The organism is Rhodococcus sp. no. 34, from assembly GCF_054589475.1.
Genome location: NZ_BAAILK010000023.1, coordinates 102,159 through 158,515, shown reverse-complemented (window position 1 = coordinate 158,515; position 56,357 = coordinate 102,159). Strand labels below are relative to the sequence as shown.

The window sequence follows — 56,357 nt, the reverse complement described above, 5'->3', positions numbered from 1 at the left end:
CACGCACCGCGAGCAACCCCACACGGTTCTCGGGAACGAACCACCGAGCGGCAGCTCCGATGATGACGGCAACACCGAAGACGAGGGCGCCGCGGCGCCACCGGTCGGCCAGCACGAGAACCACGGCCGCCGCGATCACGGCGAGGACCGCGAGCATGGGCAGATTCTTCTTCGCGAGGCCGACCAGTGAGGACATCGGACTCAGACTCCGGCCAGAACCCGCTCGGCGCGCTCGACCACGTTGGTGATCAGGAACGCGCGGGTCAGCGGTCCGACACCACCGGGGTTGGGTGAGACGAAGCCGGCGACCTCGTTGACGTCGGCTGCGACGTCGCCGCGCAGGCCGTCGTCGGTGCGACTGACGCCGACGTCGAGGACCGCTGCCCCGGGCTTGACCATGTCTGCGGTGATGAGGCCGGGAACGCCGGCGGCAGCGACGATGATGTCGGCGCGGCGAACCTCGGCCGCGAGATCGCGGGTACCGGTGTGGCAGAGCGTGACCGTCGCGTTCTCGCTACGACGCGTCAGCAGCAATCCGATCGGGCGACCGACTGTGACGCCTCGTCCGACTACCACCACGTGTGCGCCTGCAATAGGGACCTCGTAGCGGCGCAGGAGATGCAGGATTCCACGCGGGGTGCACGGCAGCGGGGCTTCCTTGCCCAACACCAGTCGACCGAGGTTGACCGGGTGCAAGCCGTCGGCGTCCTTGTCGGGGTCGATGCGCTCGAGGGCTGCGTTCTCGTCAAGGTGCTTGGGAAGCGGCAACTGCACGATGTAGCCGGTGCACTCGGGATTGGCATTGAGCTCGTCGATCGTCGCGTTGAGCTGCTCCTGCGTGATGTCGGCAGGCAGGTCGCGTCGCAAAGAATTGATACCGACCTTGGCGCAGTCGTTGTGCTTGCCGCGCACGTAAGCCGCGGATCCGGGGTCGTCGCCCACCAGGATGGTGCCCAAGCCGGGTGTGATGCCCTCTGCCTTCAGAGCGCTCACCCGCACCTTCAGGTCTTCGAAGATTTCGTCGCGGGTAGCTTTGCCGTCGAGGATCGTTGCAGTCACGGCGACCATTGTTCCAGGTTAGGGTCGATGAGTGACAACGGCTCCGGAACTACGCGGCCCGAGGGTGCTCCTCTCCCCCGTCGCGCCCGATCATCACGCCCGTCTGCGGGCAATTCACCTGCACCCGGACGTCGTGCACTGGTGGCAAAATCCCGACGACGACTGGCCTGCAGCGCCGGAGGCTGGCACCACGCGCTACAGCATCTTCCACGGCGACCACCTGATCGGCTTCATCCAGTGGTATGAGGCGGAGGACAACCCCGACTTCCGCCACGCCGGGCTCGACTTGTTCCTCGATCCCGACTTCCACGGCCGAGGGTTCGGTCGCGAATCGATTCGCGTGCTGTGTGCCCACCTGATCGACGACCTCGCATTCCACCGTCTGGTCATCGACCCGGAGGTCGACAACTCCGTCGCCATCGCGTGCTACCGATCGGTGGGGTTCAAAGACGTCGGGGTGATGCGCGAGTATTCGCGAGATCGCCATGGTGTGTGGAAGGACGGACTGCTGATGGATCTGCTCGCACGGGAATTCATCCGCTGATCGACTGGGACGAGTTCGAAAGGACCGACATCATGTTGCTGGACAAGGAATTCACGGCCACCCTGCAGAAGAGCGACGCCAAGGGCGGGTGGACTTATGTGATCTGGCCGGAGTCCGCCGAGTTCTTCGGCACCCGCGGCCTGGTCAAGGTACGCGGGACGATCGACGGACATCCGTTCCAGAGTTCGTTCATGGCGTTGGGAGACGGTAACCACAAGCTGCCGGTCAAAGCCGATCTGCGCAAAGCCATCGGCAAGGAGACCGGCGAGCTGGTGACGGTGCGCCTCGAGGAACGCTTGGAGAGCTAGGCGCTGCTACTTCATGTCGACGACAAGACCGTGCGCCGACGCGTACGCCACCGCCTGCATCAACTCGATCTGCGCGTTTCCGACGGACGCGGACGTCCACAGGCTCGGATCGATCCGCGCACCGCGCAGATCTGCACCTTCGAGTTTGAGTCCACCCGTACGAGCACCGGACAGATCCGCCGACGCCAGCACCGCGCCCCGCATGTCGGCCCGAACCAGGTTCGCTTCACGGAATCGGCATGAGGTGAAGTCGATCTTCCTCAGGTCCGCCCCACCGAGTGAGGTCAACGAGAAGTCGACTTCGTCGAGCGTCAACGGCCGGATGCGGCAACCGTCGAACGTCGACCCGAGCAGACTGCAGTTTCGGAACGTGCTGTGCCACAGGCTGGTCCGAGCAAAATTGCACGAGCGAAACGCAGTTCCCGTGTGCACGGACTCCCCCAGATCGGTGCCGGTGAAATCACAGTCCGTGAACACCACCGACTCCGTCGTGAGTCCCGTGAGATCGGCATCTCGGAAATTGCAATTGGTGAAAGTGCGCTGACGCCACTTCTGCCCGGCCAGCCGCGCGTCTGAATAATCTTCGCCGACGACATCGTCGGATTCTTCGGGGAGCATGCCGTCCATACTGCCCCGCCGCACCGACACCGGTTCGATCGCCTAGGTCTCGCAGGCCACGCCGTCACCGTCACGATCAAGCTTGGACGAATAGCCGGGATCGCCGCGGTAGATCGGGGCAGCACCGGCCGCTCGCACGGCTGCACAGTTGGCGTAATACACCCCCGCGTCAGGCACCTTGGCCGGCGGCGGAACGTACGCCGGTTCTGTTGTCTTCGGCGGTGTGTAGGCCGGAGCGGGCGGAACGTACGGCGTTGTCGTGGTCTCCGGTACCTGAGGCACCAGCGGCACGATTGCCACGGTGGTTGTCGTCGGTGGCGGCACGATCGTTGTCGTCGTCGGCAAGAGGGACGAAGTCGTGGTCTTCGTCGTCGACGGGACAGTGCTCTTGGTTGTCGTCGCTGCAGCTGTCGTCGAAGAGGTCGCAGCAGGCGTCGTCGATTCTTCCGACTTGCCCGCTCCCGTCGCCGCGGCGATGGCAACCAGCCCCACGACTGCCACGCCGGCGATCCACGGCCACTTACGCCGCGTCTTGCCTTCCTCGGCGTTAGTGTCCGGCACCGCCGATCCGGGTGCGCCGAAGACCTGCGTGGGAGTGCCGAAAGCCTGAGTGGGTGCGTCGACGCCCTTGGGCCGTGTCTGCGCGGTCCACTGCTGACCGTCCCAGTAACGGTCGATCGTGGGGTCGAAGGGGTCGGGGTTCCAACCGGCGGGAGGGTTCATGAAATGTCCGTTCTGAGAAGAGTGCCGGAAATAGGTTCGCACGGACTGGCCGGTTTGTTACCAATTCGCCCACACTTCTCCACCGCTCTTCTCGCAGACGCGGGCACCGATATGCCGCCCGGTACAGTTCCTCGAGTGTTCCGAGTGATGTTCCACGAGCCCCGCATCCCACCCAACACCGGAAACGCGATCCGCATGGTCGCAGGCACCGGTTGCGAACTCCACCTGGTCGGCCCTCTCGGGTTCGACTTGTCGGAGCCGAAGCTCAAGCGCGCAGGCTTGGACTACCACGACCTGGCGACTGTCACGGTCCACGAAAACCTGACCGCTGCCTGGGAAGCCGTCACCCCCGCTCGCGTGTTCGCCTTCACCGCGCACGCGACCACGTCGTATGCCGATATCGCCTACCAACCCGGCGACGTCCTGCTGTTCGGGCCCGAACCCACCGGACTGTCCGAAGAAGTATTGGCGGACGAACACGTCACCGAGCGCCTGCGTATCCCGATGCTGCCCGGACGCCGGTCCCTCAACCTGTCCAACGCTGCCGCCCTCGTGACGTACGAGGCCTGGCGTCAGCACGGGTTCAAGGGCGCTGTCTGATCGACGTCAGTAGACGTCCCGGACATAGCGCTTCTCCGCCGAAAGAGCCTTCACGTACGCCTCGGCACTGCGAGGTGCCAGTTTTCCGTGCTGAGCGACCACCCCGTTGAGGGCACTGTCGACGTCCTTGGCCATCCGGTTGGCATCGCCGCAGACGTAGAAGTGCGCTCCCTTCTGCAACCACTCCCACAGCAGTGCACCCCGCTCACGCATCCGGTCCTGCACGTAGACCTTGTCGGCTTGATCCCGGGAAAACGCGAGGTCGAGTTCGGTGAGGAATCCGTCTTTCCGCAATTCTTCGATTTCTTCGCGGTAGTAGAAGTCGGTCGCGGCGTGCTGTTCTCCGAAGAACAGCCAGTTCGGACCCGTGTGCCCCAATGCCCGCCGCTCATGCAGGAAGGCACGGAACGGTGCAATGCCGGTCCCCGGACCGACCATGATCATCGGGGTCTCGGGATCGGAAGGTGGCCGGAAGTGGGTCGACTTCTGCACGTAGATACCGATGTCGTCATCGTGAGCGTGGTCGGCGAGGTAAGTCGAGCACACTCCACGCCGTGGGACACCCGCAACGTTGTATCGCACCGCGGACACCGTCAACTGCACTTCGCGTGGGTTCTCCTTCGGACTGGAAGATATCGAATACAGCCGCGGCTGAATCGGTTTGAGCAGCGAGAGCCATTCGTCTGTCGAGGCACGAACGGGCGACTGCGCGAGAATGTCGACGGACTGTCGTCCCCACGACCAGTCTTTGAACGTGGAGACATTCTCCGGCTTCAACAACTCGGCCAGGTCCGAATCGCGGGTTCGTTGATGCACGAATCGAATCATGTCGGTCGAGATTCGAGTGATCTCCAAGCGCTCGGTGAGCGCGGTACGCAGCGTCATTTCCCCGTACTGCCCCAGTTCGACGGTCTCGTCACCGTCGAGGCCGGTAAGGGTGAGCCACTCGTCGACAAACGGAGAGCTGTTTCGGGGCCAGACTCCGAGAGCGTCGCCGGCTTCGTAACTGACCGTGTCACCTGGAAGGTGAAAGCCCAACTGCCGCACGTCTTTGGAAGAACCCGGACGGTTGAGCACGACATTGCGCGTCAAGGCTGTGGTCAGTGGCGCCTTCTTGTTGTATCGCAGCGGCGGCGACATCGCCGGTGAAATCGGCGGGGTTGCAACGGTTGTCCCAGAATTCTTCTTTGCAACGAGGACGTCGGTCGTCTCGCCGGCCACCGAGCTCCGAAGCTCAGCCGTGACCGCCTCCAGCCATCCAGCAGCGGTGTCCTCGAAATCGGGCTCGCAGTCGGCGCGATCGACGATACGACTGGCTCCCAGTTCGGCAAGGCGGGCGTCGAGCTTTCGTCCGTGTCCACAGAAGTCGGCATAGTTCGAGTCGCCGAAAGCGATGACTGCATAACGTGTCTCGGACATGCGGGGCGCCGTGTCAGCAGACAACGCATCCCAGAAACCGCTGCCGTTGTCCGGGGATTCGCCGTCACCGGAGGTACTGGTGATCAGCAGGACCTCTCTGGTAGCTGCCAGGTCGGCGGCGGGGAACTCGTCCATCGCGTGCATCACCACGGGTAAGCCGATTCCCCCGAGACGAGTGGCGCACTCAGCAGCGAATTCTTCCGCGTTTCCGGTCTGCGATGCCCAGAGCACCACGATCGGCGCGCGCTCGGATCCAATACTCGGACTCGATGACAACGCAAGCCCGTCGGTGTCAGGAAGTGAGATCCGCGAGTACAGGCCGGCCAGAACACCGTCGACCCACATCCGCTTTTCGGCATCGAAGGGTGCCGTCGACGGCAAGGTAGGTACCCCGGCAGTGCGATCGGCGTCCGCACGCAACGCGGCGAGAAGGCCGGCCAGGTAGCTCTGTTGGAGCGGATCGAATACCACTGCAGGTGTTCCTGTTTGACCGAGGACGCCCGCGAGGAGATCGGTTCGCGACAACGCCCGATCAGCTGGCGCGGGAGCCACCAGCGCCGCCTCGGCGAGCACTGTTTCAGGTGTGTTCACGGCGACCTTCGTCATAGTGACAGCGCAGGCTTTGAACTCCGGTTGCTGCGAGGCAGGGTCGATGGCGTCGTTGGTGACGGCGTTGATGGACAGATATTCACCGAAGGCGTCGTTCCAGTGAAATGGGGCAAAGCAGTTCCCCGGACGCACTCGGTCGGTGACAACAGCCGGAAGCACAGCGCGACCGCGGCGTGAGGCAACCTCGATCGCATCCTGGTCGACGATGCCGAGCCTGGCGGCGTCGTCGGGATGGATCTCGACGAAGGGACCTGGGTTGAGCTTGTTCAACTTGGCCACCTTGCCGGTCTTGGTCATGGTGTGCCACTGGTGCGCGAGACGACCGGTGTTGAGCAGGAAGGGGTAGTCGTCGTCGGGCATTTCGGCGGGAAGCATGTGCGGCCGTGCGAAGAACATCGCACGGCCAGTGGCGGTGGGAAATGCGAGCCTCGGAGTGCTGCCGTCCTCGCGGATCAGGAGCCTTTGACTGACACCGTCATTGACGTATCGGATGGGATGACGGTCCTGATCACTGTCTGGCGGGCATGGCCACTGGATCGATGTCTTGCGGAGGCGCTCGTAGGTGACGCCGCGTAAGTCGTAGCCGGTCTTCGGATTCCAGAACTGCTTGATCTCTTCGAACACCTCTTCGGCACAGGTGTAGGTGAACGCTTCGGCGTACCCCATCTCGCAGGCGATCCGGGCGATGATCTGCCAATCAGGCAGCGCCTGCCCGACCGGATCCAGTGCCTGCTGAAAGAGCGTCAGGTTGCGTTCGGAATTGATCATCACTCCGTCGGACTCTGTCCACAGCGAAGCAGGCAGCAGAACATCGGCGTATTCGTTGGTCTCGGTGCCCAGGAAAGCATCCTGGGTGATGACGAGGTCGGCCTTCTCCAAGCCGTCGATGACGGTCTTGCGGTTGGCTACCGTTGCAACGGGATTGGTGCAGATGATCCAGCACGCTTTGATGCCGCCCGCCGCCATTCGGGAGAACATGTCGATGGTGCCACCGCCGATGTCGGTGCGCAGCGAGCCCTGCGGGATCCCCCATCGCTCCTCGACGAAGTCGCGATCGGCGTCGACCATCACGGCGCGCTGACCTGGCAAACCTGGCCCCATGTAGCCCATTTCGCGCCCACCCATGGCGTTCGGCTGACCGGTCAACGAGAACGGACCGCTGCCGGGCTTGCAGATCGCACCGGTCGCAAGGTGAAGGTTGCAGATGGCGTTGGTGTTCCACGTGCCGTGGGTGCTCTGGTTCAGACCCATTGTCCAACAGCTCATCCAGTTGGCGGCCTCACCGATCCACTGCGCTGCAGTGCGGATGTCGGCCTCGGGGATACCGGTGATCTCACTGACCTTCTCCGGGGTGTACTCCGCGAGGAAACTGGGCATCACCTCCCAGCCTTCGGTGAAGTCGGCGATGAAGTCCGGATCGGTGTGGCCGTTTACGACGAGCAGGTGGAGTAGTCCGTTGAGTAGCGCGAGATCGGTGCCGGGAGCGATCTGCAGGAACAAGTTCGCCTTGTCGGCGGTGGCGGTGCGTCGAGGATCGACGACGATCAACTTCGCGCCTGCCTTGATCCGCTCCTGCATTCGAAGGAAGAGGATCGGATGGCAGTCCGCCATGTTCGCGCCGGTCACGAAGAACACGTCGGCATGTTCGAAGTCCTGATAGGAACCGGGCGGTCCGTCGGCCCCGAGCGATTGCTTGTATCCGGTGCCGGCACTTGCCATGCACAGTCGGGAATTCGATTCGATCTGATTGGTCCCGATGAAGCCCTTGGCCAGTTTGTTCGACAGGTACTGAGCTTCGAGTGACATCTGCCCGGACACGTACAACGCAAACGCGTCGGGACCGTGCTCGTCGATTATTGCCCGCAGGCGCTGGGCGGTGTCAGTGATGACTGCGGCCATGTCCGCCGCTTCGATCGCATCGCCTCGGCGCGGACGGCGATATGCAGATTCCATGCGCCCCGGGCCGGCGAGCATGTCTGCGGTCGTGGTGCCTTTGGTGCACAGACGCCCGAAGTTGGTGGGATGTGTCTTCAGACCGGAAGACTTCGCAGCCTTCCGACGCCCCGTCTCCGGATCGGTGATGATGTCGAGGACAAGACCACAGCCCACGCCGCAGTATGCGCAGAGTGTGTCGACACTGGTGGTGGTGAGTTGAGCGCCCATCGATTCATGCATCCCTTCGACCGAGGATCAAGGTCGACATCTATCTTCGGATGCAGTTGTTTCGGGAGTTCATGCCCGATGTTGCGTATCAATCACTCTTTCCTCACCGCGACCTTCGGACCGATGTGCGGTCCCGGGACCAGCGGTCGTCGACGTGCAGCTGTACGCGAATGCCCAGTTCTACGCCCTGCCGCCGAATCGAGCGATGTAGTGCCAAACCTTCTTGACGTCCTGCGGATCGAAGGATGCACCCCGTGCGAGCCCCAGGACGGCAGGCGTCAGCCGCCTGCCGCGCGCAATTTCTCGGGCAAGGTCGATCACGGCCGCACCCCGGTATTCGGGATGTTCGGCTATCTCGTCGACATCGACCGCGTATCCCTCGTGCCACAGCACCGGGCACATGAGCGAGTGGGCGATCTCTTCGATCAGTGTGCCCCGGTAACTCGGATCCAGAACGAGCGCCTCGACGTCCGTCCCGATGTCGACGGCGCCGTGGACGTGCGCCTCGATGTAGTGGTCGAGCGGATCGTCGAGCTCGGCAGCCCGTGCGGCGTCGACCAAGCTCATCGCTTCGGCCGTTCCGAATAGATCAGGCTCGAAGACGCTGTCGGGAAAGCAGAAAGTGGTGCGGTCGAGCGTGTGCTCGGCAAGCCGGAAGTAGGACGAGCCGAACCGAGGGGATGCCCGTAGGGATCGGCGGAGAAGTTCAACGATCCGTACTTCGGCCGTTCCGAGGGCTCTCGCTCGTCGTAAGCTCCGCCGAATATCCGACTCTCCCAACGCCAACGATCGCCGCCGTGATGCGCCGTCAGTCCGCCGTTGCTCGTTCGAGTCTCGAACTGGGTCACATAGGTGCCTTGACGTGCGATCGAGGCCAGTGTCAGACCACGTTCAGACGGGAGGTCCGGATGAAAGTGCAACGTCACCCGGTGATTTCGATCCAACGGGCCGCCCTTCGAGAGACCGCTCACGTGCGCAATCGCGGCAGACCAGGGAGTGGAATCAACAGGCATTCGCCCATTATCCGGATATGGAAGCAGCGCCGGTGAAGAAATCGACCAGTGAATACGGTGCGCCTTCACCGAGGCAGAGATCAAGGATCACGTGCGAGTCCGCGGCCTCGGATGCGCTGCGCACGAACATCGCTTCTTCGTACTCGGCGAGTGCCCCTTCGATGTCGTCGGGGTGCGCGGCGATCGCCTTTCCCAGTTCGGCGCCGTCGAACATGGCCAAGTTCGCACCCTCACCGGACGGGGCCATCAGGTGCGCCGCGTCACCGAGGAGCGTCACCCCATGCACGCGATCCCATCGGTGCTCGTCGGGAAGTGCATGGATCGCGCGCGGAATCGGAGCGGTTTCGCCATCGGTGATCAGCGCCGTGAGTTCCGTTGCCCAACAGTCGAACTCGGCCGCGACCCGCGCTGTCGCAGCGGCGGCGTCGGTGAAATCGATACCGGCAAACCACTCCGCCGGACGGTTCAGCTGAACGTAGGTGTGCACGATGTCTCCCGCCTCTCGATGCGCGGCGATCGCTTTTCCTGGTGCGGGCGCGTACATCGCCCCGTCCCCGACGGCTTCGGCTGCAGCCGAATGCTTCTCGTCGACGTCGTAGAGGTAGGTCTCGACGAACGTGGTGCCGACGTATTCCGGCTTCGCATCGGAGAGCAGCGGCCGGATCTTCGACCAGGCACCGTCTGCACCCACGAGAAGGTCGGTGGTCACTGTCGAACCGTCGACGAAGGTCAACTCGTGGCGATCATCTCCGAGCGAGCGCACAGTGTCGACTTTGCGTCCCCATTCGATCGTGTAGTCCGGAAGGGAATCAATCAGGATTCGACGGAGGTCGCCGCGCAGCACCTCGGGACGTGTTCCCGTGCCGTCGTCGGGTTCGTCGAGGAGCACGGCGGCGTGTTGATCGAGTACGCGCGACGCGGCGCCGCCCGCGTGGATGATCGCGCGGAACTCGTCGGTAAGGCCCGCAGCGTCGAGCGCGGCCTGACCGTTGTGTTCGTGGATGTCGAGTTGACCGCCCTGCGTGCGAGCTTCTGCCGACAGTTCCGCCTCGTAGATCTTCGACCGAATTCCATGAACGTGAAGGACACGCGCGAGGGTCAGACCGCCGAGGCCCGCCCCGATGATCGTTATCGAGTTGCTCATGTTTGTTTCCTTTCAGGCTTCGATTGGAACGTCGTTCCAATGACATCTTGGAACGGCGTTCCAGATATGTCAAGATGGTTCGCATGGCGACCAGGAATCAGCGGACCGAACGACGTACGGATGCGCTCTCGAAGGAGCGAATCGTCGAGGCTGCGATCGAGATCCTCGACGACGAGGGCGAAGCCGCGCTGACATTTCGCGCACTCTCCGCACGCCTGGCAACAGGTAGCGGGGCGATTTACTGGCACGTTGCCAACAAGAGCGAACTGCTCGCCGCGGCGACCGACGACGTCATCGCCCGCGTGACAACCGGTGCAACCGAAGGCGCAGCCCCACGGGAGGCGATCCGGACCATCACCCTCGGCGTGTTCGACGCGATCGACGCGCACCCGTGGGTCGGCACCCAACTCTCTCGCGAGCCATGGCAATCAGCGGTGATGCAGATCTTCGAAAGCTTGGGACGGCAACTCCAAGGACTCGGCGTTCCCCAACCGGCGCAGTTCGACTGCGCGTCCGCACTCCTGAATTACGTGCTCGGCCTCGCCGGGCAGTATGCCGCGGGGGCCCGCCTCCTCCCCCGCGAGACAGATCGGTCCGCCTTCCTCACCACCGTCGCGCAGCGGTGGGAAGAACTCGATTCCGCTAAGTACCCGTTCCTCAATCAGGTGACGGCGCAGTTGCGCGACCACGACGACCGAGAACAGTTTCTGGCAGGCATCAACCTCATCCTCGCGGGGATCGACACCGTCCGATAGCGGCCGTAGCCGTCAGCGTGAATGAACAGCGGTGTTGGAACCGAGCGCTATGTCGAGGAAATCTCTTGCCGCACCGCGCAATCCGCGATCGGGATCCCAGACGGCTTGGAGTCGACGCGGCATCCGCAAGCCGTCGACGTTGACCGCGACCAGTCGGCCGTCCGTCAGGTCGGCGGCAACTGCCAGCGACGACAGAACAGCCGGGGCGTTGCCTGCCACCACCGCAGCCTTGACAGCGGTACACGAGGTGAGCTCGAGCAACGGCGGCACACAATCGGGAACAGCATTCTCGAGTGTCAGACGCGTGCCGGACCCTGATTCTCGCTGAATGAGCGGTGTGCGCGCGAGTTCCTCGACCGGAACGGGCACACCGTTCGCCCAGTCGTGTCCCGGCGGCACAACCACGACGAGGTGATCACGCGCTACTTCGCACGACGCGAGCGCCGACGGCACATCCGGCCCTTCGACAAATCCGATATCGGCCTGGCCGGCTTGAACTTGAGCAGAGACGTCCGAGGAATTGTGCAAGCTCACCGACGCCACGACGTTGGGGAACTTGTGCCGCATCGCGACCGTCCATCCGGGAACCAGATACTCGGCGATGGTCATGCTGGCGGCAACCGTGACGGCAGCATCACGTTCACCGCGAAGTGCGGCAACTCCCGATGCCATTTCCTCGGCACTGACGAGGATGTGACTTGCCCACTCGAGAATCAGACCGCCCTCGGCGGTGGGACGAACACCGGTCGCCGCTCGATCGAACACTTTGATTCCGAGTTGGCGTTCGACCGAACGCACCCGGGCGCTGACCGCCTGCTGACTGAGTCCGTGCTCCCGGCCGGCAGCACCCATGCTGCCCAGACGCCCTACGGAAAGGAGGACGTCGAGGGCACTGAGTTCCGGCACCCGAGGAGACAACGACATAGTCCCAAGATTAGACCCACAAGGCGAGTTTGTGGGCATTCAAGAACAACCGGTCTACCGGTACGGACCGGATGAGACGACAGTGAAATACATGACCACCACAACGAGTTCCACCTTCGCCCACATCACTCCGAACTGGTTCGCGGCAGCGATGGGAACGGGAATCGTGTCGGTGGCCGCCGCTTCGCTCGAACCGGAGATCGAGGGCTTGAAACTGGTCTCCGAGATCTTCTGGGTTCTGGCGGTTCTCGTACTGTGCGCCTTGATCGGAGCATTTGCCACCCATTGGTCACAACATCGATGTCAGGCCCTCGCCTACCTGCACAGCCCCGCGATGTTCCCCTTCTACGGCGCCGTCGCAATGGCACTGCTGACCGTGGGATCCGCAACCGGCATCACCGGCCCGGACTTCCTCGGCCACGACGTGGCGATCACCGTGTCGCTGACACTGTGGACACTCGGCACGGCACTCGGCCTGGTCACCTACGTCGTGATGATGATTCGACTCGTTCGAGATGCCGGGATGGCGACGGCAATGCCGTTCTGGCTCATGCCCGTCGTACCTCCGATGGTCTCGGCCACCACCGGCGCAGCGGTCAGCACCCACATGCCCGAAGGCGCTCCACGCATCGCGGTACTGGTTTTCTGCTACATCCTGTTCGCTCTGGCGCTGACCGCCGCCATCGGCATTCTGGTAGCCGTCGCCAGGCAGTTCGCACGCAACCGTTCGGCCGGCGTCGACGTGATCCCGTTCAATGCCATTCCCTCACTGTGGATTCCGTTGGGCGTGATCGGACAGTCGATCGCGGCATCCAACCTGTTGGCCGCCGCCTCACGGCATGCACTCAGCCCCGAGCATGCCGACACCCTGCACGAATTCGGGATCGCCTACGGAACCGTCGTCGGAATCATCGGCGTGATCGCGTTTGTCACCGTCACCGTCGTCACCATCCACGCACTGCGCCGCGGCTTGGACTTCTCGCTCGGCTGGTGGAGCTTCACCTTCCCCATCGGAGCATGTGCCGTCGGAGCGAATGCCTTCGGAGTCGCCACCGATTCCACCCTGATCCTGGGAATCGCACTTGCCCTGCTGACCGTACTGATCCCCATCTGGGCAACCGTCGCGGTCAGGACCGTCCGGTCGATCCGCAGTGGAGTTCTACCGGCGGCTGCATGAATTCGCACCGATGAGTTTTGGCTCGCCGTACGGTCTGTACTCACGTAGACCATTGTCGAGAGCAGGAGTACACGGTGAGTCAGTTATTGCGAGTGCAGAATTTCGGCGTTTCGAGTGACGGAATAGCCTGCGGTCCGGACCAGAGCTTCGAGAGCCCGTTCGGCCTGGACCACGGTGAAATGTTTGCGTGGGCAGGAGCTACGGCCAGCTGGCCCAATCGCACCGATCCCGGCGGCAGCCGAGGCCTCGACGACTATTTCACGCGGGACTTCTCCAATAACATCGGCGCCGAAATCATGGGCCGCAACAAATTCTCACCGTACCGCGGCCCTTGGGAGAATCTCGAGTGGCAGGGCTGGTGGGGCGACGAGCCACCGTTCCACACCCCGGTTTTTGTCTTGACCCACCACGTGCGGCCGTCGTTCACGCTATCGGACACGACATTCCACTTCGTCGACGCCGACCCCGCGACGGCCCTCGCGCAGGCACGTGAGGCAGCGCAGGGCAAGGACGTTCGACTCGGCGGCGGAGTCAGCACTATCCGTGAATTCCTCGACGCCGATCTGGTCGACACGATGCACATCGCTGTCTCCCCGATCGAATTCGGATCCGGTCTACGACTGTGGGAGACACCTGACGAGTTACTCGACCGCTTCAACCTCGACGTTGTGCCGAGCCCGAGCGGCGTGACGCACCACCTGTTCTGGCGGAAGTGACGTGTTGGGGCAGCTCCGTAAACGGGAGCTGCCCCAACAGTTACGCACTATTCGCCGGTCTCGACCTGGCGCCCCGACTGGTACCACGCCATCGTTCCACCGGCCACCGAAACGGCATTGATGCCGCGAGCCTGCAGATACTCAGCGGCTTGCAAGCTCCGACCACCGACGGCGCAGATGATGTACACCGTTTCCGCGTCCGGAATTTCACCCACGCGAGAGACGAATTCACTGAGCGGAATGAGCGTCGCACCGGGAACTCGGACCTGAGCGAACTCGTCGGCCTCACGGACGTCGATCAACGGCTCACCCGCTGCCAAAGCCGTGTCCAGTGCATTCAAATCGACTTCCAACATTTCTTCTGCGCCTGCCTTCGTGTTCGCTGCTGTCCGAATAGACGGTACCCGCGCGTTTTCGTGCAGCTCCCTTTACGATCTGACAATGACCAATACGGTTCCCGAAAAGTCCGGTTTTTGGAGTCGCCCCACCGTATGGAAAGTGCTCCTGCTGATAGTCGTCTACCTGGCGTTCTATCTTGCTGTCGGGCAGGTTACCTCCCGGGTTTGCGCAGACCAGATCGACACGGACAATGTCGTGGCAAGCGCCTCCAGCATCCTCCTCGGCGTCGCATTGCCCATCGCGATCGGCGGGATCGCCCTGCTGGTTTTCACGACAAAGGTCGGCTGGCTGCGCGGCGTCTTCGGCCCACAACCCATTCGTGGGCGCGGTTGGATGTGGATCGGTCCGATCATCGTGGTCGCCGCCATTGTTGCGCATCTGGCGGGAACCGATTGGAGCGCCTGGACCACCGGCGAGGTAATCGCCCTGCTGGTGCTCGGTGCGTGCGTCGGCCTGACCGAGGAATTGGCCACCCGTGGCCTGGCAGTGAAGATGCTGCGCGACGCCGGCCACCGCGAGCGCTTTGTCGCCGTCGTGTCTTCACTGGTGTTTGCACTCATGCACACGGTCAACCTGATCGCCGGGATGAAGCCGTCGACCGTCCTTGTCACCGTGGTCTACACCTTCGGTTTCGGTATGTGCATGTACCTGACAATGCGTGTGACGGGCACGATCTGGGCCGCAATCGTGTTACACGGCCTCACCGACCCCACCACAATTCTCTCGACCGGCGGGCTGGACACTTCGGTGACCACGGAAGTGAGCGGCGCCGCCGCCATCACCTCTCTACTGACGGTCCTCTTGGTCGTCTTCGGGGTGATCGCCGTCTTCCTCATCCGAGATCGAATCGGCGAAGAACGGCACACACCCGTCTCGGCCTGACCGACCGCGACCGTACAAGACATACTTGTGCCCATGCCTTCTCGAACCAAGTACTCGTTCGCCGTCGTGACTGCATCGTGTGTGCTGGCACTCTCCGGTGCCGTCACCCATGCCACCGCGGGGGTTCCGACAACTCCCGAAGTCGCGACCACCGAATCCATCGCGTCGGAATCGATCAGCGATCTTTATGCAGCCCAGGGCGCGCACGAAGTGGCTGCCGATTCAGTTCCCGGGTACCAACTGTTCTACCCAGCCGACTTGTCGTCTGATGGCAATCGGCATCCCGTCATCACCTTCGGCAACGGCAGCTACGCGACTTACGAGGAGTACGAAGCGCTCCTGCAACATCTCGCTTCTTGGGGTTTTGTCGTGGTGGTGGCCGACAGCAGCGTGACCGGCGACGGTACCGAGATTCTGGGTGCCGCCCATTACATCGTCGATCAGAACACCAACGCTGACAGCATTTTTCACCAGAGGATCGACACCGAAAACATTGCCTCGGTCGGCCACTCCCAGGGGGCAGGCGGCGCGATCAACGCTGCAACTCAGTCGGCGAATCTGATCACCGCCACAGCGGTGCTCGATTTGCCGGACCCGTGGTGGGCCTCGCGACCTGTCGACGTGATCGACGTGGCCCAGTTGACCGGACCGACGTTCTTCATGACCGGCGCCGACGACCCGGTCTCCACCGCCGATCCGCAAGCTGAGTACTTCGACAAAACCGCCGGACCGGCGGTCCGCGGCAGACTGCTTGGCGTCGGCCACAATTGGGCCGCAGATGGCGAAGGATTCCGGGGCTACCTCACCGCATGGCTGAGATTCACCCTCAGCGGCGACCAGACTGCCGCACGTGCATTTGTCGGCGACTCGGCGGAAATCCTCACCGATCCCCGTTGGGACCGGCAAGCGATCAAGGGTTTGTGATGACGATCTTGCCGTAGGCCTGCCCGGATTTCTGCTGCTCGAAAGCGTCAGCGAGGTGGTCGAGGCTGTAGGAAGAATCTATGACGGGACGAAGCGCCAGGCTCTCCAGCCCGGCGACCATCTCCTCCTGATGTGCACGACTGCCCACCAGAACACCTTCGATGGTGACCTGTTTGGTCAGTAGCGAAGTCAGGTCGATCGACGACGACGGGCCGTTCATGATTCCCAGCGCACAGATCCGCCCGCCGGGTCGGACTGCCGCGAGAGATTGACCGAGCGTGGAAGGCCCGCCGACGTCGAGGACGAGATCGATTCCGCCGCTGAGCCGCATCGCCTCCGATCCCCAGTCCGGGCGCTCGCGGTAGTTGACCACGTGATCGGCACCGAGTTCGGTCAATCGAGCCATCTTGTCGGGGGCCGACGAGGTTGCGATCACCTGGGCTCCAACAGCTTTGGCCAGCTGGACGGCAAACAACGCTACCGTGCTGGTCCCAGGGATCAACACCGACGACCCTGGGATGATCGGGACTCCGGCAAATAGTGCGCGCCACGCTGACAAACCTGCGGTGGGCAAGGTAGCGGCTTCCTCGTAGGTGTAGTTTCGCGGCATCACTGTCACAGCAGATACCGGCACGGTGACGGTGTCGCGGGCGAACCCGTCGACACCGTCACCCGGCGAATTTCCGAATCCGTCGAAATCCGGTGTGCCGCTCCGCCAATGCGGCAAATAGGTGCTCATCACGCGATCTCCGACGCTGAACTGCGTTACGCCGTCTCCGACCGCAACGACCTCCCCGGCAGCATCGGACAACAGGATCCGCGGACCGTCGGTTGCTATCTCTCCGGTCGCCACGAGGTAGTCATGGTGGTTGAGCGAATTCGCGTGGATCGCGATCGTCACCTCACCCGCACCCGGGCCCGGGGTCTCGATCGTCCTCGATTCGAGGTTGTTCAATCCTCCAGGCGGGAGTACGTACACGGCGCGGTTGGTCATGGTGTGGATCCTCGCACGAATGGTGATCGGGTGACGTTCGGAAAGGGTTCTGCTGCTCAGAGGAGAGAAGCGGTGAACCCTCCGTCGAGAACCAGGCTGCTGCCGTTGCACCACGACGACTGGTCGCTCGCAAAGAACACTGCGGCGGCGGCAACTTCCTCGGTCCGGCCATAGCGCGTCTGCTTCGTGACCATCAAGTCGTCGAATCCCCCGGACTCGAGGCCGAGGGCATTCTCGAAATCCTGCTGGTGACTCTTGACCAGGTCGGTATCGATGAATCCGGGCAGCAATGCATTCGCGCGGATTCCGTGGAAGCGAAGTTCGGCTGACAGGGTTTCGGTGAGATTGCGAACTGCTGCTTTGGCTGCGGCATAGCTGCCGATCAAAGGCGAGCCGGTGGTCGACGAGATCGACGAGATGTTCACGATCGAACCGCCACCGGATGCGACGAGAGCGGGCAGCGAATGACGCACTGTCAAGAACACTCCATCGAGGTTGACCGACATGACTTTCCGCCAGTCCTCGAACGAGGTCTCGATCAGCGGGGTCGTGGTGGCGATACCGGCGTTGGGTACTACGACGTTCAGTCCGCCGAACTCTTCGACCGCTCTGGCGACGAGATCCTTGACCTGCTGTTCGTCGGTGACATCAGTGGTGACAGCGATAGCTCCGTCGATCGAGTCCGCCACTGCCTGTGCTGCGCCACCGTTGATGTCGGAGACCACGACCCTCGCGCCCTCCGCCCCGAATGCCCGGGCAATGGCGGCGCCGATTCCGGCACCTGCGCCGGTGACAATTGCAACTTTGTTCGCGAGAAGATCGGACATGTCAGCGTTCCCCTTCAGTTCTCGGTCGGGACGTAGAAAAGCAATTCGGGTCCGGTGTCGCCGGTGGTCGCGATGGCCTCGGACATGTCGAGAGTTCCGTCGCCCAAAGCACTTCCCAACGCCTGCGCGGTGCCCGCGAGATCTTCCGTGTCGAGTTGATAGATGCTCAGGTAGCGGCGCGCGGGCAATGCATCCTCGGGCAGCAACTGCACATCCGCCAGGAAGAATCTGGAGGCGGAGACAACTCCGGGCACTCGTTCGACGACCTGCGGAATATGCACGTCGTCGTACCAGCGGTTGAACGCATCCTCCGAAGACGGATCGGCGGGGTGTACGTGTGCGACGAGAATCGCTGTGCTCATGAAGTTCCTCTTCGACTCGAAGTGCTTTTGGTTCAGCGCGTTTGGAAGGCGACGATATTCACGCGCAAGGCAACTGACCGCGGCTGCGTGTGGTGAATCGATCGCGCTCAAGCGACAACCCTAGGGAGCAAATGTGACCCGCACCATATGCTCGGAGGTCAGAGTTGAGCTCCACATTTGTCCTCTCGGCACAAAACTGTCTCTCGGCACTAACACGGTGGCCAGAATCAGGCGTTAACGGAAGTCTCGCGATTTGGCCGTTACTCGCAGATCCATCAGCTGCATCCGGTCTGCCACGACGGTGACAGCGCCTTCTGCATTCTGCACCTTCCCTCGAATAAGCAACGCCGGCGCCGTATTTGCCAATTTTCGGTACTTTGCCCACAACCCCACCGAACACACGACGTTGACCATGCCGGTTTCGTCCTCGAGGTTGATGAACGTGACGCCCGCAGCTGTGGCCGGACGCTGCCGGTGTGTGACTGCTCCCCCCACCAGCACACGGTCACCGTCCGGGATGTCGAGAAGTCTCGACGCCGGCACCACGCCGAGCGCGTCGAGCTGTGGGCGGAGGAATTGTGTCGGGTACGTGTCGGGAGATACTCCTGTCGCCCAGACATCCGCCGCCGCTAATTCGACGTCGCTCATGCCGGGCAGGGTGGGAGCTGTGACCGACGCACCGATACCGGGCAAGCGGTCGGGGCGCTCCCCCGCCGCAGCGCCCGCTGCCCACAGCGCTTCTCTACGCGAGATACCGAAGCTGGCTAGCGCACCGGCGGTCGCCAGCGATTCAGCTTGTGCGGTAGTCAGTTCCACCCGCCCGGTCAGATCGAGAAACGACGTGAACGGTCCACCGAGGTCGCGCTGTTCGACAATTTTCTCGGCGAGTGCATCGCCGATGTTGCGCACTTCCCCCAGCCCCAGCCGAACCTCGAATCCACCTGCCTCGACGGTGGCATGCGCGAGGCTGACATTGATGTCTGCACCGTGTACCTGCACTCCGTGCCGGCGCGCATCGGCAACCAAGGACTGCGGCGAGTAGAAACCCATGGGCTGCGCGCGCAGAAGTCCGGCGCAGAACGCAGCGGGATGATGAAGTTTGAACCACGAGGAGTAGAAGACCAGCGCGGCAAAACTCTGTGAATGGCTTTCCGGGAAACCGAAATTAGCGAATGCATACAGCTTTTCGTAGATCCGGTCGGCAACCTCGTCACCGATGCCGTGTAGGTCTCGCATGCCCTGATAGAACCTCGCGCGCAGTTGTTCCATCTTCTCGGTGGAGCGTTTCGATCCCATTGCCCGACGCAATTGATCGGCCTCGGACGGCGTGAAGCCCGCAACGTCGACGGCCATCTGCATCAACTGTTCCTGGAACAGCGGAACCCCCAACGTGCGTTCGAGTGCCTTCTCGAGCGACGGATGGTCGTAGGACACAGGTTCGAGTTTGTTGCGCCGACGAATGTACGGATGCACTGATCCGCCTTGAATCGGCCCCGGACGGATGAGCGCGACCTCGACTACCAGGTCGTAGAAGTTTCGAGGCTTCAGACGCGGCAGTGTCGCCATCTGCGCACGTGATTCCACTTGGAACACCCCCACCGAATCTGCCCGCTGCAGCATCTCGTACACCGCCGTTTCCGACAGATCGAGTTGCGCCAGATCGACTGTGATGCCTTTGTGTTCGGCCACCAGATCCATCATGTAGTGCAAAGCAGAAAGCATGCCGAGGCCGAGCAGGTCGAATTTGACCAGCCCAGCGGCAGCACAGTCGTCCTTGTCCCACTGCAGGACACTACGATTGGCCATTCGCGCCCACTCCACCGGACAGACGTCGGCGATGGGACGATCGCAGATGACCATGCCGCCCGAGTGGATACCGAGGTGCCGCGGATAGCCTTCGATCTGCGCCGCCAGTTCGAGTACCGGACGCGGAATATCGGTATCCGCATTCTTGTCGATACCGCCCCACCGGCCGACCTGCTTACTCCACGCATCTTGCTGGCCCTGCGAAAAGCCCAGCGCCCGAGCCATGTCCCGCACCGACGACTTTCCTCGATAGGTGATGACATTGGCTACCTGCGCGGCATACGTACGCCCGTACTTCGCGTACACGTGCTGGATCGCCTCTTCCCGGCGGTCGGACTCGATGTCCACGTCGATGTCCGGCGGGCCGTCACGTTCAGGCGCAAGAAACCTCTCGAACAGCAGTTTGTTGCGAACCGGATCGACATTGGTGATGCCGATCGCGTAACACACCGCCGAGTTCGCAGCGGAACCTCTTCCCTGACAGAGGATGTCGTTGTTCTTGCAGAACGACACGATGTCATGCACCACCAGGAAATATCCGGGAAAGTTCAATCCCTCGATGATGGCAAGTTCATGTTCGAGCTGTTTGTATGCCTTCGGTGCACCTTCCGGCGGTCCGTAGCGTTCCAGCGCCCCCACCATGGTGAGCTCACGCAACCACGACGCCTCGGTATGCCCGGCTGGCACGTCGAACGGTGGCAATTTGGGCGCGATGAGCTTGAGATCGAAAGCGCACTCACGACCAAGATCGGCGGCACCACTGACAGCCTCGGGATAGAGCGAGAACAGTGCCGCCATCTCCGCGCCGGACCGCAGGTGCGCTCCGCCGGTAGGGGCCAACCACCCGGCCGCCTCGTCCAAACTTTGACGCGATCGCACGGCTGCCATAGCCATGGCGAGGCGTCGACGCGGAGGAGCGGCGAAGTGCGCGGCGGTGGTCGCCACCGTACGCAATCCACGCTCTCTCGCCAGTTCGGCCAGAACCGCATTGCGCTCGTCGTCCTCCGCCAACCCATGATGAGTGAGTTCCACCGACACTCGCTCCGCCCCGAAACGCTCGACCAGATCCTGCAAGGCCTCTGCCGCCGCGTCGCGACCACCCGACGTCAAGGCCTGCCGCACATGACCTTTCCGGCACCCGGTCAGGATCTGCCAGTGGCCACCGGCCGCTTCGGTCAGCACGTCGTAGTTGTACTGCAGTTTGCCCTTCTCGCCGCCCGCCAGATGCGCGGCAGCGATCTCCCGCGAGAGCCGGCGATACCCTTCCTGCCCACGGGCAAGCACCAGGAGGTGTGTTCCACCGGGATCTGCCGTGCCGGTTCTGGGTACCGAGTCCAGAGAAAGCTCAGCTCCGAAGACTGTGCGCATTCCCCATTCACGTGCGGCTTCCGCAAACCTCACCACACCGTAGAAGCCGTCGTGATCGGTGACGGCGATAGCTTCGAGCCCGAGACGCACTGCTTCCTCGACCAGCTCTTCCGGCGGTGATGCACCGTCGAGGAAACTGAAGGCCGAGTGAGCGTGCAGTTCTGCGTAAGGAACTACACCGGCACCACGGGTGAGCTCGCCCGCGTGGTACTCGCCGCGCTTTCGTGACCAGGCAGGGCTGTCACTTCCATCGCCCGGAAACAAATCCTCATGTTCCACACGGCCGGGTCGTCCGGAAAGCACCCGTTCCATCTCGGACCACGTCGGCGGCCCATTTCCCCAACCCACACTGACCTCGCACCTGATCGAGTCGGCCGTCAGGGACGACCGACTGCTCGAGGATGCCGAAAGGGAAGACGCACCACATGCATCGAACTGATGTTCGATGCTGATTCAGTCTGACAGGTCACTCACCCACAGTCAACAGAGCGAATCTCAACCCTCACCGTCTCGTCACATTCAGATGTACGCATGTCTGCACTCCGTTCACTTTCGCCCCAGATCATTAGCGGCGTTCATCATCTCCATCCACACTGTTTCCAGGAGTACTACTCGTATGTCGTTCTCGCGCAACACACGTAGGTTGACGGCCGTCGCCGGCGCCGTCGCCGTTCTGGCCGCTGCCGGCTGCAGCAGCAGCGCCGACGAGGCCACCGGCTCGAACGGCGCGACCGTCGATCGCGCCGCGACCGGCGAACTGTCCTCGAACGGTGGCGCTCGTCGCATCGACGGTGATCAGTCGGCCGCAGTGCGCGACGCCGTCAATGCCTCCGGCGCGAAGAACGTCATCCTCCTGATCGGGGACGGCATGGGCGACTCGGAGATCACCGCCGCGCGCAACTACGCCGAGGGCGCTGCCGGCAGCTTCCCCGGTCTCGACGCCCTGCCGATCACCGGCCAGTACACGCACTACGCACTGACCAAGGACGGCAAGCCCGACTACGTCACCGACTCCGCAGCCAGCGGATCTGCATGGTCCACCGGCACCAAGACCTACAACGGCGCGATTTCGGTCGACATCAAGGGTCAGGCCCAGTCGACCGTCCTCGAGATCGCCAAGGCGAACGGCAAGGCCACCGGCAACGTCTCCACCGCCGAGGTGCAGGACGCCACCCCCGCAGTGCAGGTCGCGCACGTCAGTGGCCGCAAGTGCTACGGACCGGAGGCGACGTCCAAGTCCTGCCCGGAGAACGCCCTCGAGAACGGCGGCAAGGGATCGATCAGCGAACAACTCCTCGACACCCGCGCCGACGTCACCTTTGCCGGCGGCGCCAAGTCCTTCGCCGAGACTGCGAAAGCCGGTGACTGGCAGGGCAAGACACTCAACGAGCAGGCCGCAGCTCGGGGCTACCAGCTGGTGAAGAACGCCGCCGAGATGAACGAGGTCGGCAAGGCCGATCAGGATGCACCCGTGCTCGGCTTGTTCGCCGACGGCAACATGCCCGTCCGCTGGGAAGGATCCGTCGCCACCCGCGACGGTTACCTGCAGCCCGCCGAAACCTGCGTCGACAACCCCAAGCGAACCTCCGACGTACCCAAGCTCGCGGACATGACTCAGAAGGCCATCGACCTACTGAAGGTCAACGACAACGGATTCTTCCTCCAGGTCGAAGGTGCCTCGATCGACAAGCAGGATCACGCAGCCAACGCGTGCGGTCAGATCGGTGAAACCGTCGACCTCGACGAAGCTGTGCAGAAGGCACTCGAATTCGCGAAGACCGACGGAGAAACCCTGGTCATCGTCACAGCCGACCACGCTCACACCAGCCAGATCGTCACCAATGTCAGCGCCGACGACATCGCCACCATCGCCAAGGACCAGAACATCCCGGTCGAGCGCGCCCAGGAAATCGTCTACCCCGGACTGACCCGCAAGCTGACCACCAAGGACGGCTCGGAGATGACGATCAGCTACGGAACGTCCGAGGATCCGGCCGTCGAGTCCGAAGGACACACCGGAACTCAGTTGCGCGTAGCAGCTTTCGGCCCGCATGCGGCCAACGTCAGCGGTCTCACGGACCAGACCGACCTGTTCTTCACGATGACCGACGCGCTGGGACTCGACCGTTCCAAGGTCGCAGCTCACTGATCCGATAACACCTGAATCCGCCCACCCACAGTCACACCAGAGCGGCCAAGGCGCGCACCCGATCTTCGGGTGCGCGCTTCGGGCAACTGGTGCATTTGCCTTCACCGGGTACCTCGTAGATCAGGCAGCACGACGCCCGCTGCGTGAATCTGCGTCGCCCGAATGCCACCGGCGTCAATGGATTACCTACGCGCACAGCAGATTCTCTGCGATCCACGTCCACGAAACGCGGGACCGGAATGCCCGGGTTCTCACCGCGGAGAACTTCGATCAGACCGGCCGCAAATGCACTTCCGCGCTCCCGCGCATTACCGGCGGCATCGAGGCTGCGATTGGCGATGGAGTCCGTCGTGATCGCCCACAGCGCCTGCTGCCGAACGCTGGACACCTCGGCGAGTACCTCGATCACGGGATTGAGCGAGCGGAACATCGCGTGGCCCAACTCCGCCACACTCCGCGAGATCGGAATGACCGATCCGGCAGCAAAACCGCCCAGATAGCCGTTGTCACGCAAGAAGATCCGCCCACCGTCCAACGACGGATCGGCCGCGAACCCGGTGACCATCCCGGTTCCGATCGGAATGCCGGTCAGCGTCGAGCTGGCCGAGTACCACCACAACGTGCCGTTCACTCGACTGTCCGCACTCCCCCATCGCTCTGCCGTATCGGCGACACGTGCTGCCAACCACTGGGGGTCGGTCATCAACACCGCGGGCACCGTATCCGGATACGCGCTCAGGTTGTCGAAGAACGGCACAGCTACTGCCATACGGGCGTAGATCCCGGCCACCGATTCCGTCATGCCAGCCCCAATATCTCCATCCGCGGACGTACTCCGCGTTCGACTCGCGCCCTGATGCCGAAAACCTCGGCCAACAACGGCTCGTCCAACACCTCGACCGTAGACCCACACGCGCGGAGTTCACCTTCGGTGAGCACGGCAAGGTTGTCGCAGTACTCGACTGCCAACCGTAGATCGTGCATCGTGACCACAACTGCGAGCCCCGCCGACGCAAGTTCGGTAAGCAGTTCCATCACGATCAACTGGTGACGAAGATCGAGATGATTGGTCGGCTCGTCCAACAACAGAACCTTGGGCTCCTGAGCCAATGCGCGAGCTATCGAGACACGTTGCCGCTCACCACCCGACAGGGTCGATACGTCTCGTCCGGCAAGCTCGACCAAACCGACCTGCTCGATGCACCGGTCCACGATGGTGGTATCGCGCTCCGTGCTTCGGTCCAACCAGCTGCGGTGCGGAGTTCGTCCGAGCGCGATCGATTCACGAACCGAAAGTCCTGCCGAGACAGTGGGTTCTTGAACACTCGCCGAGACACTTCGGGCGATGTCCTTACGCGAGAGCGTCGTCGAGTCGACCTGATCGATCAGAACTGCGCCACCTGTCGGCGTCAAAGCGTTGTAGCAGCAGCGCAGCGCCGTCGTCTTGCCACTGCCGTTCGGCCCGACCAAGCCCAATATTTCACCGGACTTGACTGCGAAAGTGATGCCGCGCAACACTTCGCGATTTCCGAGCCGCGCCCGGGTCTCGACGAGTTCGAGCAGGGGCGCAGTTTCGGAGTCTTTCGGGAGTGTCACTGTTCTGGTCTGTGTCACTGTTCTGGCCTGTGTCACTGTTCTGGCCTGTGTCACTGTTCTGGCCTGTGTCACTGTTCGAGCCTCCGATACTGCCGGTAGAGCATCCAGACGAAGATCGGTGCACCCACGAGGGCCGTGATCACTCCGACCGGAACTTCAGTGGATTGTGCCACCGAGCGCGCAGCGGTATCCGCGGCAACCATCGCGACGGCGCCCAGCAGGGCTGCAGCAGGGAGCAGTCGAATTGCTCTGGTGCCGACGATGAAGCCGGCCAGATGCGGGATCAGCAGACCGATGAAACCGATTCCACCGGCAACGCTGACTGCTGCGCCCGCCAGTACGGAGACCGCGAGCAAGGACAAGACACGGAACCGTCGGACGTTCATACCGAGTGCAGCGGCCCCGTCGTCACCGGTCTGCAAAACGTCCATCCATCGCGAACTGAACAGAAGGGCTGTGCCGACGACGGCCAGTGTGATCGTCGGGAAGATCAGCGTCGACCATCGTGCATCACCGAATCCGCCGGCAATCCAGTGCATCACCGACGTCACGTGCCGATCATCGGCCAATACCAGGATGCAAAAGGTGATGAGGGCCGAGAATATCTGGGCGAGCGCGACACCCACCAAAATGATCGCGGTCGGCTGCGGATACCGGCCGCCGATCAGCAGTGCGAGAAACAACGGGATCATCGCCCCGGCGAATGCTGCGACCGGAATCGTGAAAACCCCGAGGAGGCCGGCGCCGAAACCCAGCACCGACACGAGCACCACCATGAATCCCGCGCCCGACGAGACTCCGAGGAGATACGGATCGGCAAGCGGATTACGGGTGACAGCCTGAGCAACAGCGCCCGACATCGCCAACGAAGCACCCACCACCGCGGCAGTGAGTGCACGTGGCAGGCGGGAGTCGATCACGATCGACTCCCGCGCCGCGGTCCACCACGTCTCGAAAGTCCCTGGCGCCAAACGGGCTCCGACTATCGCCCAGACGTCACCGACGGGAATGCGAACCGATCCCAAGGAGACGGCCAACCCCAGGACGATCGCCAAGGCGACCGCCAAGCCGACAAGCAGGGCGCCGTACCCGTAACGCGTGCGGGTCACTTCGCCGCGTCAGCGCCTGGATGGAAGGCTGTTGCGATGGTCTGTGCCGAACGCACCAACCGTGAACTCTCGAACAGGTCAGCGAGAGGAACCACGACGAACCGGTTCTGCTGCACAGCAGGGGTGGTCGCCATCAACGGCTGGGCACGGAGGAAGTCGATCTTCTGCTCGGCGGTCTTGTCGCCGTAGTCGATGACCACGATCGCCTGGGGTGCACGCTCGGCAACAGCTTCCCACGATGCGTCGATGTAGGGCTTTGTCCCTTCGGCGAAGATGTTCGAGACGCCGGAGTATTCCGCGACCAATTGACCGACGCCGACTCCGCCGATGGTCGTCGGAACCTGGTCACCGCTGTCGTAGAAGAAGGTCGGTACCGGCGCCGCGTCTCCGACCGAAGCGCGGACGGAATCGAGACCATCGCTGATCTCCTCTGCGACCTCGCGGGCGGAATCTTCGACGCCCAGGACTCGACCGAGTTGCGTGTAGTCGTTCTCGAGCAATCCGATGTCGGGGAAACCGGTGCCACAGTATTCCGAGAAGAGGAAGGTGTTGATTCCGCGCTCGCCGAAAGCGTCTCGGGAACGGCCTTGCTTCTCGTTGAAGGCACTGGTCATTCCTCCGACCACGAAGTCCGGATCGACGTCGAGAACCTGCTCCATGCTGGGGAACGTATCGGAAAGGCTGGGAATCTTGTTGAATACATCGGCGGTCTCGGCAGTTGGCGGGTTGTCGCTGTACGCCCGCCCGACAATCCGATCACCCGCGCCGATCTCGATGAGGGCTTCGGTGACGTGTCCGTTCAAAGACACGATGCGCTGCGGCGGCGAATCGAAGGTCATCTCGCGATCGCAGTTGGTCACGGACACCGGCTGTGCGAAGGATTCCGCAGCAGACGCCGACTCTGATTCCTGACCTTTGGAACAACCTGCCGAAACCAAGGCGACCGCGATGAGAACAGCGGCGGCGCGGGACGGGGAGAACTGAAGTGACACGGGGACCTCGTAAGGGCTCTGAGCCACGAATGAGAATCCGACAGACAACTCCGCCCGCACGCTGATCCTCGGCCAGAGCTCCTGCTGGACTTCCTTTTCGTAGACCACGACGAATGGATGTCGCACACCGCGCGGCGGGTAATCGGGCTTGCCGACACTCGGTGACTACCGAGAATCGACCTACCGTTGCGGGTCAGCGCCGGATTCGGACCGGCTTCCCCCACACGCGTGGCTTGCAAGTGCTTCGAGCAGTATGCATGACGTTTCCGATTCAAGACCAAACGCCCACTACAGTCGATCTGGCCAGACGCCCCCACACACCGGAGTTGATACATGACACGCTGGGCCCAAACCGTCGTCGCCCGGAAATGGTGGGTACTGAGCCTCGCGGTTCTGATAGTTCTCATCAGCGGGGTGTGGGGACTCGGAGTGTTCGGCAAGCTCAGCCAGGGCGGCTTCATCGATCCGGGCAGCGACTCCGCGAAGGTCGCCGACATCATCGAAGACAATCTCGGACCGCAGACCCCGGACATCATCGCGATCTACTCGCCCACGGACGGCAAGACTCTGGACGACATCGGGCCGGCAGTGACAGCCGCCGTCGACCAGTTCAAAACCGAAGTGCCGACCGCTTCGGTGAAATCGTATTGGGGAACAGACGCCGCAGCGAAGGCCAGCCTGCTCTCGAACGACGGATCCATGGCGGCCGTCGCGATCACGTTGGCACCGGACTCGGGCATCACGCCGGCCACTTTCGCCGATCTCTTGCCGAAGCTCGAAGTCGAAGGTGCCGAGGCACAATTCGCGGGTAACACCGTCGTCGGCGTCGCATTCAACACCAAGCTCGAGAAGGACCTGGTGGTCGCCGAAGCCATCGCCATTCCGATCACTCTGGTGCTGTTGGTCTTCATCTTCGGCGGCATCGTCGCTGCTGCCGTGCCCGTGTTCGTGGGTGTACTCAGTGTCCTGAGCGCTTTGGCCGTTCTGCGAATCCTCACGCTGATCACCGATGTGTCCTCGTTCTCGATCAACGTCGCTTCTCTTCTCGGGTTGGGACTGGCCATCGACTACGGACTGTTCGTGGTCGGTCGGTTCCGTGAAGAACTGAATTCGGGCTCGGACCCGGGAGCGGCTGCTCAGCGGACAGTTCTGACGGCGGGTCGCACCGTCATGTTCTCGGGTCTACTGCTGATCTGTGCGTTCAGCGGCATGCTCGTATTCCCCCAGGCCGTCATCCGGTCTCTGGGCTTCGGCGCGATCGCCGCAGTATTGAGCGCGGCCGTCCTGTCGCTGACCGCTGTGCCTGCGCTGCTTGCCATTCTGGGGCATCGCATCAACGCCCTGACGTGGCGCAAGGATGCGGCGCAACGCGGCGAGGAACGCTCGCGCAAGTTCTGGGGCCGCGTCGTCACGTGGGTGATGAAGCGTCCGGTCGCAGTCTCGGTGACAATCGTGGCTGTGCTGCTCGTGATGGCCTCGCCGCTGCTCGGCGCCCGGCTGGGAGAGCTCTCGTACACCGCACTACCGGACAACGACCCCGCTCGCGTCGCGATGGACACGTTGGTCAACGACTTCCCGCAAACCGGAAATGGCGCAACGATGATCCTTCAGGCCGAGGACGGGAACACTCTCACCCCGGCCGAAGGTGCAGCGATCGCCGAGTCCGCCGGTCAAGTCGAGGGCATCGGTCAGGCGACCGTCGTCGCGAGCACCAATCAACTCGTCGCGGTTCAGGCTCTCTACAGCGAGGGCTCTACACCCCAATCACAGAGCGCCGCAGTGACAGATCTGCGTGCGATCTCCGCTCCCGACGGAACGGTGCTGCTTGTCGGCGGCGGTCAAGCCATGGTCGACGACGGCAACAACGCCGTCCTGCACTGGCTACCGGTGATGATCCTCATCATGGTCGGATCCACCCTGATCCTGTTGTTCCTCGCGTTCGGTTCGGTGGTGCTGCCGATCAAGGCGGTGCTGATGGCAGCCCTGAGCCTCGCGACCACCTTCGGTGTCCTCACCTTCGTCTTCCAGGACGGACACGGCGTCGAACTCCTCGGGGTCAGTCAAACTCCGCTGGAGGCGACGTTCGTCGTGCTCATCCTGGCGGTGGTGTTCGGATTGTCCACGGACTACGAGGTTTTCCTGATGTCACGGATGGTCGAGGCCAAGAACGCGGGAGCGACGACAGAGGAAGCGGTCAAGTTCGGAACCGAGCGCACCGGCCGCATCGTGACGGCTGCCGCCTTACTCCTGATAGTGGTGACGGGGGCCTTCGCAATGTCAGGGCTGTCAGTGATGAAGTTCCTGGGCGTCGGCATGATCGTCGCGCTGATCGTCGACGCGACCATCATCCGCATGTTGCTCGTGCCCTCGCTCGTGAAGTTGATGGGCGAAGCGAACTGGTGGGCTCCTGTGTGGATGAAAAAGGTTCACGCGAAGGTCGGCATCGGCCACTGATCGCGACTGGATCATGTCGCTGAAGAGTGCCTGGGATCCTGCGGAGAGCCGTGTTTGACTAGGGGTCGTGGATGACTTACCTGAGAGTGTTGTGGTCGGCTCAGCAGTGTTTTCGCGTGTCGACTCGGACGATTCGTTGGCGTGCTGGACATCGATCATCGATGTCCAGGGGGTCGGTGACTCCAGGCCGGTGAGTCTGGTTATCGAGCCGGCCACCGTGCCGGAGTCTGCGGTGTGTGAGCTCGCTGCGACCGTGATGGCCCGGTTCGGTGAGTTTGCCGAAGTCGCCGCCGATTACCTGCGTCAACAGCTGCGTGGGCCACAGTTCGGCCTCCGCCACTCCGAACTCGTGGAGTTGGACGCCACGGAGTCACTGTTCGGCGAACCTGAGGCGGTGATCTGGGCTGACGGAACCTGGCTGCTGCGGTTCGCTGAGTCAAAGCTCGAGATGGCCGATCCTTTCGGGATCGGTGTTCTGTTCGAAGGAACGACTCCGTATGCGGTCGAGGACTTGTCGGGCGCTGAACCGGCCTAGGGTTTGCCGGCCTGTCCACGCCATCGCCTCGACGATGGTGCGCCGGTCTACTGGCGGACGGCACGTGGCCTTCACACCCTCGGAACAACGGCCGCCCACATCTCATCCGAAATCACGTCACGCGACGCAAGGACGAGGGCGCACCCCCACGCGCCCGAAACTCTTCAGCAACAGACCTAGTGGATTTCCCTGATCGGGCAGTCGTCCTCGAGGATGACTGCCCGATCGTCTAAATCGCTCCGCAGGGCGATGTTCTCCGAAGCTGATTTCGTCAGACTTGGAGCATGACAATTTTCGAATGGATCCTTGCAATCCCCGCTCTTGCGCTTGCCGTCGCCTTCTTGTTCTCCGGAATCATCTCCGCGGGCATCGACTTCGACGCCGAGGACGGGGTCATGACGCATTGATGTTCGTTTCCCTCTAGCCGCTGATCTTACTTTGGAGTAAGTTACCGACTATGGCCACATACATCGTCACTGGCGGTACTGGATTTCTCGGACGAGTTGCACTGCCACTCCTGCTCGAGCGTGATCAAACTGCTCAGATCCATGTGCTGGTCAGAGCCGGTTCTGTCGCCAAACTCGAAGAACAGGTGTCGGCAATTCCCGGCGGCGATCGCGTGCATCCGCTCATTGGAGATCTGACCGAGCCTGGGCTGGGCATCGATTCTCCCCCACCTGCCGACCACGTCCTTCACCTCGGCGCGATCTACGACATCACCGCCGGAGACGAGCAGGCTTCGACGAATGTCGAGGGCACACGCTCCGTGGTCGAACTTGCTGCGAAACTGGGAGCCACCCTTCATCACGTGTCATCGGTCGCAGTCGCAGGCGACTATCCGGGCACGTTCAGCGAGACCGATTTCGATTGCGGCCAAGGCTTTCCGACGCCCTACCACCGAACCAAGTTCGAGGCCGAGAAGCTCGTTCGAGAACGAGAAGGCCTCACCTGGCGTGTTTATCGGCCGTCTGCCGTGGTCGGCAACTCCGTCACCGGGGAGATGGACAAGATCGACGGTCCGTACTACTTGTTTCCAGGACTGGCGCTACTCGCGAAACTACCTGCAGCACTCCCCGTCCCGATCCCCAACCTCGGCGCAACCAATGTGGTGCCCGTCGATTACGTAGCCGCCGCCCTCGTCGAATTGATGCACGCACCCGGCCACGACGGCGAAGCATTCCATCTCGTGAATCCGAAACCTCAACCGGTACGCGAAATCTATGCCGGACTCGCCAAGGCCGCCGGAGCACCCCGGCCCGCACTCAGCCTTCCGGGCGTGATCGCCAAACCCTTTGTCTCGCCCTTGCCGATGGACTCGGCGGAATCGGCACGGAAGGTCTTCCTCGATCGCATCGGCATGCCTGCAGCATTGCTCGACAACATGACGATGGCGCCGACCTTCACCTCGGAGAGAACCGTTGCCGCCCTGGCCGGATCGGGACTGGCGGTCCCCGAGTTCGGGTCGTACTCCACTGTGTTGTGGAAGTACTGGCGCGCAAACCTCGATCCCAATCGCGCACGACGTAACAATCCCGAAGGACCACTCGTCGGTCGGATCGTTCTGATCACCGGAGGCTCTTCCGGAATCGGCAAGGCATCGGCCATTGCCGCCGCTCAGAAAGGCGCCACCGTTCTCCTGATCGCACGCCGCACCGACGAACTCGATGCCGCGGTACTGGAGATTCGATCAGCCGGAGGCAAGGCGTTCGGTTACCCCTGCGACATCACCGACGACGAGTCGGTCCAGCACACGATCAAAAGCATTCTGACAGAACACGATCACGTAGACATGTTGGTAAACAACGCCGGCCGATCCATCCGGCGCGGCATTTACCACTCCACTGATCGTTTCCACGACTACGAACGAACGATGGCAGTGAACTACTTCGGCGCTGTGCGATTGGTGCTCGCCTTGTTACCGACCATGCGTTCTCGCCGCTTCGGCCACATCGTGAACATCAGCAGCGCGGGAGTCCAGGCGGCAACGCCTAGATTCTCGGCCTACGTGGCGAGCAAGGCCGCCCTCGACGGTTTCTCGGACGTAGCCGCCTCTGAAACCCTGGCGGACGGAATCACTTTCACGACCATCCACATGCCCCTGGTCGAAACACCGATGATCGCTCCGACCGGCGAATACAACAACGGCCCGATCACCAGCCCGGAAAAGGCTGCGGCAATGGTGATCCGCGCGCTGATCGACCGCCCCAAACGCATCGACGTACCACTCGGAACCCTGGGTGATCTGGGAACCCTGTTCGCACCGCACACCAAGGACCGAATTCTCAACCAGATGTACCAGGCATTCCCCGACTCTCCGGCGGCAAAGGGTCAGGTAGACAAGGAAACTCCGGCAGACGCTCCGGCAATACCGACGCGACAGCACCACTCGCGCTCGCGCATCCGCAAACTCGGCCGTCGTGCCGCCCGACTCGTGCCCGGTACGCACTGGTGACCGGTAGTGTGACTTCGTCTCGGAGCGTTTCGGCAAGAGGAACGGATCTGTAGGTTCAGTCGGCGAATCCTCACCGGGTCACGCTGACAAATGCGATCAACCGCCAGTTGCACAGGGTTCCGTATCGGTGCCTGACCCCGGGACCACCAGACCAGACTCGTAGGCGATGACGACAGCGTGCGTCCGATTCTGAGCACCGAGCTTTGCCAGCACGTTCCCGACATGCGTTTTCACTGTCTCCAGGCTCACAACCAGAACCTGAGCAATATCCGAGTTGGACAGCCCGGTGGCCATCAACCGCAATACCTCTTCCTCCTTTGCTGTCAGCGCTGCATTCGGGAACGCCTCAGCGGAGACCAACGGGCGGGGCGTAACCATCCGGCGTAGCGCGGCAGGGAACAGGATCACTTCGCCCGCCGCCACCACACGTACTGCCGCTGCGATCTGCGAGACTGGGAGCCGCTTCAGCACGAAGCCACTCGCGCCCGCACTGAGTGCGGCCGTGACGTAGCCATCGTTTTCGAAAGTGGTGATTACCAAGACTTTCGGCGGTTCGGTGCACTCGGCCTGGAGGTGCCGAGTTGCCTCTATTCCGTTGCGCAGCGGCATCCGCACGTCCATCAGCACCACATCCGGACGAAGTTGCCGCGAAAGCTCCACTGCTTCGATACCGTCGGAAGCCTCGCCGACGACCACAATCCCGGGCTGAGCTGCGAGCAGCATACGCAGGCCGCTGCGGGTAACGTCGTCGTCATCCGCAATCAGCAGGGTGACTGGCATGCTTGCAGGGTTGGCGGCGTCCTCACTCCAATTGGCTTCGGTCATCGTGCCACCCGTACCGGCAACTGAACACTCAATCGCCAGCCCTGGGCTCCGTCCGGTCCAGCCTTGAACTCACCGTTCAAGAGTCGCACGCGCTCGGACAAACCTGCCAGGCCGCGCCCTGATCTTCGAACTACGTCTGCCTTTCCCCCGGTCACTGCCCCGGTGCTGTTGACCACTCTGAGCTCGACGCTCTCCGAGCCGACTGCCACCGTGATTTCGATCGGCCCGCTGTCCCCGTGCCGCAGAGCATTGGTCGTCCCCTCTTGCAGGATCCGGTACGCCGCGCGAGAGAGTGTCCCCTGGATCTGTGAAAGGTCACCCGAAAGGTTCACCTCCACAACCGCCCCCGCATGCCGCAACCGATCAATTAACGCAGGCAAGTCCGACAGCGTCCGAGAAGGTACAGCCCCAGGCCTCTCCTCGCGAAGTACACCCAGTACGTAGTCCAGGTCCTCGAGCGCTGCCCGTGTCGACTCCTCGATGCTACGCATGGCGGCCCTCGCTGCGGCAGGATCGGAGGCAAGCACCTCGCCGGCCACCGCCGCCTGGATCGTGGCGGCGGTGAGCGTGTGTCCGATCGAGTCGTGCAACTCGTGAGCGACCCGATTACGTTCGGCCAGTTGCAGTTCACGTTCTTCCGCCAGCGCGAGCCGTTCGGCCGTGGACGGCCCCAACAGTCGTGGCGCCAGCCATCTCAGCAGTGTTGCCACCAGGACACAAATTCCTGCCGCAAGCAGGAGGCAGCCGGCCGCCACGACCCAGGTCCATCCACCCGTCACGTCAACCGACGTATCGAACAGACTGATTCGCGCCGTGCCGCCGAGCCAGTTCCCCGGGAGCGAAATACCCATGATGAAAAGGACGCTGGTCGCGAGCGCCGCCAGCCAACCCACCATGACATGCAGGACAATCCAGAGCGGGGCCCGCCAGCGATCAATGTCCGAGAGGTTAGGAGTACGGTGTCCGAGCGCTGGACTCGGCAGCGACACCTGCAGCAGTCGGCGGGCAGAAACGATGAGCGCGCGTCGCACAGGATGCACCAGGCCGAGTGCTCCTACCAAAGTCACCCATATGAGCAGGACCGAAAGCACCCGGACGAACTCGGGTGCGGATTGCCACGCGAGAGCAGGCAACATCGCAACCACCAGAAGTGGCAGGCTTGCCAACACACCACAAAAGGCGAAAAGTACAGCTGAGTATGTAGAGCCTCGCATCAGCGGTCGTAGTCCTGTGATCATGATTCGACAAGTATGACTGGGCCGCTCGGCGATGGCCTCCCCCGATCGAGGGAGATGGTTTTCCCGCGTCGGAGCGATGCGCGACCAATCCTCCAGCAGACAGGATCGTGTCCAGACCGATCAATCTCTCCAAGGAGTTCTACTGATGCGCCGCCACAGTCGACAGGGCCAACCTCCCTCACCCCAAAGACAAAGCCGGAAACGGCACCGCGCCCTCTGTTCCGTCGCAATGACTCTCAGCGTGGTCACCCTCGGTGCGTGCTCGTCGTCCGCCGATACCGTCGCTGCGCGGCACGATGCGGTTCAACACTCACTCGACGCACTGGTGAGCGAGGACGGACTACCCGCCGCCCTCGCAAGCATCCAAGACCGAAACGGCAACTCCCACAACTACACCGCAGGAGTCGGTGACCTGACCACCGGATCAGAGGTACCCCCCAACGGCCAGATACGAATCGGCAGCAACACCAAAACCTTCACCGCAGTAGTGGTCCTGCAACTGGTCGCCGAAGGAAAGATCGAACTCGACACCCCCATCGAGACCTACCTACCCGGACTCGTCCGCGGAGACGGGATCGACGGCCACAACATCACCATCCGCCAACTCCTCCAACACACCAGCGGACTCCCCAACTACAGCAACTACCTGGAAGACGAAGTCCGATATTACGACCCACGCGAACTTCTCGACATCGCGCTCGAACATCCTGCCGACTTCGCCCCCGGAACGAGTTGGAAGTACAGCAACACCAACTACGTTCTCGCCGGCCTACTCGTACAGAAGATCACTGAAAAACCCCTCGCCGAGGAGATGAACCGGCGAATCTTCGCGCCGATCGATCTGCAGCACACATACTTTCCTGAACCATACGACGAGAAGATCTCGGAACTTCACCCCCGCGGCTACTACCGGGAGTCATCGGACGCGCCTCCCGTCGACATCACAGAGATAGACCCCTCGTGGGGATGGGCCGCAGGGCAATTGATCTCCACCACCTCGGACCTCAACCAGTTTCTCCACGCACTCCTCGACGGACGACTGCTCCCCGCAGCCCAACTCGACCAGATGCGCACAACCGTCCCCGCGGAGGAAACCTTCGGACCCGATGCCCGCTACGGACTTGGATTGGTCAGCCGTCCGCTACCGTGTGGCGGCCTGTCCTGGAGCCACGGCGGCAGTTTCCCTGGATACGAGACACGCGGGGGCGCTACCGACGACGGACGCGAAGCGAACATCGCGGTCAGCATGCAAGTAGTCGACGACGCCACCCGGAGAAAACTCGAACACGCGGTGGATATCGCCCTTTGTCGCTGAGGCCTCCTGTCAATCACCAAAGGCCGCCTACTCCGAAATAGCTCGTCAAACCGACAGTATCGGCCGCGAGACGCGGGACTCCGAGGTGCAGCCAGCTACACCCCGTACGCTCCGGCACGCACCACCGAGAGACTGCACTTCGCACCATGGAGGACGCGTATGCACGTCAATACTGTTCTCTGCATGTGGAACTCACCACGAGATTCGACGAACAGGAGACCACAACCAATGACCACTCTTCGACGTCGCCCCCTGCTCACCGTGCTTCCGGCAGTCACCGCTGCAGCCCTCATATTGGGCGTGAGCGGATGTGGTGACACCACTGACTCCACTGATTCCACTCGGCAAAGCGACGCTGCCGTGCAACAGGCGCTCGACGGCGTCATCGAGCAGGGGATCCCCGGCGCACAACTCGTGATCTCCGACCCGTCGCGGGGCACTCGCATCATTCGTGCAGGAATGGGAAACACCGCCACCGGCGAGCCTATCCCCGATGATGCGCGGGTCCGAATCGGCAGCAACACAAAGGCCTTCGTCTCGACCGTCGTCATGCAACTCGTCGACGACGGACTGCTCGACCTCGATATGAGCATCGAGCATTACCTGCCCGGAACGATCGTAGGCAACGGGAACGACGGCAACCGAGTCACCATTCGAGATCTCTTGCAGCACAACAGTGGACTGACGGACTACCTCGCCGCCGGCGGAGCACGGCCGGAAGACATCAAGCCCGGCCAGCTGCTGGTGGGGACAAGCGCACAACCATCGGAGCACTTCTCCCCCACTGAACTGGTCGATATCGCAATGTCTCTTCCACCCGGCCCGGCAGCCAAAGACAAGGCTGTCTATTCGAACACGAACTACATTCTGCTCGGGATGCTCATCGAGAAGGTCACAGGACGCCCTGCCGCGCAGGAGATCACCACCCGCATAATCGATCCGCTCGGACTGATGGACACCTATTTTCCCGCCTCCCGCGAGACACAGATCCGCGGTTCTCATGCACAGGGCTATCACCCGATTGACGGCATTCAGGTCGATGTCACCGATGGCGACGTGTCGTGGGCCGACACCGCAGGTGCGATGGTCGCAACGGGCGCCGACCTCAACACTTTCTTCACGGCTTTGCTACGCGGCGATCTCGTCTCGAATGACAGGCTCGCCGAGATGAAACACACCGTGCCGTTCGACAGGAGCCCGCAGGACAGCTACGGACTCGGACTAGTCCGCGTGAACAACTCCTGCGGGAAGGAGATCTGGGGTCACGGCGGCGGAATTCCCGGCTTCGGCACCTCGGGCGGAGTCGATACCACAGGACGCGCTGTGACTCTCACGCTCAATCACATCCCGATGAGCGAGGACGCCTTCGTAGCAGCACAGCGAGTTGTCGACGCAGCGATGTGCGAGGAGTGAAGGAAACATGTTCGTGCACGACTTCGCACGCAACATCGAACAACAATTCTTCCCGAGCGAACGATGTCCCGAACCCTACCAATCCTCAGGAGTTCTACTGATGCGTAACAATATTCGAAAGGGCTTCCCTTCCTCAGATCGCCGGCAGGACCGCAAACGGCACCGGACCTTTTCGGTCGTTGCCGCGGCGGCCCTCGGTGCCATGACGCTGGCGTCCTGCTCGCCGTCATCCGCCCTCAGTCCCGATACCGTCGGTTCTTCCTCCACCGAGTCCGACGCGGTTCAACGCTCCCTCGACGCGCTGGTGAGCGAGGACGGACTACCCGCCGCCCTCGCAAGCATCCAAGACCGAAACGGCAACTCCCGCAACTACACCGCAGGAGTCGGTGATCTGACCACCGGATCAGAGGTACCCCCCAACGGCCAGATACGAATCGGCAGCAACACCAAAACCTTCACCGCAGTAGTGGTCCTGCAACTGGTCGCCGAAGGAAAGATCGAACTCGACACCCCCATCGAGACCTACCTACCCGGACTCGTCCGCGGAGACGGGATCGACGGCCACAACATCACCATCCGCCAACTCCTCCAACACACCAGCGGACTCCCCGATTACGGAATACACGTCAATGACGAAGAGATCAGATACCGCTACGCCGACCCCCACGATTTGCTCGACGTCGCGTTCCAACACCCCGCCGACGCACCGCCCGGAACGAGTTGGGGGTACAGCAACACCAACTACATTCTGGCCGGCCTACTCGTACAGAAGGTTACCGGCCGCCCCCTCGCCGAGGAGATGAATCGACGTATCTTCGCGCCGATCGGCCTGCGCGACACCTACTTCCCATCCCCGGGAGACATGACCATCCGGGGTCCCCATCCCAAGGGATACCACCGCACCGCACCAGACAGCCCACTGAGTTACGTCACAGAGATGGACCCGTCGTGGGGATGGGCCGCAGGGCAGCTGATCTCCACCACGTCGGACCTCAACCAGTTCCTCTACGCGCTACTCGACGGACGACTGCTCCCCGCAGCCGAACTCGACCAGATGCGTACCACCGTCCACGTCGGCGGGCCCACCGGACTCGAGTACGGCCTCGGCCTCACCAGCAGGACTCTCTCGTGCGGCGGGGTCTACTGGGGCCATGGCGGCGACATAGTCGGCTACGAGACCCGCGGCGGCATCACCGACAACGGGCGCGCCGTAAACCTTGCGGTGACTGCTCTTCCCACGACTGCGTCCGCCACGCAACACGTCGTAGACACCGTGGACAGAGCTTTGTGCAGTTAAGGCTCTGGTGACAGCGTCACCCGGAATCTCACCCGAGTGACGCTGTACCGCCCGACGAAACATTCGGTCGGTTATTGGCCGAACGGACCAATGCGGCCAACGTGTCCGCTGCCACACTTCATCAGTCCATGCGGCACAACGCAATTCAGGAGGCATGATGAAGTCGGAACGCGCCACAGTTGAGGAACCCTCGCATAGCGGCGGCAAGTCGATACAAAACATATTGGACAACAAGTCAATTCGTCGAACAACGACTATGACTGTTGGGCTGCTCAGTACGATCTGGATGATCGACATGATAGATCGCGTGATGATCGGGCTTGCACTGCCGATGATCGGAGACGAATTCTCCCTCAGTAATACGCAATTGGGCGGAGTCGTGTCGATCTTCGCCATCTTTTACATGCTCGGGCAGGTCCCCGGCGGCATGCTGGCCGACCGATTCGGACCCCGGCCACTGTTGATCGTTGCGTTGATCCTGTGGTCGGTGTTCACCGCACTGACAGGATTCGCCTGGGGACTCGTCTCGCTGATGGTCATGCGTGCGATGTTCGGGCTCAGCCAGGGTCTCTTCCCAGCAGCGTCGTTCAAAGCTCTGGCTGAGCGAACCCGTCCGAAAACTCGCGCCACGGCCATGGGCTTCATGATCGGTGCAAACAACCTGGGCCCCGGCATCGCACCATTGATCATCGCCCCAGTTCTCATGGCCGCCGGTTGGCGGGACGCATTTTGGCTGGTGGCCATAGTCGGCGCCGTGATCGGCACAGTCGTCTGGTTGGTGCTCCCGGCGCCGTTGGACACAGAGATCACGGAAGATCCGGAGGCCGCACTGCAACCGCTCGCCAGTGAACACTCACGCGCCGCGGTATTCAAGTCCGTTTCGGTCTGGAAGTTCGCACTTCTGTTCTGCCTGGCCAACATGGCCGGATATGGGCTGTTGACCTGGGTGCCGAGCTACCTCCTCAACGAAAAGGGGCTCTCGCTGATCGATACGGGAATCTTCGCGGCGATCCCGTTCATCGTCACGGCATTGGCCATCGTCGTCGGTGGACGTCTGGTGGACAAGTACTTTCACGACAGCGCGCGCATTCTGCTCGTTCCGTGCATGGCCACCTCCGCCATTCTGCTGTTCTTGATGACTACCACCGATACCGTCGCGATGTTCACGTTCTATCAAACCCTCGCGATGGGCGTCAGCGGACTGTGCTCGATGTCGATCTTCGCCCTCCCGTTGCGGGCATTGCCTGCCGAATTCCTCGGTTCCGGAATGGGTTTGATCAACGGTTGTGGACAGCTCGCCGGTTTCATCACCCCCCTCGTGATGGGATGGATGGTGGACCAGTTCTCGTACATGGCCGCGTTCGGAGTCCTGGTCGGCGCGACGGCTGCGGCGGCTTTGGTGGCCATGATCGTTCCGCAAACCCCGGCGAAATTCTGAGGGCTCTCACGTGGTCCGGCGAAGTGGCCGCTGAAGGGTCGTTCCCGGCAGTGGCCGCTTCGCCGATCCGGAGCTGACCCCGGTGCCAGCTCGTCACCTCACTGCATCGAACCCGTTGCGCGAGCGCCGAAGTGCGCGCCCTGCAAGCTTCCCCGTCGGCACCCCGTCCGACAGTGCCGGTTGCCCATTGACCACAACGTGCCGCATTCCGGTCGCATACACTCTTGGGTTGTCGTATGTCGCGAGATCCTCTACCTGCGAGGGGTCGAAGATCGCCAGATCGGCGTATCCCCCTGGCGCAATGTAGCCCCGCTTCGCCAAACCGAAGTTTTCAGCAGGAAGGCTGGTCATTCGGCGAACGCATTCCTCGACTGATTGCCCGCTGGTGCCGCGGGTGTAGCGGCTCAGAATACGGGCGAAAGTTCCGAATGAACGGGGGTGGACGGGTTGCCCCGCGAAAAGGGTCTCCGTGCTTTGAGCATCGGCATCGGAACCAACCGAAACCCAGGGACGCTCGAAGGCAATTCGCGTGTTGTCCTCCAACGCAATGAAATAGGCAGCTTCGGCTGTGGGGAGAGCGTCGAGAACAGCCAGTATGGTGTCCACCGGGTCGTGATGCCCCATCCTCCGAGCAATAGATCCCAGATCTTCCCCCGCTCGGATCCCGAGTGCCGGTACCTCGGACAAGATCGTCACCCCATCGGCACCTCCGGACGCAGCATAGAGATTCTCCCAGTCCTCGTCCTCACGATGGATCCTCTCGCGGATCTGGTCTCGGACACCGCTCGAGTTCAGGTGCGTGCGCCCGGCCGTGGTGTCACGACACCGAAACTCCGGTGGCAACGCGGCACTGAGCAGCGTGTTCCCCGCCTCGTACGGATATACGTCCGCGGTGATTCGCACGCCGTCCTCGCGAGCCGACTCAACCAATTGCAGGGCCTCTGACATTTTGTGCCAGTGCGACTTACCAGCAACCTTGAGGTGGTAGATCTCCCCGCGCGCTCCTGTCGTTCGAGCGATGTCGATCAGTTCCTCGATGCTTTCGAGAAGCCTCTGCCCTTCGCTTCGGAGATGGCAGATATGGACGGCATCATGTCTGGCGAGCACCTGCGAAAATGCTCGCAACTCGCCGATATCGGCATAGCTTCCGGGTGGATAGATCAGAGCCGAACCCACTCCGAGAGCTCCATTTTCAAGCTCCTCGTCGAGCAGGGCACACGCTTCGGCCAGCTCTTGTTCACTCAACAGACGATCGTCCACACCCGCAACCACCATGCGCAGATTCGCTGCGCCGACGAAGCTCGCCACGTTGAAACCGACGCCGTTCGTCTCCAATGATTCGAGAAAATCGTGCAACCTCGGCCAATGTGATTGCACCCCAAGTGGAATCGCACCCAATCCGAGCATCGCCGGAGTCATAGAACCCGTGACCGGTCCGAGAGACACGCCTTCACCGAAGACCTGGGTTGTGACCCCCTGATACAAGTCCGACAATCCTCGTGGGTCTTGCTGCAGCGTGAGGTAACTATGGCTGAGCACATTCACAAAACCGGGAGCCACCATACAACCGCGAGCATCGATGTCGATCGCCCCCGGCACAGCACCCATCGTTCCGACTTCCACGATTGTGTCACCGGAGATCGCAACATCCGCTTTCCTGGGCGGGCTCCCTCTACCATCGAGCACAGTCCCGTCCCGAACGACGATTGTCGGCAGCATCACGTCTCCTCCACGGTGGCCTTGCTGTCGCGAGATGCGACCCTGTTCACTCTGCTCAATCGTGGAAGCGAAATCTTGTTCCAGACACACATACGCGATGCAAAATTGGTGCCGCCCTACCAAACTGGCCCATGGTTCCGGTCATGCCACCGGTTAGCCGACGATCCTGCGGATCTCATTCTCGGAGGCATTGGCGCCCGTGCAGACAACAGCAACGCGCTTGTCAGCGAAGGTGTTCGGATGCGCATAGACCGCAGCGAGTGCGGCCGCACCGGCGCCTTCGCTCAAAGTGTGAGCGTCGTAGAGCAACGCCCGCTGTGCGAGGGTGATGTCGTCGTCAGTGACGAGCAGGAATCCCCCGAGGCGTTCACGCAAGACACGTTGAGTCAGCGCGAACCCGGCACCGGTCGCAAGCCCTTCGACACGGGTGGTGTTCGGGCGCTCGACGCACGTGCCGGAACTCCACGAGTCATGTGCGGCTCGTGCGGCCTCAGACTGCACTGCGAACACCTCGAGGTGCGGTGCAAGCGCACTGGCGACGAGACACGCCGCCGCGGCGCCGCTGCCGCCACCGACTGGGACCACCACCGCGTCCAGATCAGGTTGTTGTTCGAGGAGTTCGACGTAGGCCGTTGCAACACCGGCGAGGATTGCCGGCTCATTGGCGGCGCTCACGAGACGCAGGCCGTCACGTTCGCTGATGAAATCGGCGTGAGCACGTGCTTCGTCGAAGTTCACACCGTGCTCGATGAGCTCGGCTCCGAGCATGCGGACAGCGTGAGCCTTGACTGGATTCGCCCCAACCGGCATGACGATCACACACCGCACGCCCACACCCGCTGCGGCATACGCCAAGGACTGAGCATGGTTTCCGGTCGAGTAGCCGACAATCCCCCGCGCCCGCGTCGCCTCATCCAGTCCTGCCACCAGGTTCAGTCCGCCGCGAACCTTGAACGCACCCGTGGGGTGCACGTTCTCGTGTTTGACGAACAATTGGCTGCACGAGCCCGCACCCAAGGTCGGGTGCGATATCAGGGGCGTGACCGGTAGACGCCGTCGGACGACCTGACTGGCACGCTCGATGTCTGCCCATACGGGTGGATGTAGCTGGTTTGATGCCGTGAGATCAGATGCCGGTGCCATGTGATTCACCCTGCCAAACACCGATTCATAGATCCAATACGTGTTTTCGTCCAAAGCATCGAAATCTTCTATGATTTTGGCATGCTCGATCTAATTCGGCTGAGGGTCCTGGTCGCTGTTGCACAGGAAGGATCGGTGACAGCCGCCGCCGATTATCTCGGTTACGCGCAGCCCTCCATCAGTCACCACCTTCGACAGCTCGAATCGGAAGTCGGGGTTCCACTGTTCCAGCGAGCGGGTCGTGGACTGCGCCTGACGGACGCCGGCGCAGTGCTGGTTCGGCGAGCCACCGAGATCCTCGGCCACGTCGACGCAGCGGTAGCCGAAGTCCAGACGTACGTCGGACTGAGGACCGGGCGACTACGACTGGCCGCATTCCCGTCAGCCCTGGCGAGTTTGATTCCGCAGGCGATGGCAGCGTTCACGTCCCAGTACCCCGATGTGTCCATCAGCCTCGTTGATGCAGAACCACCCAAAGCACTTGCACTGCTCCGTAACAACGATGTCGATGTAGCTGTTGTCTTCGCACACGAGGACACCCCTGAAGTCGGGCTCAAGCATGTCGCGCAGACGGCTTTACTGGAAGATCCGTTGTACCTGATCACCTCTGCACGGAATGCAGATGCCACCAACGAGATCACGGACTACGCCGGTGAGACCTGGATTGCCGGTTGCCCGAGCTGCCGAGCCCACCTCCTCACCGCTTGCAATCGAGCTGGATTCATTCCGCGGATCGAGTTCGAGACCGACGACTACGTCGCCGTCCAAGCCCTGGTCGCCTCCGGAAGCGGGGTAAGCACCCTTCCGGCCCTCGCCCTCCAGGCACATCAGAACCCGAGTATCCGCGCACACCGCATTCCCGGCGAGCGACGCACTGTCTCCGTCGCAACCTACGGCAAACCTCCATTTGCTCCCGCGATCGACGCGTTCGTCAGAACTCTGACAGCGATATCCGAATCCATGCGTGAGCGCGTCGAATTGGATGGGCACCAAGATAACCGGTGACCTCAGGTCCGGCCGACCACCGCGACTATCAGTGCGGCAAGTTCGCTTCGAGCATCGTCGGGCGAGAGCGCTCCCGCTACCGCCGCATGCGAGAGTGCCTCTGCAGCACCGAATATTGCGGTCATCGAAGGTTGCGCAAGTCCTCCGCCCGCACCAAAGGGAGTCAGCACCTCCCGACATCGTTCGGAATAGGCGTGTTCCGATTCACGCTTGACCCGCTCCAGCTCGGGCGAACCCTCCAGCGCTGCAAGCACACCCGTCAGTTCACGCCCCTGCGCCAGCGAACATCCGACGTAGGAGTCGGCGATGGCATTCGCGCGTCCGTTCAGAGACTCATCCGCGGCATCGAGATACTCCTCGAGCATCACCGTCTGACGATCGTCGAATTCCTTGAAGAGGGCTGCCAACAACGCGGCGCGAGAGGCGAAATGGCTGTATACAACTGGCTTTGCAACGCCGGCACGTTCAGCCAACCGACCAAGGGTCAGCGCGTCCGCACCCTCCTCTCGCACCAATGCCCACGACACCTCCACGAGTTGTTCGTACCTGCCGGCTCGCGACAGTCTCGTACGTGCCATCGGACACCTCCTTGCGCTATATACCAATAGTAACCTACTCTTGGTACATAAGCGCACCATCTACCGAAGGACGCTCATGACCACACTCGTCGTAGTCTCCCACTCCGATCCTCAGTCACTTACCCAGCATGTCGCCCGTTCTACCGCCGACGCGATCCGCGACCTGGGCGGCGACGTCGACTTCGCGGACCTACATGCCGAGAATTTCGATCCCCGATTCGCCGAAGCCGATGTGAACCTGTTCCGCGGCAAAGGGACTCCCCCGGCCGACGTTGTAGCCGAGCAGGACCGAATCGATCGTGCAGACGATCTGATTCTCGTGTTTCCGATGTACTGGTGGTCGATGCCCGCACTACTCAAAGGTTGGATCGATCGAGTCTTCGTCAGCGGATGGGCGTACGAATTCACCCCGGGAAGCGAATTCGTGAAGAAACTGGACCGACTCACCGTCCACCTGATTCCAGTCGCAGGTGACGACGCCGAGAGTTTCGACCGACACGGCGTGTACGAGGCCTTCCGGACACAGATCGAACGCGGAATCATCGAATATTGCGGTGCCACACTGGGATCGACAACCTTCGTTCACGAGTCGGACACGAAGAGCCGAGACGTCCTCGCCGCAGAAATCCACGACCTCAGCGAAAGCATCGCGTCCCGTGTCGCCTACCCTGCGACCGCGACTTCCCGTTGACGGTCAAAAACGGTCAACTGGCGCTTGACCGGCCCGTGGCCGCCCAGTAGCGAAGCGTGTCTCCCGAATGGCCGAGGTTGCGCGATAACTGATCAGCTGGGCGCACGCTATCGAGAAGTCCCCCGCACGCTTCGATTGCCCTACGCGAACCCGCGTTGGTCTCGTCGCACGTAATCAGGACTCCACTGAGCCCACCGGGTCGCCGGCATACGTGAGCACTTCCCGCAGAGCAGCCGACGCTATCCCTTTCCGCCGTTCCGACGGCCGAATCCCGTAGCCGATATGACCACCAAGATCAGCCAAGAACTCATTCAAGCTGTGTCGCAACTGGATAGCACCGAGATACCTGCCGTCTCGCACGATCCACCAGTTGGTTGCCGGGACAATGTCGGGCCCCGGCAACGCCTCGGGCTGCGCCAACAACTCCTGCACCCAGTGCCCGAATCCATCGCGTGATGCAAGGTCGAGATCCAGACGTTGCGCAACTCCCAACGCCGAACCGGGCTGATCCGCCTGCGGTCCACCCCACTCGTCACGCGACTCCAACCAGGACACCCACAAGGCCTCGTCAGGCGCAACCAAATCGACTGTCATAGCAGCGATGCTACGTCGCACCCGCAATGGTCGAGACTTCGCCTCAATCCATCGCAAAAGCACATAGTGTCGATGTATGAGTGGACGATTCACAGCTGGGGTCTTTATCGTCGTCGTCAGTGTCGTCGCCGTTGCGTTGGTTTGGACCGGCGTTCGAGACTATGAATCTTTCACTCCACCGGTCGCGATGGCGGTCGATCGGGCAGACTGCCTCGCCCCTGATATCACCGCCGCGCTCGTAGCCCCCGAGGCACGCGACAGCAGCATCGCACTTCGCCCCGAGGGAAGTGGTTACCCGCCTCCTGATTTCAGCCCCGTTGCCGTTGTTCGATGCGAACGCGGAGAAACGTCCGACGGTGGGTTGACCATCGACTCCATACGCCTCGAGGGGGACATCCACGCGGTGGACGATGCATTCCGCGAACAGTCTCGTCGATTTCCTGCCAACGTCCGGGCCGACTGCGCGTACCGTCTCGTCCCGCCAGCCGGTTTGTGGCTGGTAGACGAAGCAGGAGCAGCCATACGCCCTACCTGGCCGACCGCGCCCTGCGGACTGCAAGAGAAACCACACGCAGCCCTGAGCCAACTACATGAGATCAGCCGCGCGCAGCATCCGGTCGACGGCATCTCCTCCGATGACGCCGGAACCTGCGCGGAGTCGATCGGACAACCGTTCGCGACGACCACTGAAGCTGACATGAGTCGCATGGCAGAACACGAAGACACTCACGCGCGCCCACTGACGGAAACAGCTTTGGCTACACCGATTTCCGACGTCGGCAGACTACGGGTGTGCCGCTATTCCACCGAACCGCCGCTGCCCGAGTCCCGAATCCGCTTGTCACGCCAGCAGAGTACTGATCTGATGGAGGTTGCATCCACCGCGCCACCTGCAGGCCCATGCGATCTCGTCGCCCATCACATCGCTTCGATCGACGTACTTCGTCCCGACGGATCGGGCGGCACGCGGATGGCAGTCGAACTCGACGGATGCCAACGCGTAAACCTTCTCGGACAACGTCAATTACCGCCCGCAGTCATTGCGCTCCTGTTGCAGTAGCGATGACCCACACCCGAGTTCATCGAGACTGATCGTAGAATACCGACGATGAAATCACAGGTCTCGAATCGACGTGACCACAACTGGCCTGACCGGCTTGGGCGCCGCGCCGCAACTCGGTGGACGCGGCGCGAGTTCGGAGAGTGCCGTCTCCACCGCCCATCGCCGGCCGTCCACATGTGCGACGACGCATGTCCCGTCACTCGCCTGCTCGATGACAGCCAAGCCGTCGATTCCGCAGGTTATTTGCTGTCGCACAGCAATTTCCGAAGCCTGCCCCGCAGGAGACCAGCAACTCCGTCCACGCAGGCCTGGCAAATGGACCTGATCTCGGGAAGCCACCTCCACGGCCGTGACACTCTCACTTGCGGACAGACGGCCGTACGTATTGCCGCTCGGCAACAGGATCATCGACGGCGCGAATCGGTGCCCGCCGGTATGCGAACACTCCCACACCTGGGGTCCGAAGGACGACATCAGCGCTGCGGCGATCGGCCTGCCGAATACAGCGCAGCACTGGTCGCGCTTGCCGTGTGCGCAAACCAATACGACTGGCTCGGTCACTTGCTCGCCCAGTCCTGGTGGCGGCCCATCCAACAAGAAGAAATCGACGTCGAGTAATTCCATCGGCGAATCGATGTGCAACCTTTCACACCATGAGTCGCTCGGATCGGAGCGCGCAAGCAGGACGGTGTGTCCATCAGTCATCGGATCGGTGCGCCCGGGTCGCCGAACGAACATGATTCGTACGTTCGCTGCATCGGCTCGGCGGCTCAGCTCGGCGGCAAGCTCCTCCCCCAAGGCCGTACCGTCCAACACGTCACGACCCCACGCGGCATTGAATTCGAGGCATACCCAGCCCTGCACGACGGCAGCGCTGCCTGCCAGCGGTTCATCGACAGCAGACAGCGCGGAACAGGTTTCGGCTTCGATCACGAGGCCCATTGTGTCAGCCTCGCTGGGTGTCGATTCGCAAGTCCCTGTGGCCAGTGACGCGGCAGCTCAGTAGAACTTCTTGCCCTCCGCAAGCTGGTTCACGAACTTCTCGATCCGCTTGGCTCGCGTCTCCGGACGCTTTGCCTCCTGCAGTCGGTACGCGATGGTGAATCGGTTGGTGGAATTGAGCGTCGCGTAGAACTCACGAGCCTTCGGGTTTTCCGCGAGCGCATCGAGAAAGTCTTTCGGGACCTCGGCCTTGGCTGATCCCTCGTACGCGCGATCCCATCGACCGTCGGCCTTGGCCTTCTCGATCTCGGCGATGCCGGAAGGCTCGAGAAGTCCCGCAGCGTCGAGGCGGGCGACTATCTCGACGTTGCGTTTGGACCACGGACTCCGCGCGGTGCGTCGCGAAAACTTCTGTACGAAGAAATCGTCGTCGATTCGCCGTGCGAGGCTGTCGATCCAGCCGAAGCACAGGGCAACGTCCAACGCTTGGTCGTAGTCGATCGAACTGTGCGACGAGGTCTTCTTGGCCATTTTCAGCCAAAGGCCGGGGACCACCTCGTGGTTCTCGGACAGCCATCGACGGAACTCTGCTCCGTCAGCGAAGTATTCGGTGCCGAGTTCGACTGCCATCAGTGCTCCTCATTTTCGCGATACCCATACTCTGACAAAACCCTGCGACAAATATCCGAGAGTTCCGAGTGCGAGCACCCATTTGGCAATACTGACGGTCGAAGCGGCGCGAACCCTCGAGTCGGTGATCCTGTCGCGATGATCGAGGAAATGGAGTCCGACCACGTTCTCGACGTAGTCGCCGGCCGCCGACAGTACCGGCACTACGGCAAGGGCGCGCCGAGTTGCCGGGGAAAGGGGAACCCGCTCCCCGAGCCTCGTGCCCGCTGACCGCAAAGCCATCGCGTAGATCGCGGGATGTACGAAGTCGGGGTAGTAGTGACTACGAAATCGTGCCGTGGCCTCTTCGTCCATGGAGTCCAAGATCTCGACGTACCGGCGAGCGGAGAACGCCGTCTGCACTTCCAATACTTTGGGAGCCACCGGCCCGAGTAGGCGAGCAATATTCGCTTGTGAGGCAACAAAAGCGGTGGTCCACAGTGCCATCGCCTTCGCAGGTCCAGTTGGTGCCATGCCACGATCGTGCCATCTTCGCACAACAGAACGGAACGGCCCGACGGAAGAGCTCGCCGAAAATGTGAATGAGGTTGTAAAAAGCGGGCATTCCGTATCGATCATCGGTCCGATAGCGGGGAGCGCGCATGTCGCCCAAGTCCAACCCGACTGTTCTGTTCATCCACGGACTTTGGATGCACCCGACCACCTGGGACCCCTGGGCGCAGGTTTTCAACGCGCAGGGATACCCCACGATGGCGCCGGGATGGCCAGGGGACGCGTCGACCGTGGGTGAGACGCGTGAACACCCGGAAGACATCGCGGGACACGGCATCGAGGACGTGACGGATCACTACGCCAAGGTGATAGCCGATCTCGACGAACCACCGATCGTGGTGGGGCATTCGTTCGGAGGTTTGATCGCGCAGAAACTTCTGGGCCAGAAGCTGGCGACCGCGGCAATTGCCATCGACCCGGCTCAGCCCAAAGGGGTGTTGAAACTTCCCCTCGTTCAACTGGGCAGTGTTTTCCCGGTCCTGTCCAACCCCGGGAACTACCGGAAGGCGTACTCACACAACAGAGAGTCGTTCCACAAGTCCTTCGCCAGTGCCGTGTCCAAAGACGAGTCCGACGCATTGTTCGAGCAGTATGCGATTCCCGCCCCTGGTCGGCCGTTGTTCGAGGCAGCACTCGCCAACTTCGCGCCCCACAGCCCCGCTGCAGTAGATTTCAACGCTCGCCGCGGGCCACTCCTGATGATCGGCGGCGGCAAGGATCGCACAGTCCCGAAAGCCAGTTCGGACAGCTCGTTCAAGAAGTACGCCAAGGCCCCGACGATCAACGAATACAAGGTCTTCGGCGATCGAGGTCGCTCGCTGACCATCGACCACGGCTGGCGTGAGATCGCGGACTACAGCCTTGCCTGGCTCGACAAGCAGGGCATGAGCCCGCCGCAAGGCAAGCACGAAAGTCAGTCTCAGCCGAAAGCTTGAAAACGACGGCGGTACACCTGCGGCGAGATTCCGAGATGCGTCGAAAATGCTCGTCGTAGGGATTCCGAACTGCCGAATCCCGCCAATTGCGCGGCTTCGGTCACCGAGTGGCCGGCATCGAGGAGCGCTTTCGCGGAGTCGAAACGGATCAACTCGACGTATTTGGCCGGCGTCGTACCGAGTTCTTCCCGAAAGAGCCTCGTCAGATGCCGTGGGCTCAGGTGAGCCAGGGCAGCCAGTTCGTCGACCGAGTACTCCCCCGCCGGATCGGCGGCCACCGCCTCGACCACTGCGCGAAGCGCGGGCACCCGGGGCCGCGGCCCGCTCAACGACGGCGAGAACTGTGACTGCCCACCTGGACGCTGGAGAAATACCACCAGAAGCTGTGCGACGCGTCGGGCCATTTCTGCACCATGATCTCGCTCGAGCAATGCGAGCGCGAGATCGATCCCGGCGGTCACACCCGCAGACGAGAACACCGTGCCGTCCTGGATGAAAATGGCGTCGGGAACTACCGTGATCTGCGGATAGGCGCGCGCCAGCGTTGCCGTGTGTTGCCAATGCGTCGTTGCGCGGCGTCCGTCGAGCAGTCCACTCGCCGCCAGGATGAAAGTCCCGGTACAGATCGATGCAACCCGACCCGAACGTCCCGCCAGATCGCTCGCTGCGTCACGCAGTTCCGGACTCACCGGCATCGACGGGAACACGTCGCCACCCATGACCAGCAACGTGTCGAAGGAACCGGAATCTGCGACGTCACAGTCGACCGGAATGCGCATGCCGGTCGACGAGTCGACATCGTGTCCACCTACCGAGCAGATCACCAACTCGTAGTTCGCTCCGCCGCGATTGGCCTCTGCGAACACCTCACTCGGACCTGCGACGTCGAGCAGTTTGACGCCGTCGAACACCAGGACGGCAACTCGATGCACTGCGGTCACGATCGCTCCCCTTCGTCCTGATCTGTGGACAGTATGGCCGAGATCAGGGTGCGCCCGCGTGCGTGCTCGACCGACACTGGGACAGACCGAGAAATTCGCAGCAGCGACGAGCAGAGCAGGTACCGATGAACACGATCATTGCCGGTGTGAAAATCCCCGATTCGAAGATGGCTGCCGACGCCACCGAACTCGTCCGAGATACGGCGTCCGAGTTACTGTTTCACCACTCGCGACGCGTCTTCCTCTTCGGATCGCTGCAAGGCGCGCGTTTGGGACTGCACGCCGACCCTGAATTGCTCTACGTCGGCGCCATGTTTCACGACCTGGGGCTCACCGAGAAATTCCGGGACAGTACGGCGCGATTCGAATTGGACAGCGCGGACGAAGCGCGGCGATTCCTCACCGGCTACGAAGTCGACGAAACCGAAATCCGCAAAGTGTGGGAAGGCATCGCGCTACATACGACGCCCGAGGTCCCCTCGCGGCTGGAGCCCGAAATCGCCTTGGTGACAGCGGGTGTGGAGACCGATGTACTCGGAATCGGATACAGCGAACTCGACCAGGCCGACATCGACGCCGTCACCGCGGCCCACCCCCGTCCGGATTTCAAGAATCAGATCTTGAAGGCCTTCACCGACGGCTTCAAGCACCGTCCCGAAAGTACGTTCGGGACGGTGAACGCTGACGTACTCGAACATTTTGTGCCGGGATTTCGGCACATCGATTTTGTCGAGGTCATCCAGAACTCGGCTTGGCCCCAATAGAATTCGCAGTCATTTGGCCGCCTCACTCATCGCAGCGGCATCTTCTGCCCCGAACTTTTCCTCGAGGGTCTCCGGCGAATAGTCGAGGTCGATCTCGGCGACGTCGCGCCCGCGTGCAGACTCGATCGCCGAAAGTCGGCGCTGCGCACGGTCTGCGGCATACTCGAGGAACTCCTGATTGTCCAAACCGAACGGCTGCACCTCGAATTGATCGTTGACCCAGTTGATCATTCCGAGGGCCATGGGCATGAGTTCACCCATCCGCTGCTGGACGACGTCCCAGTTGTGATCGTCGGCGGCGACGTGCCTTCGGCAGGTGAACGTTCCCCAAGCCATGTGCCGTCGTTCGTCGTCACCGATCTTTCGCACCAATTGCTGCATGCCAGGGAGGATTCCGCGCGTCGCACAAACTTTCTGCCAGGCGTAGTAACCCGTCAACGCCAGACTGCCCTCGATGACGTGGTTGTACGTGACGCTGGCACGCACCTGGTTGACCGGGCTGGGGTCTGTTTCGAGAATGCGTAGCGACGACGGCAGCTCCTCGTAGAACAGTTGCCGGTAGTACGGATTGTCAGCGACGTAGGAATGCAGGTCACTGGTCAATCCCACTTCGTCCATCCACAGCCGAAACACCTGGGTGTGCTTGGCTTCCTCGAAACAGAACTGCGTCAAGTACATCTCGTCGCCGAATCGTCCCTCGGTCGACATTGCTTTCATGAACGGTTGAATGTCTTCGGTGACGGCTTCTTCACCGGCGATGAACTGCGCACACAGGAAGGTGGCGCTGCGCTGTTGTTCGCTGGTCAGCTCCTGCCAGTCACGGGCATCCTGCGAAAAATCGAGGTCGGTTGGGTTCCAGAATTTGGCATTTCCCTTGGTGAACAATCGGAGTGGGAACGAATCCCAGTTCAACCCTCCCGACCGAAGAGAACTGAAACCTTCTCGCCCCGGCGAGGTGACAGTCATGACATTCCTTCTTCCCGAACCGAAGACAGATGCCCCACCAGCATGCCCGCAGAACTGAAACGTGAATCAGTTTTGACGAAATTCGATCTATTCCTTCAGGGAAACACCCTTGGTCTCCATCACTGCGAAGAGCTTGGCGTTCATCTGAGCTGCCAGATCCGGCCGATACGAGCCGATGTTGAGCGGATTGGCTAGATTGTTCAGTTCCAAGGGGTCGGCTTGTAAGTCGTACAGTTCGTATTGCGGCGCAGCAACTCCCGCAGGATCGAAATACATCGTGTACTTCCAGCGACTCTCGCGTATGCACCGAATGTGGTTGGGCTGCGTGACGATGTTCTGACCGTCGGGCGTCGCACAGTTCTGATCGTCGTAGGTGAACAGAATCGTGTCCTGAACCTGCGCGCTGGGACTTTGCGGATAAGCGGCAGCGTCGACGATGACCGGTGTCAGATCGGTACCCAGGAAGTTCCACGATTGACGCGCAGGCGCTTGGGCGAGCGTGGCGAGAGTGGGCATCACGTCGATCAACGACGCCAGGGCGTCGGTGCGAACGGGTTCGGGAAACAGCAAGGGGTTGCTGATGACCAGTGGAACGCGCAGTGTTTCCTCGTAGGCGTTGAACACTTTCTGCCGCAAACCTCCGTGGCTCATCCCCATCTCCCCGTGATCGGACATCCGAACGATCACCGTGTCGTCGAGCATCTGTGGAGTGGCTTCGATCGCGTCGAGCACGCTGCCGATGTGTTCGTCGACCACCTTGTGCATATAGGCGTAGAAGTTGATGTAGTTACGCGCCTGATCGGGTCCGAGCAGCGGCCCGAGCCCGGCTGCCAACAGCAGTTCCGACTGAACCTGGGCTGTCGGTTTGTGATTGAGCGCCAGGATCTCGTCGAAGGTGGGCGGCAAGTCGATACCCTGCTCGAAGGCGCCCGGCGCGTCCGATCCGTAGTTGTCGCACGTGCCGTTCATCGCGTTCCACGTCTGGGGGTACGCGAGGACATCGTGCGGGTTCACGAACGAGACGATCAGCGCCCAAGGCTGTCCGGATGTGACTGCGGGTCCGGAGAGGAACTCGACAGCTTCCTCGGCGACACGGCGATCATGGTCTGCGCACCCGCCACCGAAGTGATCCGGATTGGTGTCCTGGCCCGCGTCCGGCGGAATCCACCCCTCGAAGCCGAATCCTGCCACGTCCTCGCTTGTCGGATCACCACCCTCGACGCCTTTGCTCAGATGCCATTTCCCCCGGTACTGGACGTTGTAGCCGGCCGACGCCAGCAGCTTTGCCATGTTCTGTTCGGAGACCTGCAACTGTGGCTCGGTGGGTGAGACAGTGCCACCTTCGGTGAGCGTTCTGGTGACCCCGTGCTGCGCGGGGTAGAGGCCGGTGAAGAACGTACTGCGACTGGGCGAGCACATCGCGGTGTTGCACACTGCCTGGTCGAAACTCAGCCCGTGATCGGCAATCCTCTTGCGGTTGGGCAGATTCTGTTCAGCCCAGCCTTGTGGCCAGTACATCGGCCGGCGTTCCTGATCGGTGATGATGACAACGATGTTGGGTTTCTGCGGAAACCGATCGGCGGGTGCTGCTTGTACCGGCGCCGCGCTCACCGCGCCGGCCGCGACGTCTGCCACTCCCGCGAGGACAAGGGCACCGACGCCACCGAGGAACGTCCGGCGCGGCAGTGAATGACAATGCGGAGCTGGAACGTTCTCTGGGTTCACGGGCGTCGTCCTCTCGGAGGCGTTGTCGCCCCAGAGTTGACCGAATCACTCTTCGCTACACATGCTCGAGCAAACTGCCCGTGCGCTGATCAGTTCGATAACCCGATCCGCACAGCGCAGCGGATCCGGTGTCCGGCCGATACCGAGGGTGTCGACTATCGAAATCGTCCTTCGCACATCAGCCTCCTCGACGCCCCACGACCAACCGAAGTCGTGATTCCAGAGCAGAACTGCGTTCTTCCCCGGATGGTGCCTGGCATGAACGGGAAGGACGATCACCGCATCCATGCTCGGCCCCTGCGGCCATCGAACTGTCTCACCGTGAACGGACCGTGCTACCGCGTCGACGTATTCGTGTGCGGACCAGTCGTTGCCGTTGGTATGCATAGAAGTACATTCGGTGCCACGCACGTTTCGGATGGGTTCGTGGCATCACCGATCGAGTATTGCGCTTTCAGGAAATGAACGGCAACACAACGGATTCGAATTGGCGATGACCGTCGCGGTGGACACTGTGGCCGGTACGGAAAGAGACCAATTCGCAGCGTGCAACGGTGGCTGCAACAGCGTCGAGGCGAAGAGGATCCACCATCCCGCCCAGACCTCCACGCAGGAACAACATGTCAGCCTCGATGAGCGGCAACCGATCCCACCACTGCGGATCCGGTCGGCGGAACTGCTCGAGCGCGGACCGTGTCATCGAGCGATCGAACGTCAACGCGGCTCGCGGATGCCGCACCAAACTTGTTGTGGCGTGCCACAGTTCTGGGACACTCGGCAATTTCCTCGCGAACACCTGTTCCGGGTCACCCGCACGTAGTGGTAACGGCGCTTCCTCGATGACCAACTTCCGCACCGCAGTGGGACGTTTCTGCGCGATCAACGACGCCGCGTGCCCGCCGAGCGAGTGGCCGACCAGATCCACCTGCTCGAGTTCGAGATGATCACACACGTCCATGACGTCGTCCGCGAACTCCTCGAACAGATACGACGACGCACGAGCGCTCCGGCCGTGGCCGCGAAGGTCGACCGAGACAACTCGCCGGTTGCGTGATCGCAAGGTCCGCGCGAACTTGTCCCAGGTACCGCTGTCGCCGCCCATCCCGTGCACGAGGACTACCGGAGGCAGATCGGCCACACTGGGATGCGAGCCGGAATCGCGGTAGCTGATCTGGACCCCGCCGGCACTTCGTACGTTAGCGACACTCACGAGTTCCCAGGATAGACCCGTCCTCGCGGATTGCTGACGCGGTCAGCCGAGGCTGCAACTCCCCTGGTCGCGTGACCTCGTCGTAGCGACCGAGTCCGATCCTCGCGATGTTTCGCAGCGACTCGCTTGCATCGGCGAAGTAGCCGCAATGCCCTCGAACGGCACCGGTACCGAAAACAATGGCTCCGTGCTGCGCCCGAACTGGAGACGGGCCGTGCCCGAGGCGGCCGATCTTCACGCGTGGGAAATAGCGGATCCAGTCCGACGGACCAAGCGCAGCCCAGAGATTTCCGGCAAAGCACAGGTCTTCGCGCGAACTGGTCCCCATCCCCGGACTACCCAGCACCACGCAATCGTCCACTCGCGCCGACGGGAGAGCGAGTCCGCACACCACGGCCCCGTAGCTGTGTCCGACGAGCGTCACATGCGCCGATCGCGGCAGGATACGAGTCAACCGCGCCAGATCTATCGCACCAAGTTCTGCAAGTGTCCGGGAGAACGACTCGAGAAATCCCCACGGCGTCCGATAACCGACCCACACGATCACCGCGACGCGGTCGCTCGGCCCGAGCGACCGGAGCATCCTTCCCAGTGTCCATCCGCTCGCGCGTGGTCCTGTCGGACGGTTCTCGTCGAAGTAGTTTCCCAGTCCGTTGTCGTTGCCCGGCACGAAGATCATGATGTGCTCGGCGGTGGCGACATCGCCGAACACCTCCACGATCCGGCCTTCACCGGTCTCGTCGTACGCCAGA

General features: G+C 62.1%; 53 protein-coding genes, 1 pseudogene and 1 riboswitch (1 of these 55 only partly in view). Of the genes and pseudogenes, 22 read left to right on the top strand and 32 right to left on the bottom strand.

Annotated features, from left to right (window positions below; genetic code table 11):
* On the bottom strand, positions 1-196 hold the 5' portion of the coding sequence (locus tag ACYP01_RS06710) for a DUF3017 domain-containing protein (protein WP_003940740.1). Its footprint begins 89 nt before the window's first position; only the first 196 of its 285 coding nucleotides appear in the window; it begins with the start codon at positions 194-196; its stop codon lies beyond the left edge, outside the window.
* Positions 197-201: 5 nt separating this feature from the next.
* Positions 202-1,059, bottom strand: coding sequence for a bifunctional methylenetetrahydrofolate dehydrogenase/methenyltetrahydrofolate cyclohydrolase (locus ACYP01_RS06705; RefSeq protein WP_007727401.1), 858 nt, complete (start codon positions 1,057-1,059; stop codon positions 202-204).
* 31 nt (positions 1,060-1,090) lie between these two features.
* Here ACYP01_RS06705 and ACYP01_RS06700 point away from each other — a divergent pair, with 31 nt between their 5' ends.
* Positions 1,091-1,603, top strand: a complete 513-nt coding sequence (locus tag ACYP01_RS06700; protein ID WP_063836256.1) for a GNAT family N-acetyltransferase — start codon at positions 1,091-1,093, stop codon at positions 1,601-1,603.
* 32 nt (positions 1,604-1,635) lie between these two features.
* Positions 1,636-1,911 carry a DUF1905 domain-containing protein gene (locus ACYP01_RS06695; RefSeq protein WP_007727403.1) on the top strand — a complete coding sequence of 92 codons (276 nt, stop codon included), beginning with the start codon at positions 1,636-1,638 and terminating at the stop codon, positions 1,909-1,911.
* Between the two features lie 6 nt (positions 1,912-1,917).
* Here the strand turns inward: ACYP01_RS06695 and ACYP01_RS06690 are convergent, their stop codons facing one another.
* Positions 1,918-2,538 carry a pentapeptide repeat-containing protein gene (locus ACYP01_RS06690; protein ID WP_003940770.1) on the bottom strand — a complete coding sequence of 207 codons (621 nt, stop codon included), beginning with the start codon at positions 2,536-2,538 and terminating at the stop codon, positions 1,918-1,920.
* Positions 2,539-2,571: 33 nt separating this feature from the next.
* Entirely contained in the window at positions 2,572-3,252 is a 681-nt protein-coding gene (locus ACYP01_RS06685; RefSeq protein WP_459679053.1) for an excalibur calcium-binding domain-containing protein, read from the bottom strand.
* 135 nt (positions 3,253-3,387) lie between these two features.
* Between ACYP01_RS06685 and ACYP01_RS06680 the strand changes: the two genes are divergently transcribed.
* Positions 3,388-3,852, top strand: a complete 465-nt coding sequence (locus ACYP01_RS06680; RefSeq protein ID WP_007727408.1) for a tRNA (cytidine(34)-2'-O)-methyltransferase — start codon at positions 3,388-3,390, stop codon at positions 3,850-3,852.
* A 6-nt stretch (positions 3,853-3,858) separates the two neighbouring features.
* Here ACYP01_RS06680 and ACYP01_RS06675 read toward each other — a convergent pair whose 3' ends face one another.
* The 3 genes and pseudogenes from ACYP01_RS06675 to ACYP01_RS06665 all read right to left on the bottom strand — a co-directional run bounded on the left by ACYP01_RS06675 (position 3,859) and on the right by ACYP01_RS06665 (position 10,200).
* A complete protein-coding gene (locus ACYP01_RS06675; protein ID WP_459679050.1) occupies positions 3,859-8,043 on the bottom strand; it encodes a molybdopterin-dependent oxidoreductase in 4,185 nt (1,394 codons plus the stop codon).
* Positions 8,044-8,223: 180 nt separating this feature from the next.
* Positions 8,224-9,056, bottom strand: a pseudogene (locus ACYP01_RS06670) (DUF3626 domain-containing protein).
* Between the two features lie 7 nt (positions 9,057-9,063).
* Positions 9,064-10,200 (bottom strand): FAD-dependent oxidoreductase, encoded by a 1,137-nt coding sequence (locus ACYP01_RS06665; protein ID WP_459679048.1) that lies wholly within the window; start codon positions 10,198-10,200, stop codon positions 9,064-9,066.
* 74 nt (positions 10,201-10,274) lie between these two features.
* Here ACYP01_RS06665 and ACYP01_RS06660 point away from each other — a divergent pair, with 74 nt between their 5' ends.
* Positions 10,275-10,955 (top strand): TetR/AcrR family transcriptional regulator, encoded by a 681-nt coding sequence (locus ACYP01_RS06660; protein ID WP_459679246.1) that lies wholly within the window; start codon positions 10,275-10,277, stop codon positions 10,953-10,955.
* A gap of 12 nt (positions 10,956-10,967) precedes the next feature.
* Here ACYP01_RS06660 and ACYP01_RS06655 read toward each other — a convergent pair whose 3' ends face one another.
* A complete protein-coding gene (locus ACYP01_RS06655; protein WP_030535095.1) occupies positions 10,968-11,879 on the bottom strand; it encodes a LysR family transcriptional regulator in 912 nt (303 codons plus the stop codon).
* Between the two features lie 91 nt (positions 11,880-11,970).
* On the opposite strand from ACYP01_RS06655, the gene ACYP01_RS06650 reads away from it, so the two are divergent.
* Entirely contained in the window at positions 11,971-13,056 is a 1,086-nt protein-coding gene (locus ACYP01_RS06650) for a TDT family transporter (RefSeq protein ID WP_459679046.1), read from the top strand.
* Positions 13,057-13,130: 74 nt separating this feature from the next.
* Positions 13,131-13,772: a dihydrofolate reductase family protein gene (locus ACYP01_RS06645; protein WP_003940771.1), complete on the top strand. Its 642-nt coding sequence runs from the start codon at positions 13,131-13,133 to the stop codon at positions 13,770-13,772.
* Positions 13,773-13,819: 47 nt separating this feature from the next.
* Here the strand turns inward: ACYP01_RS06645 and ACYP01_RS06640 are convergent, their stop codons facing one another.
* Complete coding sequence (locus tag ACYP01_RS06640) at positions 13,820-14,128, bottom strand: rhodanese-like domain-containing protein (protein WP_003940684.1); 309 nt, start codon at positions 14,126-14,128, stop codon at positions 13,820-13,822.
* 85 nt (positions 14,129-14,213) lie between these two features.
* Between ACYP01_RS06640 and ACYP01_RS06635 the strand changes: the two genes are divergently transcribed.
* Positions 14,214-15,053: a CPBP family intramembrane glutamic endopeptidase gene (locus ACYP01_RS06635; RefSeq protein WP_459679043.1), complete on the top strand. Its 840-nt coding sequence runs from the start codon at positions 14,214-14,216 to the stop codon at positions 15,051-15,053.
* Between the two features lie 33 nt (positions 15,054-15,086).
* Positions 15,087-15,977 (top strand): poly(ethylene terephthalate) hydrolase family protein, encoded by an 891-nt coding sequence (locus ACYP01_RS06630; RefSeq protein WP_037129106.1) that lies wholly within the window; start codon positions 15,087-15,089, stop codon positions 15,975-15,977.
* Here ACYP01_RS06630 and ACYP01_RS06625 read toward each other — a convergent pair.
* The 4 genes from ACYP01_RS06625 to ACYP01_RS06610 form a co-directional block, all read right to left on the bottom strand.
* Entirely contained in the window at positions 15,964-16,971 is a 1,008-nt protein-coding gene (locus tag ACYP01_RS06625; protein WP_003940989.1) for a zinc-dependent alcohol dehydrogenase family protein, read from the bottom strand. The two genes, ACYP01_RS06630 and ACYP01_RS06625, sit on opposite strands and share 14 nt — an antisense overlap.
* Positions 16,972-17,027: 56 nt before the next feature.
* Positions 17,028-17,798, bottom strand: coding sequence for a glucose 1-dehydrogenase (locus tag ACYP01_RS06620; protein ID WP_003940866.1), 771 nt, complete (start codon positions 17,796-17,798; stop codon positions 17,028-17,030).
* Between the two features lie 14 nt (positions 17,799-17,812).
* Entirely contained in the window at positions 17,813-18,160 is a 348-nt protein-coding gene (locus tag ACYP01_RS06615) for a hypothetical protein (protein WP_007727425.1), read from the bottom strand.
* Positions 18,161-18,394: 234 nt separating this feature from the next.
* Entirely contained in the window at positions 18,395-21,682 is a 3,288-nt protein-coding gene (locus ACYP01_RS06610; protein ID WP_373938147.1) for an error-prone DNA polymerase, read from the bottom strand.
* 268 nt (positions 21,683-21,950) lie between these two features.
* On the opposite strand from ACYP01_RS06610, the gene phoA reads away from it, so the two are divergent.
* The gene (gene phoA / locus ACYP01_RS06605) at positions 21,951-23,483 is read left to right on the top strand and encodes an alkaline phosphatase (RefSeq protein ID WP_003940796.1); all 1,533 of its coding nucleotides are present in this window, start codon (positions 21,951-21,953) and stop codon (positions 23,481-23,483) included.
* A gap of 31 nt (positions 23,484-23,514) precedes the next feature.
* Here phoA and ACYP01_RS06600 read toward each other — a convergent pair whose 3' ends face one another.
* From ACYP01_RS06600 to ACYP01_RS06585, 4 genes are all read right to left on the bottom strand, one after another.
* On the bottom strand, positions 23,515-24,285 hold the full coding sequence (locus ACYP01_RS06600) for a (2Fe-2S)-binding protein (protein ID WP_459679040.1): 771 nt from the start codon (positions 24,283-24,285) through the stop codon (positions 23,515-23,517).
* Positions 24,282-25,079: an ABC transporter ATP-binding protein gene (locus ACYP01_RS06595; RefSeq protein WP_178377312.1), complete on the bottom strand. Its 798-nt coding sequence runs from the start codon at positions 25,077-25,079 to the stop codon at positions 24,282-24,284. The genes ACYP01_RS06600 and ACYP01_RS06595 overlap by 4 nt, the downstream gene beginning before the upstream one ends.
* A gap of 68 nt (positions 25,080-25,147) precedes the next feature.
* Positions 25,148-26,188: a FecCD family ABC transporter permease gene (locus ACYP01_RS06590; protein WP_447001296.1), complete on the bottom strand. Its 1,041-nt coding sequence runs from the start codon at positions 26,186-26,188 to the stop codon at positions 25,148-25,150.
* A complete protein-coding gene (locus ACYP01_RS06585; RefSeq protein ID WP_029254958.1) occupies positions 26,185-27,180 on the bottom strand; it encodes an ABC transporter substrate-binding protein in 996 nt (331 codons plus the stop codon). Before ACYP01_RS06585 ends, ACYP01_RS06590 begins: the two co-directional genes overlap by 4 nt.
* Positions 27,181-27,296: 116 nt before the next feature.
* Positions 27,297-27,442, bottom strand: a riboswitch (cobalamin riboswitch).
* A 71-nt stretch (positions 27,443-27,513) separates the two neighbouring features.
* On the opposite strand from ACYP01_RS06585, the gene ACYP01_RS06580 reads away from it, so the two are divergent.
* From ACYP01_RS06580 to ACYP01_RS06565, 4 genes are all read left to right on the top strand, one after another.
* Positions 27,514-29,634 (top strand): MMPL family transporter, encoded by a 2,121-nt coding sequence (locus tag ACYP01_RS06580; protein ID WP_125050554.1) that lies wholly within the window; start codon positions 27,514-27,516, stop codon positions 29,632-29,634.
* A gap of 67 nt (positions 29,635-29,701) precedes the next feature.
* Positions 29,702-30,169 carry a hypothetical protein gene (locus tag ACYP01_RS06575; protein ID WP_223304434.1) on the top strand — a complete coding sequence of 156 codons (468 nt, stop codon included), beginning with the start codon at positions 29,702-29,704 and terminating at the stop codon, positions 30,167-30,169.
* Between the two features lie 284 nt (positions 30,170-30,453).
* Positions 30,454-30,576: a hypothetical protein gene (locus tag ACYP01_RS06570; protein ID WP_003940840.1), complete on the top strand. Its 123-nt coding sequence runs from the start codon at positions 30,454-30,456 to the stop codon at positions 30,574-30,576.
* Positions 30,577-30,626: 50 nt separating this feature from the next.
* Complete coding sequence (locus ACYP01_RS06565) at positions 30,627-32,621, top strand: SDR family oxidoreductase (protein ID WP_459679035.1); 1,995 nt, start codon at positions 30,627-30,629, stop codon at positions 32,619-32,621.
* Positions 32,622-32,717: 96 nt separating this feature from the next.
* Here the strand turns inward: ACYP01_RS06565 and ACYP01_RS06560 are convergent, their stop codons facing one another.
* A complete protein-coding gene (locus ACYP01_RS06560) occupies positions 32,718-33,446 on the bottom strand; it encodes a response regulator transcription factor (RefSeq protein WP_459679033.1) in 729 nt (242 codons plus the stop codon).
* Complete coding sequence (locus ACYP01_RS06555) at positions 33,443-34,660, bottom strand: sensor histidine kinase (protein ID WP_459679030.1); 1,218 nt, start codon at positions 34,658-34,660, stop codon at positions 33,443-33,445. The genes ACYP01_RS06560 and ACYP01_RS06555 overlap by 4 nt, the downstream gene beginning before the upstream one ends.
* Before the next feature lie 253 nt (positions 34,661-34,913).
* Here ACYP01_RS06555 and ACYP01_RS06550 point away from each other — a divergent pair, with 253 nt between their 5' ends.
* The 4 genes from ACYP01_RS06550 (at position 34,914) to ACYP01_RS06535 (ending at position 40,147) form a co-directional block, all read left to right on the top strand.
* Positions 34,914-35,999 (top strand): serine hydrolase domain-containing protein, encoded by a 1,086-nt coding sequence (locus ACYP01_RS06550; RefSeq protein ID WP_230359678.1) that lies wholly within the window; start codon positions 34,914-34,916, stop codon positions 35,997-35,999.
* Positions 36,000-36,227: 228 nt separating this feature from the next.
* Positions 36,228-37,412, top strand: a complete 1,185-nt coding sequence (locus tag ACYP01_RS06545; protein ID WP_459679027.1) for a serine hydrolase domain-containing protein — start codon at positions 36,228-36,230, stop codon at positions 37,410-37,412.
* A 100-nt stretch (positions 37,413-37,512) separates the two neighbouring features.
* Positions 37,513-38,709, top strand: coding sequence for a serine hydrolase domain-containing protein (locus tag ACYP01_RS06540; RefSeq protein ID WP_459679024.1), 1,197 nt, complete (start codon positions 37,513-37,515; stop codon positions 38,707-38,709).
* Positions 38,710-39,004: 295 nt separating this feature from the next.
* Complete coding sequence (locus tag ACYP01_RS06535; RefSeq protein ID WP_324292754.1) at positions 39,005-40,147, top strand: MFS transporter; 1,143 nt, start codon at positions 39,005-39,007, stop codon at positions 40,145-40,147.
* Between the two features lie 93 nt (positions 40,148-40,240).
* Here ACYP01_RS06535 and ACYP01_RS06530 read toward each other — a convergent pair whose 3' ends face one another.
* Both ACYP01_RS06530 and ACYP01_RS06525 read right to left on the bottom strand, forming a co-directional pair.
* Positions 40,241-41,770, bottom strand: a complete 1,530-nt coding sequence (locus ACYP01_RS06530) for an N-acyl-D-amino-acid deacylase family protein (RefSeq protein WP_459679021.1) — start codon at positions 41,768-41,770, stop codon at positions 40,241-40,243.
* 249 nt (positions 41,771-42,019) lie between these two features.
* Positions 42,020-43,009 carry a threonine ammonia-lyase gene (locus ACYP01_RS06525; protein WP_321999834.1) on the bottom strand — a complete coding sequence of 330 codons (990 nt, stop codon included), beginning with the start codon at positions 43,007-43,009 and terminating at the stop codon, positions 42,020-42,022.
* An 81-nt stretch (positions 43,010-43,090) separates the two neighbouring features.
* On the opposite strand from ACYP01_RS06525, the gene ACYP01_RS06520 reads away from it, so the two are divergent.
* Positions 43,091-44,014 carry a LysR family transcriptional regulator gene (locus ACYP01_RS06520; RefSeq protein WP_054826213.1) on the top strand — a complete coding sequence of 308 codons (924 nt, stop codon included), beginning with the start codon at positions 43,091-43,093 and terminating at the stop codon, positions 44,012-44,014.
* A 2-nt stretch (positions 44,015-44,016) separates the two neighbouring features.
* Here the strand turns inward: ACYP01_RS06520 and ACYP01_RS06515 are convergent, their stop codons facing one another.
* Positions 44,017-44,592 carry a TetR/AcrR family transcriptional regulator gene (locus tag ACYP01_RS06515; RefSeq protein WP_042449699.1) on the bottom strand — a complete coding sequence of 192 codons (576 nt, stop codon included), beginning with the start codon at positions 44,590-44,592 and terminating at the stop codon, positions 44,017-44,019.
* Between the two features lie 76 nt (positions 44,593-44,668).
* Here ACYP01_RS06515 and ACYP01_RS06510 point away from each other — a divergent pair, with 76 nt between their 5' ends.
* Complete coding sequence (locus ACYP01_RS06510; protein ID WP_054826214.1) at positions 44,669-45,283, top strand: NAD(P)H-dependent oxidoreductase; 615 nt, start codon at positions 44,669-44,671, stop codon at positions 45,281-45,283.
* Positions 45,284-45,457: 174 nt separating this feature from the next.
* Here ACYP01_RS06510 and ACYP01_RS06505 read toward each other — a convergent pair whose 3' ends face one another.
* Positions 45,458-45,877, bottom strand: coding sequence for a GNAT family N-acetyltransferase (locus ACYP01_RS06505; protein ID WP_459679016.1), 420 nt, complete (start codon positions 45,875-45,877; stop codon positions 45,458-45,460).
* 76 nt (positions 45,878-45,953) lie between these two features.
* On the opposite strand from ACYP01_RS06505, the gene ACYP01_RS06500 reads away from it, so the two are divergent.
* Positions 45,954-46,937 carry a hypothetical protein gene (locus ACYP01_RS06500; RefSeq protein WP_054826215.1) on the top strand — a complete coding sequence of 328 codons (984 nt, stop codon included), beginning with the start codon at positions 45,954-45,956 and terminating at the stop codon, positions 46,935-46,937.
* A 54-nt stretch (positions 46,938-46,991) separates the two neighbouring features.
* Here the strand turns inward: ACYP01_RS06500 and ACYP01_RS06495 are convergent, their stop codons facing one another.
* Genes ACYP01_RS06495 through ACYP01_RS06485 form a run of 3 tightly spaced genes read right to left on the bottom strand, consistent with a single transcriptional unit; the run spans position 46,992 to position 49,025 of the window.
* On the bottom strand, positions 46,992-47,882 hold the full coding sequence (locus ACYP01_RS06495; RefSeq protein ID WP_459679012.1) for a sucrase ferredoxin: 891 nt from the start codon (positions 47,880-47,882) through the stop codon (positions 46,992-46,994).
* A gap of 57 nt (positions 47,883-47,939) precedes the next feature.
* Positions 47,940-48,512: a YdeI/OmpD-associated family protein gene (locus tag ACYP01_RS06490; protein WP_459679010.1), complete on the bottom strand. Its 573-nt coding sequence runs from the start codon at positions 48,510-48,512 to the stop codon at positions 47,940-47,942.
* A 9-nt stretch (positions 48,513-48,521) separates the two neighbouring features.
* A complete protein-coding gene (locus ACYP01_RS06485; RefSeq protein ID WP_459679007.1) occupies positions 48,522-49,025 on the bottom strand; it encodes a hypothetical protein in 504 nt (167 codons plus the stop codon).
* A 128-nt stretch (positions 49,026-49,153) separates the two neighbouring features.
* Between ACYP01_RS06485 and ACYP01_RS06480 the strand changes: the two genes are divergently transcribed.
* Complete coding sequence (locus tag ACYP01_RS06480) at positions 49,154-49,999, top strand: alpha/beta hydrolase (protein WP_459679005.1); 846 nt, start codon at positions 49,154-49,156, stop codon at positions 49,997-49,999.
* On the opposite strand, the gene ACYP01_RS06475 is transcribed toward ACYP01_RS06480, so the two are convergent.
* Complete coding sequence (locus ACYP01_RS06475) at positions 49,984-50,940, bottom strand: GlxA family transcriptional regulator (protein WP_228402080.1); 957 nt, start codon at positions 50,938-50,940, stop codon at positions 49,984-49,986. The two genes, ACYP01_RS06480 and ACYP01_RS06475, sit on opposite strands and share 16 nt — an antisense overlap.
* A gap of 125 nt (positions 50,941-51,065) precedes the next feature.
* Here ACYP01_RS06475 and ACYP01_RS06470 point away from each other — a divergent pair, with 125 nt between their 5' ends.
* Entirely contained in the window at positions 51,066-51,704 is a 639-nt protein-coding gene (locus tag ACYP01_RS06470) for an HD domain-containing protein (protein ID WP_459679003.1), read from the top strand.
* Between the two features lie 9 nt (positions 51,705-51,713).
* Here the strand turns inward: ACYP01_RS06470 and ACYP01_RS06465 are convergent, their stop codons facing one another.
* The 5 genes from ACYP01_RS06465 to ACYP01_RS06445 form a co-directional block, all read right to left on the bottom strand.
* Entirely contained in the window at positions 51,714-52,670 is a 957-nt protein-coding gene (locus tag ACYP01_RS06465) for a R2-like ligand-binding oxidase (protein ID WP_003940790.1), read from the bottom strand.
* Positions 52,671-52,757: 87 nt separating this feature from the next.
* Positions 52,758-54,395 carry a sulfatase-like hydrolase/transferase gene (locus tag ACYP01_RS06460; RefSeq protein ID WP_083057671.1) on the bottom strand — a complete coding sequence of 546 codons (1,638 nt, stop codon included), beginning with the start codon at positions 54,393-54,395 and terminating at the stop codon, positions 52,758-52,760.
* A 45-nt stretch (positions 54,396-54,440) separates the two neighbouring features.
* Positions 54,441-54,782, bottom strand: a complete 342-nt coding sequence (locus ACYP01_RS06455) for a DUF6292 family protein (protein WP_042449709.1) — start codon at positions 54,780-54,782, stop codon at positions 54,441-54,443.
* A 67-nt stretch (positions 54,783-54,849) separates the two neighbouring features.
* The gene (locus ACYP01_RS06450; RefSeq protein WP_459679000.1) at positions 54,850-55,605 is read right to left on the bottom strand and encodes an alpha/beta fold hydrolase; all 756 of its coding nucleotides are present in this window, start codon (positions 55,603-55,605) and stop codon (positions 54,850-54,852) included.
* A partial coding sequence (locus ACYP01_RS06445) for an alpha/beta hydrolase (RefSeq protein WP_459678998.1) occupies positions 55,592-56,357 on the bottom strand: 766 nt, incomplete at its 5' end. The genes ACYP01_RS06450 and ACYP01_RS06445, both read right to left, overlap by 14 nt.

What these genes read in the sequence shown, in the direction of transcription:
- ACYP01_RS06485 (WP_459679007.1), bottom strand. Translation starts at nt 49,025, where the DNA reads ATGGCACCAACTGGACCTGCGAAGGCGATGGCACTGTGGACCACCGCT.
- ACYP01_RS06640 (WP_003940684.1), bottom strand. Translation starts at nt 14,128, where the DNA reads ATGTTGGAAGTCGATTTGAATGCACTGGACACGGCTTTGGCAGCGGGT.
- ACYP01_RS06560 (WP_459679033.1), bottom strand. Translation starts at nt 33,446, where the DNA reads ATGACCGAAGCCAATTGGAGTGAGGACGCCGCCAACCCTGCAAGCATG.
- phoA (WP_003940796.1), top strand. Translation starts at nt 21,951, where the DNA reads ATGTCGTTCTCGCGCAACACACGTAGGTTGACGGCCGTCGCCGGCGCC.
- ACYP01_RS06580 (WP_125050554.1), top strand. Translation starts at nt 27,514, where the DNA reads ATGACACGCTGGGCCCAAACCGTCGTCGCCCGGAAATGGTGGGTACTG.
- ACYP01_RS06520 (WP_054826213.1), top strand. Translation starts at nt 43,091, where the DNA reads ATGCTCGATCTAATTCGGCTGAGGGTCCTGGTCGCTGTTGCACAGGAA.
- ACYP01_RS06635 (WP_459679043.1), top strand. Translation starts at nt 14,214, where the DNA reads ATGACCAATACGGTTCCCGAAAAGTCCGGTTTTTGGAGTCGCCCCACC.
- ACYP01_RS06465 (WP_003940790.1), bottom strand. Translation starts at nt 52,670, where the DNA reads ATGACTGTCACCTCGCCGGGGCGAGAAGGTTTCAGTTCTCTTCGGTCG.
- ACYP01_RS06690 (WP_003940770.1), bottom strand. Translation starts at nt 2,538, where the DNA reads ATGGACGGCATGCTCCCCGAAGAATCCGACGATGTCGTCGGCGAAGAT.
- ACYP01_RS06490 (WP_459679010.1), bottom strand. Translation starts at nt 48,512, where the DNA reads ATGGCAGTCGAACTCGGCACCGAATACTTCGCTGACGGAGCAGAGTTC.
- ACYP01_RS06495 (WP_459679012.1), bottom strand. Translation starts at nt 47,882, where the DNA reads ATGGGCCTCGTGATCGAAGCCGAAACCTGTTCCGCGCTGTCTGCTGTC.
- ACYP01_RS06620 (WP_003940866.1), bottom strand. Translation starts at nt 17,798, where the DNA reads ATGTCCGATCTTCTCGCGAACAAAGTTGCAATTGTCACCGGCGCAGGT.
- ACYP01_RS06625 (WP_003940989.1), bottom strand. Translation starts at nt 16,971, where the DNA reads ATGACCAACCGCGCCGTGTACGTACTCCCGCCTGGAGGATTGAACAAC.
- ACYP01_RS06505 (WP_459679016.1), bottom strand. Translation starts at nt 45,877, where the DNA reads ATGACAGTCGATTTGGTTGCGCCTGACGAGGCCTTGTGGGTGTCCTGG.
- ACYP01_RS06550 (WP_230359678.1), top strand. Translation starts at nt 34,914, where the DNA reads ATGACTCTCAGCGTGGTCACCCTCGGTGCGTGCTCGTCGTCCGCCGAT.
- ACYP01_RS06600 (WP_459679040.1), bottom strand. Translation starts at nt 24,285, where the DNA reads ATGACGGAATCGGTGGCCGGGATCTACGCCCGTATGGCAGTAGCTGTG.
- ACYP01_RS06630 (WP_037129106.1), top strand. Translation starts at nt 15,087, where the DNA reads ATGCCTTCTCGAACCAAGTACTCGTTCGCCGTCGTGACTGCATCGTGT.
- ACYP01_RS06510 (WP_054826214.1), top strand. Translation starts at nt 44,669, where the DNA reads ATGACCACACTCGTCGTAGTCTCCCACTCCGATCCTCAGTCACTTACC.
- ACYP01_RS06565 (WP_459679035.1), top strand. Translation starts at nt 30,627, where the DNA reads ATGGCCACATACATCGTCACTGGCGGTACTGGATTTCTCGGACGAGTT.
- ACYP01_RS06655 (WP_030535095.1), bottom strand. Translation starts at nt 11,879, where the DNA reads ATGTCGTTGTCTCCTCGGGTGCCGGAACTCAGTGCCCTCGACGTCCTC.
- ACYP01_RS06570 (WP_003940840.1), top strand. Translation starts at nt 30,454, where the DNA reads ATGACAATTTTCGAATGGATCCTTGCAATCCCCGCTCTTGCGCTTGCC.
- ACYP01_RS06540 (WP_459679024.1), top strand. Translation starts at nt 37,513, where the DNA reads ATGCGTAACAATATTCGAAAGGGCTTCCCTTCCTCAGATCGCCGGCAG.
- ACYP01_RS06685 (WP_459679053.1), bottom strand. Translation starts at nt 3,252, where the DNA reads ATGAACCCTCCCGCCGGTTGGAACCCCGACCCCTTCGACCCCACGATC.
- ACYP01_RS06500 (WP_054826215.1), top strand. Translation starts at nt 45,954, where the DNA reads ATGAGTGGACGATTCACAGCTGGGGTCTTTATCGTCGTCGTCAGTGTC.
- ACYP01_RS06480 (WP_459679005.1), top strand. Translation starts at nt 49,154, where the DNA reads ATGTCGCCCAAGTCCAACCCGACTGTTCTGTTCATCCACGGACTTTGG.
- ACYP01_RS06615 (WP_007727425.1), bottom strand. Translation starts at nt 18,160, where the DNA reads ATGAGCACAGCGATTCTCGTCGCACACGTACACCCCGCCGATCCGTCT.
- ACYP01_RS06650 (WP_459679046.1), top strand. Translation starts at nt 11,971, where the DNA reads ATGACCACCACAACGAGTTCCACCTTCGCCCACATCACTCCGAACTGG.
- ACYP01_RS06455 (WP_042449709.1), bottom strand. Translation starts at nt 54,782, where the DNA reads ATGCATACCAACGGCAACGACTGGTCCGCACACGAATACGTCGACGCG.
- ACYP01_RS06555 (WP_459679030.1), bottom strand. Translation starts at nt 34,660, where the DNA reads ATGCGAGGCTCTACATACTCAGCTGTACTTTTCGCCTTTTGTGGTGTG.
- ACYP01_RS06675 (WP_459679050.1), bottom strand. Translation starts at nt 8,043, where the DNA reads ATGGGCGCTCAACTCACCACCACCAGTGTCGACACACTCTGCGCATAC.
- ACYP01_RS06525 (WP_321999834.1), bottom strand. Translation starts at nt 43,009, where the DNA reads ATGGCACCGGCATCTGATCTCACGGCATCAAACCAGCTACATCCACCC.
- ACYP01_RS06665 (WP_459679048.1), bottom strand. Translation starts at nt 10,200, where the DNA reads ATGAGCAACTCGATAACGATCATCGGGGCGGGCCTCGGCGGTCTGACC.
- ACYP01_RS06535 (WP_324292754.1), top strand. Translation starts at nt 39,005, where the DNA reads ATGATAGATCGCGTGATGATCGGGCTTGCACTGCCGATGATCGGAGAC.
- ACYP01_RS06470 (WP_459679003.1), top strand. Translation starts at nt 51,066, where the DNA reads ATGAACACGATCATTGCCGGTGTGAAAATCCCCGATTCGAAGATGGCT.
- ACYP01_RS06660 (WP_459679246.1), top strand. Translation starts at nt 10,275, where the DNA reads ATGGTTCGCATGGCGACCAGGAATCAGCGGACCGAACGACGTACGGAT.
- ACYP01_RS06695 (WP_007727403.1), top strand. Translation starts at nt 1,636, where the DNA reads ATGTTGCTGGACAAGGAATTCACGGCCACCCTGCAGAAGAGCGACGCC.
- ACYP01_RS06545 (WP_459679027.1), top strand. Translation starts at nt 36,228, where the DNA reads ATGACCACTCTTCGACGTCGCCCCCTGCTCACCGTGCTTCCGGCAGTC.
- ACYP01_RS06515 (WP_042449699.1), bottom strand. Translation starts at nt 44,592, where the DNA reads ATGGCACGTACGAGACTGTCGCGAGCCGGCAGGTACGAACAACTCGTG.